Origin of the sequence: Flavobacterium cyanobacteriorum (genome assembly GCF_002251835.1) — a bacterium.
Classification (GTDB): Bacteria; Bacteroidota; Bacteroidia; order Flavobacteriales; family Flavobacteriaceae; genus Flavobacterium; species Flavobacterium cyanobacteriorum.
The window spans coordinates 1-57671 of record NZ_NOXV01000299.1 but is presented as its reverse complement, the minus strand read 5'-3'; the positions used below and the strand labels follow the sequence as shown (position 1 = coordinate 57671).

Annotated in this window: 59 protein-coding genes, 1 tRNA gene and 1 pseudogene (1 of these 61 running past the window's edge); 34 read left to right on the top strand and 27 right to left on the bottom strand. The window is 42.3% G+C overall.

Translation table 11 applies throughout. The features are described from left to right. Both CHU92_RS12965 and CHU92_RS12960 read left to right on the top strand, forming a co-directional pair. Positions 1-356, top strand: the 3' portion of a protein-coding gene (locus tag CHU92_RS12965) for a DUF4254 domain-containing protein (RefSeq protein ID WP_094416241.1). The gene continues 250 nt to the left of window position 1, outside the view; only the last 356 of its 606 coding nucleotides appear in the window; its start codon lies beyond the left edge, outside the window; the stop codon is at positions 354-356. Between the two features lie 7 nt (positions 357-363). Beyond that, positions 364-1407 (top strand): glycosyltransferase family 9 protein, encoded by a 1044-nt coding sequence (locus tag CHU92_RS12960; RefSeq protein WP_165764659.1) that lies wholly within the window; start codon positions 364-366, stop codon positions 1405-1407. Positions 1408-1459: 52 nt separating this feature from the next. On the opposite strand, the gene CHU92_RS12955 is transcribed toward CHU92_RS12960, so the two are convergent. Next, a complete protein-coding gene (locus tag CHU92_RS12955; RefSeq protein WP_094416239.1) occupies positions 1460-2512 on the bottom strand; it encodes a ferredoxin--NADP reductase in 1053 nt (350 codons plus the stop codon). A gap of 298 nt (positions 2513-2810) precedes the next feature. Here CHU92_RS12955 and CHU92_RS12950 point away from each other — a divergent pair, with 298 nt between their 5' ends. The 25 genes from CHU92_RS12950 (at position 2811) to CHU92_RS12830 (ending at position 25174) form a co-directional block, all read left to right on the top strand. After that, the gene (locus CHU92_RS12950) at positions 2811-3158 is read left to right on the top strand and encodes a PadR family transcriptional regulator (protein WP_094416237.1); all 348 of its coding nucleotides are present in this window, start codon (positions 2811-2813) and stop codon (positions 3156-3158) included. 2 nt (positions 3159-3160) lie between these two features. Beyond that, positions 3161-3763, top strand: coding sequence for a hypothetical protein (locus CHU92_RS12945; RefSeq protein ID WP_094416235.1), 603 nt, complete (start codon positions 3161-3163; stop codon positions 3761-3763). After that, on the top strand, positions 3756-4373 hold the full coding sequence (locus CHU92_RS12940; RefSeq protein WP_094416234.1) for a hypothetical protein: 618 nt from the start codon (positions 3756-3758) through the stop codon (positions 4371-4373). The genes CHU92_RS12945 and CHU92_RS12940 overlap by 8 nt, the downstream gene beginning before the upstream one ends. Continuing rightward, entirely contained in the window at positions 4370-4984 is a 615-nt protein-coding gene (locus tag CHU92_RS12935) for a hypothetical protein (RefSeq protein WP_094416232.1), read from the top strand. The genes CHU92_RS12940 and CHU92_RS12935 overlap by 4 nt, the downstream gene beginning before the upstream one ends. A gap of 19 nt (positions 4985-5003) precedes the next feature. After that, positions 5004-5693 (top strand): hypothetical protein, encoded by a 690-nt coding sequence (locus CHU92_RS12930; protein ID WP_094416230.1) that lies wholly within the window; start codon positions 5004-5006, stop codon positions 5691-5693. 56 nt (positions 5694-5749) lie between these two features. Then, positions 5750-7231, top strand: coding sequence for a DUF5687 family protein (locus tag CHU92_RS12925; protein ID WP_094416227.1), 1482 nt, complete (start codon positions 5750-5752; stop codon positions 7229-7231). A 14-nt stretch (positions 7232-7245) separates the two neighbouring features. Next, positions 7246-7941, top strand: a complete 696-nt coding sequence (locus CHU92_RS12920) for an ABC transporter ATP-binding protein (RefSeq protein ID WP_094416225.1) — start codon at positions 7246-7248, stop codon at positions 7939-7941. A 169-nt stretch (positions 7942-8110) separates the two neighbouring features. Continuing rightward, a complete protein-coding gene (porW, locus tag CHU92_RS12915; protein ID WP_094416223.1) occupies positions 8111-10768 on the top strand; it encodes a type IX secretion system periplasmic lipoprotein PorW/SprE in 2658 nt (885 codons plus the stop codon). Between the two features lie 6 nt (positions 10769-10774). Further along, on the top strand, positions 10775-11176 hold the full coding sequence (locus CHU92_RS12910; RefSeq protein WP_094416221.1) for a bactofilin family protein: 402 nt from the start codon (positions 10775-10777) through the stop codon (positions 11174-11176). Then, on the top strand, positions 11154-11381 hold the full coding sequence (locus CHU92_RS12905; RefSeq protein WP_094416219.1) for an AtpZ/AtpI family protein: 228 nt from the start codon (positions 11154-11156) through the stop codon (positions 11379-11381). Before CHU92_RS12910 ends, CHU92_RS12905 begins: the two co-directional genes overlap by 23 nt. Continuing rightward, positions 11382-11780, top strand: a complete 399-nt coding sequence (locus CHU92_RS12900; protein ID WP_094416217.1) for a DUF6168 family protein — start codon at positions 11382-11384, stop codon at positions 11778-11780. It abuts the gene before it with no gap. Between the two features lie 114 nt (positions 11781-11894). After that, positions 11895-13067, top strand: coding sequence for a F0F1 ATP synthase subunit A (gene atpB / locus CHU92_RS12895; protein ID WP_094416215.1), 1173 nt, complete (start codon positions 11895-11897; stop codon positions 13065-13067). Positions 13068-13101: 34 nt separating this feature from the next. Further along, complete coding sequence (gene atpE, locus CHU92_RS12890) at positions 13102-13293, top strand: ATP synthase F0 subunit C (protein ID WP_008255642.1); 192 nt, start codon at positions 13102-13104, stop codon at positions 13291-13293. 85 nt (positions 13294-13378) lie between these two features. Then, positions 13379-13879: a F0F1 ATP synthase subunit B gene (locus CHU92_RS12885; protein ID WP_094416211.1), complete on the top strand. Its 501-nt coding sequence runs from the start codon at positions 13379-13381 to the stop codon at positions 13877-13879. Between the two features lie 6 nt (positions 13880-13885). Next, the gene (gene atpH, locus CHU92_RS12880) at positions 13886-14419 is read left to right on the top strand and encodes an ATP synthase F1 subunit delta (RefSeq protein ID WP_094416209.1); all 534 of its coding nucleotides are present in this window, start codon (positions 13886-13888) and stop codon (positions 14417-14419) included. A gap of 35 nt (positions 14420-14454) precedes the next feature. Beyond that, positions 14455-16029 carry a F0F1 ATP synthase subunit alpha gene (gene atpA / locus CHU92_RS12875; protein ID WP_094416207.1) on the top strand — a complete coding sequence of 525 codons (1575 nt, stop codon included), beginning with the start codon at positions 14455-14457 and terminating at the stop codon, positions 16027-16029. Positions 16030-16107: 78 nt separating this feature from the next. Then, positions 16108-16968 (top strand): ATP synthase F1 subunit gamma, encoded by an 861-nt coding sequence (gene atpG, locus CHU92_RS12870; RefSeq protein WP_094416205.1) that lies wholly within the window; start codon positions 16108-16110, stop codon positions 16966-16968. A gap of 98 nt (positions 16969-17066) precedes the next feature. Beyond that, positions 17067-17657, top strand: coding sequence for a type II toxin-antitoxin system toxin DNA ADP-ribosyl transferase DarT (gene darT, locus CHU92_RS12865; RefSeq protein WP_094416203.1), 591 nt, complete (start codon positions 17067-17069; stop codon positions 17655-17657). 56 nt (positions 17658-17713) lie between these two features. After that, a complete protein-coding gene (gene darG, locus CHU92_RS12860) occupies positions 17714-18769 on the top strand; it encodes a type II toxin-antitoxin system antitoxin DNA ADP-ribosyl glycohydrolase DarG (RefSeq protein WP_094416201.1) in 1056 nt (351 codons plus the stop codon). Positions 18770-18777: 8 nt separating this feature from the next. Then, positions 18778-20229, top strand: coding sequence for an oligosaccharide flippase family protein (locus CHU92_RS12855; RefSeq protein WP_094416199.1), 1452 nt, complete (start codon positions 18778-18780; stop codon positions 20227-20229). A 68-nt stretch (positions 20230-20297) separates the two neighbouring features. After that, positions 20298-20732, top strand: coding sequence for a dUTP diphosphatase (gene dut / locus CHU92_RS12850; protein ID WP_094416197.1), 435 nt, complete (start codon positions 20298-20300; stop codon positions 20730-20732). A 45-nt stretch (positions 20733-20777) separates the two neighbouring features. After that, a complete protein-coding gene (locus tag CHU92_RS12845) occupies positions 20778-21788 on the top strand; it encodes a sugar phosphate nucleotidyltransferase (RefSeq protein ID WP_094416195.1) in 1011 nt (336 codons plus the stop codon). After that, on the top strand, positions 21789-23147 hold the full coding sequence (locus tag CHU92_RS12840) for a tetratricopeptide repeat protein (protein ID WP_094416193.1): 1359 nt from the start codon (positions 21789-21791) through the stop codon (positions 23145-23147). After that, a complete protein-coding gene (locus CHU92_RS12835) occupies positions 23144-23914 on the top strand; it encodes a DUF4292 domain-containing protein (RefSeq protein ID WP_094416191.1) in 771 nt (256 codons plus the stop codon). Before CHU92_RS12840 ends, CHU92_RS12835 begins: the two co-directional genes overlap by 4 nt. A 15-nt stretch (positions 23915-23929) precedes the next feature. Continuing rightward, positions 23930-25174 carry a murein hydrolase activator EnvC family protein gene (locus tag CHU92_RS12830; protein WP_094416189.1) on the top strand — a complete coding sequence of 415 codons (1245 nt, stop codon included), beginning with the start codon at positions 23930-23932 and terminating at the stop codon, positions 25172-25174. Positions 25175-25187: 13 nt separating this feature from the next. Here CHU92_RS12830 and CHU92_RS12825 read toward each other — a convergent pair whose 3' ends face one another. Next, complete coding sequence (locus CHU92_RS12825; RefSeq protein ID WP_094416187.1) at positions 25188-25697, bottom strand: acyl-CoA thioesterase; 510 nt, start codon at positions 25695-25697, stop codon at positions 25188-25190. Positions 25698-25858: 161 nt separating this feature from the next. Between CHU92_RS12825 and CHU92_RS12820 the strand changes: the two genes are divergently transcribed. The 3 genes and pseudogenes from CHU92_RS12820 to CHU92_RS12810 all read left to right on the top strand — a co-directional run. After that, the gene (locus tag CHU92_RS12820; RefSeq protein ID WP_094416185.1) at positions 25859-26116 is read left to right on the top strand and encodes a hypothetical protein; all 258 of its coding nucleotides are present in this window, start codon (positions 25859-25861) and stop codon (positions 26114-26116) included. Continuing rightward, complete coding sequence (locus CHU92_RS12815) at positions 26082-26672, top strand: hypothetical protein (protein WP_129583091.1); 591 nt, start codon at positions 26082-26084, stop codon at positions 26670-26672. Before CHU92_RS12820 ends, CHU92_RS12815 begins: the two co-directional genes overlap by 35 nt. Positions 26673-26704: 32 nt before the next feature. Continuing rightward, positions 26705-26893, top strand: a pseudogene (locus tag CHU92_RS12810) (IS5/IS1182 family transposase); the annotation flags it as partial. Here the strand turns inward: CHU92_RS12810 and CHU92_RS12805 are convergent. The 19 genes from CHU92_RS12805 to mraZ form a co-directional block, all read right to left on the bottom strand. Then, a complete protein-coding gene (locus CHU92_RS12805; RefSeq protein ID WP_129583090.1) occupies positions 26890-27258 on the bottom strand; it encodes a hypothetical protein in 369 nt (122 codons plus the stop codon). The pseudogene CHU92_RS12810 and the gene CHU92_RS12805 overlap by 4 nt on opposite strands. Positions 27259-27741: 483 nt before the next feature. After that, positions 27742-28983, bottom strand: coding sequence for a DUF6402 family protein (locus CHU92_RS12795; protein WP_094416177.1), 1242 nt, complete (start codon positions 28981-28983; stop codon positions 27742-27744). Between the two features lie 50 nt (positions 28984-29033). After that, positions 29034-30329, bottom strand: coding sequence for a hypothetical protein (locus tag CHU92_RS12790; protein ID WP_129583089.1), 1296 nt, complete (start codon positions 30327-30329; stop codon positions 29034-29036). A gap of 76 nt (positions 30330-30405) precedes the next feature. Further along, positions 30406-32466 carry a hypothetical protein gene (locus tag CHU92_RS12785; protein ID WP_094416173.1) on the bottom strand — a complete coding sequence of 687 codons (2061 nt, stop codon included), beginning with the start codon at positions 32464-32466 and terminating at the stop codon, positions 30406-30408. Between the two features lie 316 nt (positions 32467-32782). Then, positions 32783-32855 (bottom strand) — tRNA-Arg (locus CHU92_RS12780). A 31-nt stretch (positions 32856-32886) separates the two neighbouring features. Continuing rightward, positions 32887-33336, bottom strand: a complete 450-nt coding sequence (locus CHU92_RS12775; RefSeq protein WP_094416171.1) for a GatB/YqeY domain-containing protein — start codon at positions 33334-33336, stop codon at positions 32887-32889. A gap of 86 nt (positions 33337-33422) precedes the next feature. Then, the gene (ftsZ, locus tag CHU92_RS12770) at positions 33423-35393 is read right to left on the bottom strand and encodes a cell division protein FtsZ (RefSeq protein ID WP_094416169.1); all 1971 of its coding nucleotides are present in this window, start codon (positions 35391-35393) and stop codon (positions 33423-33425) included. Positions 35394-35406: 13 nt separating this feature from the next. Then, positions 35407-36819, bottom strand: coding sequence for a cell division protein FtsA (gene ftsA, locus CHU92_RS12765; protein WP_094416167.1), 1413 nt, complete (start codon positions 36817-36819; stop codon positions 35407-35409). A 3-nt stretch (positions 36820-36822) separates the two neighbouring features. Continuing rightward, complete coding sequence (locus tag CHU92_RS12760) at positions 36823-37545, bottom strand: cell division protein FtsQ/DivIB (protein ID WP_094416165.1); 723 nt, start codon at positions 37543-37545, stop codon at positions 36823-36825. Then, entirely contained in the window at positions 37532-38884 is a 1353-nt protein-coding gene (gene murC / locus CHU92_RS12755; RefSeq protein ID WP_094416163.1) for a UDP-N-acetylmuramate--L-alanine ligase, read from the bottom strand. The genes CHU92_RS12760 and murC overlap by 14 nt, the downstream gene beginning before the upstream one ends. 50 nt (positions 38885-38934) lie before the next feature. Then, positions 38935-40029, bottom strand: a complete 1095-nt coding sequence (gene murG, locus CHU92_RS12750; protein ID WP_094416161.1) for an undecaprenyldiphospho-muramoylpentapeptide beta-N-acetylglucosaminyltransferase — start codon at positions 40027-40029, stop codon at positions 38935-38937. A gap of 76 nt (positions 40030-40105) precedes the next feature. After that, positions 40106-41413: an FtsW/RodA/SpoVE family cell cycle protein gene (locus CHU92_RS12745; RefSeq protein WP_094416159.1), complete on the bottom strand. Its 1308-nt coding sequence runs from the start codon at positions 41411-41413 to the stop codon at positions 40106-40108. A gap of 86 nt (positions 41414-41499) precedes the next feature. Further along, positions 41500-42843: a UDP-N-acetylmuramoyl-L-alanine--D-glutamate ligase gene (gene murD / locus CHU92_RS12740; protein WP_094416157.1), complete on the bottom strand. Its 1344-nt coding sequence runs from the start codon at positions 42841-42843 to the stop codon at positions 41500-41502. A gap of 1 nt (position 42844) precedes the next feature. Further along, positions 42845-44071, bottom strand: coding sequence for a phospho-N-acetylmuramoyl-pentapeptide-transferase (gene mraY, locus CHU92_RS12735; RefSeq protein ID WP_094416155.1), 1227 nt, complete (start codon positions 44069-44071; stop codon positions 42845-42847). 4 nt (positions 44072-44075) lie between these two features. Then, on the bottom strand, positions 44076-45536 hold the full coding sequence (locus tag CHU92_RS12730; protein ID WP_394335759.1) for a UDP-N-acetylmuramoyl-L-alanyl-D-glutamate--2,6-diaminopimelate ligase: 1461 nt from the start codon (positions 45534-45536) through the stop codon (positions 44076-44078). Next, entirely contained in the window at positions 45536-47545 is a 2010-nt protein-coding gene (locus tag CHU92_RS12725) for a penicillin-binding protein (protein ID WP_094416151.1), read from the bottom strand. Before CHU92_RS12725 ends, CHU92_RS12730 begins: the two co-directional genes overlap by 1 nt. Continuing rightward, positions 47536-47883 carry an FtsL-like putative cell division protein gene (locus CHU92_RS12720; protein ID WP_094416305.1) on the bottom strand — a complete coding sequence of 116 codons (348 nt, stop codon included), beginning with the start codon at positions 47881-47883 and terminating at the stop codon, positions 47536-47538. Before CHU92_RS12720 ends, CHU92_RS12725 begins: the two co-directional genes overlap by 10 nt. Before the next feature lie 4 nt (positions 47884-47887). Continuing rightward, positions 47888-48784 (bottom strand): 16S rRNA (cytosine(1402)-N(4))-methyltransferase RsmH, encoded by an 897-nt coding sequence (rsmH, locus tag CHU92_RS12715; RefSeq protein ID WP_094416303.1) that lies wholly within the window; start codon positions 48782-48784, stop codon positions 47888-47890. After that, complete coding sequence (gene mraZ, locus CHU92_RS12710; RefSeq protein WP_094416149.1) at positions 48771-49244, bottom strand: division/cell wall cluster transcriptional repressor MraZ; 474 nt, start codon at positions 49242-49244, stop codon at positions 48771-48773. Before mraZ ends, rsmH begins: the two co-directional genes overlap by 14 nt. Positions 49245-49625: 381 nt before the next feature. Here mraZ and CHU92_RS12705 point away from each other — a divergent pair, with 381 nt between their 5' ends. Both CHU92_RS12705 and yihA read left to right on the top strand, forming a co-directional pair. Beyond that, positions 49626-50396 (top strand): alpha/beta fold hydrolase, encoded by a 771-nt coding sequence (locus CHU92_RS12705; RefSeq protein WP_094416147.1) that lies wholly within the window; start codon positions 49626-49628, stop codon positions 50394-50396. 68 nt (positions 50397-50464) lie between these two features. Then, positions 50465-51076 (top strand): ribosome biogenesis GTP-binding protein YihA/YsxC, encoded by a 612-nt coding sequence (gene yihA / locus CHU92_RS12700; RefSeq protein ID WP_094416145.1) that lies wholly within the window; start codon positions 50465-50467, stop codon positions 51074-51076. A gap of 160 nt (positions 51077-51236) precedes the next feature. Here the strand turns inward: yihA and CHU92_RS12695 are convergent, their stop codons facing one another. The 3 genes from CHU92_RS12695 to gldB all read right to left on the bottom strand — a co-directional run bounded on the left by CHU92_RS12695 (position 51237) and on the right by gldB (position 53115). After that, complete coding sequence (locus CHU92_RS12695) at positions 51237-51719, bottom strand: GNAT family N-acetyltransferase (RefSeq protein ID WP_207759850.1); 483 nt, start codon at positions 51717-51719, stop codon at positions 51237-51239. 95 nt (positions 51720-51814) lie between these two features. Continuing rightward, the gene (gene gldC / locus CHU92_RS12690; RefSeq protein WP_165764658.1) at positions 51815-52153 is read right to left on the bottom strand and encodes a gliding motility protein GldC; all 339 of its coding nucleotides are present in this window, start codon (positions 52151-52153) and stop codon (positions 51815-51817) included. Further along, complete coding sequence (gldB, locus tag CHU92_RS12685; RefSeq protein ID WP_094416143.1) at positions 52153-53115, bottom strand: gliding motility lipoprotein GldB; 963 nt, start codon at positions 53113-53115, stop codon at positions 52153-52155. The genes gldC and gldB overlap by 1 nt, the downstream gene beginning before the upstream one ends. Before the next feature lie 99 nt (positions 53116-53214). Between gldB and nadE the strand changes: the two genes are divergently transcribed. Both nadE and CHU92_RS12675 read left to right on the top strand, forming a co-directional pair. Then, positions 53215-54021 (top strand): NAD(+) synthase, encoded by an 807-nt coding sequence (gene nadE / locus CHU92_RS12680; RefSeq protein ID WP_094416142.1) that lies wholly within the window; start codon positions 53215-53217, stop codon positions 54019-54021. Between the two features lie 75 nt (positions 54022-54096). Next, entirely contained in the window at positions 54097-54726 is a 630-nt protein-coding gene (locus tag CHU92_RS12675; protein WP_094416140.1) for a response regulator transcription factor, read from the top strand. A 3-nt stretch (positions 54727-54729) separates the two neighbouring features. Here CHU92_RS12675 and dnaG read toward each other — a convergent pair whose 3' ends face one another. The 3 genes from dnaG to CHU92_RS12660 are packed head-to-tail and all read right to left on the bottom strand — an operon-like array spanning position 54730 to position 57561. Further along, positions 54730-56712 carry a DNA primase gene (gene dnaG, locus CHU92_RS12670; RefSeq protein ID WP_094416138.1) on the bottom strand — a complete coding sequence of 661 codons (1983 nt, stop codon included), beginning with the start codon at positions 56710-56712 and terminating at the stop codon, positions 54730-54732. Between the two features lie 59 nt (positions 56713-56771). After that, entirely contained in the window at positions 56772-57146 is a 375-nt protein-coding gene (locus CHU92_RS12665) for a VOC family protein (RefSeq protein WP_094416136.1), read from the bottom strand. After that, positions 57136-57561 carry a hypothetical protein gene (locus CHU92_RS12660; RefSeq protein WP_094416134.1) on the bottom strand — a complete coding sequence of 142 codons (426 nt, stop codon included), beginning with the start codon at positions 57559-57561 and terminating at the stop codon, positions 57136-57138. The genes CHU92_RS12665 and CHU92_RS12660 overlap by 11 nt, the downstream gene beginning before the upstream one ends. Positions 57562-57671 lie beyond the last annotated feature (110 nt).

Below are 57671 nucleotides of genomic sequence, written 5' to 3'. Positions count from 1 at the left end.
TGGTAGAATACATAGACAGCTATTTCCTTGAAAAATACAAGGATGTGCAGCCAAAACCGGATGCTAAAATTAACTCCGAAAGTCCGGCATGGGCCATTGACAGGCTGAGCATACTGGCACTTAAGATTTTCCACATGAATGAGGAAGTGAACAGGGAGGATGCAACGCCGGAGCACAGGGCGAAATGCCGCGAGAAGCTGGACGTGCTGCTGGAGCAGAAAAAAGACCTTTCAACGGCGATTGATGATTTGCTAAACGACATTGAGAACGGCGACAAGTACATGAAGGTGTACAAACAGATGAAAATGTACAACGACGAGGAGCTTAACCCGGTGCTGTACCAAAATAAAAAATAATCCTGCGATGGCAGGTACAACGCATATTCTTGTAATAAGGCTCTCGGCAATGGGTGACGTCGCCATGACGGTCCCGGTGCTGAGAGCCTTGCTTTTACAGCACCCCGAAGTACAAATTACCGTAGTTTCCAAAGCTTTTTTCAGGCCATTTTTTGATGATATTCCACGTGTAGCTTTCTTTGCGGCCGATACTAAGGGCAGGCACAAAGGTACTTTGGGAATCATAAGGCTGTACAATGACCTTAAAAAACTTAAGATTGATGCCGTGGCCGACCTGCATAATGTGCTGAGGTCGAAGCTGGTCACTATGCTCTTTGCCCTTGCCGGAAAAAAAACGGCAACGGTGGATAAGGCACGTGCCGAAAAAAAGGCGCTGACCCGTGCTGAAAATAAAGTCTTTAAACCATTAAAACCCGTAACACAGCGGCATGCTGATGTTTTTGCGGCGCTGGGTTTCCCCGTAGATCTTGAAAATCCTGTTTTTCCTGAACAAAAACAGCTTACACAAGATATAATACAAATAACAGGTAATAAATCAGGCAAGTGGATAGGCATTGCACCTTTTGCGCAGCACAAAGGCAAGGTATATCCGCAGGATTTAATGCAGGAAGTGGTAAACAAACTTGCTGATAATCCCGGTTATAAAGTATTTCTTTTTGGAGGCGGCCAGGCTGAAACTGCCGTGCTGCTGGCGATGGCAAAAAATCGTGAAAATATTGTAGTGGTGGCCGGAAAGCTGAAGCTGGAGCAGGAGCTTGCGCTGATAAGCCACCTGGATGTAATGCTCAGTATGGACAGCGGCAACGGCCATATGGCGGCAATGCTGGGTGTGCCGGTGGTAACGCTGTGGGGCGCCACACATCCTTTTGCTGGGTTTGCCCCGTTTAACCAGCCCGCAGAAAACCAGGTAACGGCCGACAGGGAACAGTACCCACTTTTGCCAACATCAGTTTATGGCAATAAAATTATACCGGGCTATGAAGACGCCATGCGTACTATAAAGCCTGATAATGTTGCAGAAAGGATTTTGGCTGTAATCTCTATCCAATAAAAAAGATGCCCTAAAGCATCTTTAATATTTAAATCTTTTGATTTAATCAAGGCTACACATCATCATAATCTACATAAATGTCAGCTGATGTAGGGTGGGCCTGGCAGGTGAGTATCAGTCCTTCGGCAATTTCGCCGTCAGTGAGTATGGCGTTCTTTTTCATTTCGGCAGCGCCTTTTTTAATGCGTGCCAGGCAGCTGCTGCAAATACCGCCCTGGCAGGAGTAAGGCGCATCAACACCCTGTTTAAGGGCAGCGTCCAGTATGGTCATTTGCTGCGACATGATAAAGCTTGTTTCCTCGTCATCTACAAGTACGGTTATCTTGGTCTGCCCGTCAAGCGGCTCGCTGATTTTCTTTTCAGCTATAGGTGTAGAAAAAAGTTCAAATTTAATGTTCTTCTCCGGGATGTTATTTTCCTTCAGCACCTCGTTTACGGTAATGATCATTTCCTCCGGACCGCACAGGTAGAATTTTTCAAACTCTTTTTCCTTGTGTTTGTTCCTGATAATGAAGTTCACGGTAGAACGTTCGATACGGCCAAAGATAGCCTCATCGGCTTTAGCCTGGCTATACACGAAATGTACAAAGAAGCGGCCTACATACTGAAGCTGCAGGTCGTGCAACTGTTGGTGGAAAATAGTTTCTTCGGGGGCCTTGTTGCCATACACAAGCACAAATGTGCTTTCAGGCTCGCCCTGCAGCACGGAATATATAATTGACATTACGGGCGTGATGCCGCTTCCTGCCGCAAAAGCCGCATAATTGCGCTGGCGCCCGGGGTCGGGCTTGAAGGTAAAATTGCCTTCCGGCACTCCTACTTCCATAGTGTCGCCTACGGCAAGCTGTTCATTGGCAAAAACCGAAAAGCCGCCGTTTTTAACTGCCTTTATGGCTACACGGAGTTCACCGCTGCCGGGGGCAGAACATATAGAGTAGGCTTTCCGTACTTCCTTGCCTTCAAAGGTGGTTTTCAGGTTGATGTACTGCCCTGCAATAAAATCAAAATCTTGCTGTAAGTGTTCGGGAATATCAAAAGCTATGGAAACCGCACCGGGTGTTTCGCGGGTTATATCTTTTATGGTAAGTGTATGAAAATGGGACATAGTTAAAATTTTAGCAAAAATAAACAATACATTGGCGGGATGAAACACAAATGATAAAAATCATTATACCTGTTTTTATACCTAAGAAAATTAGGTATATTTGTGGTGACGAAACTATTCCGTTTTAAGGGGGTGTTTATTGAAGTCAAAGGCCATCAGTTATAGCCCCGATGGAAGCGGCATCCTCCCCGCCGCCGCGCTTATGGCGGCGGGGAGATAGAGCTGAGAGCGGGACATGGCCTGCAAAGGAGCGGTTGATGGCTGCTCCCGGAAATAATAATCATTAATTAGAAAATCAATGAAAAATTCATCCTTATATAAGGGAAGCCTCACTACCATCATCATGAAACTGCTGGAAGAGAACGGCAGGATGTATGGCTATGAGATTACCCAAAAGGTGAAGCAGATTACCGCCGGCGAGCTTACTATAACCGAGGGTGCCCTGTACCCCGCGCTGCACAAGCTGGAGAGCGAAGGCCTGCTGGACGTGGAGGTGGAAAGGGTGGACAACCGCCTGCGGAAATATTACAAGCTGACGGAGAGCGGAGAAAAAGAAACGGTTAATAAAATGGCGGAACTTGAAGAGTTTATAAGGAATATGCAAAGTATTTTAAGCCCTGATGTTAAACCCGGTTTACAGCTATAATTATGAAACTGACAGCGGAACAAGTAAAGCAGATTGAGGTTTTGTTGGCGAAAGATATCTTTTATAAAGATATCCGGCTGGAGATGACCGACCATATTGCCAGTTACCTCGAGGAAACGCTTGCAGAAGGCGATGATTTTACAACGGCATTAAAGCAGTACATGAACTCCCATCACAAAGTAAAGTTACTTACCGCCGTACGGGAGCAGGAAAAAATTAAGGACGGCTATTACAGGAACTACTTTTTGAGGCAGTTTGTTAGTCCTAAAGGCCTTCTTGTAATTGCATCAGCAACGTCCACAATTTATATTGGCACACTGCTTGGCCCATGGATGTACAGGGTGTGTGTATTTCTGTTTACGCTGATGGTAATTTGGTTCTTAACAGGGTTTCTCGGCCTCAAATCACAATTTATATTGCGGCTGAAGGAGGAAGTGCAGGTATATTATCTGCTGCCTGTTCTTTTAGTGTCGCAGGGAAGGCGTTATTTTGAGGAGTGGCCGGTGCTGCCTTACCTGGAAATCATAGGCTTTGGTCTTATGTTTACTGCCTGTTATTTTATCTACTTAACTAACAAAGCTTATAAAACAACAAAATATGCCTAAACTAACGCAACAGCAAATACAGTTTATTTTTAACTATCTCGAAAACTCGGGTGTAGAATACCTTGATGCACGTGTCGAGATGACGGACCACGTAGCCTCGGCACTGGAAGCCATGGAAGGGGATTTTTATGAGAACTTTAAAGCGTATATGCTTCAAAATAAAAAAGACCTGTTAGCCCAGTACGGCAGGTTTAAAAAAATAGCATTGAACAAAGGCCTTACAGTGCTGAAGAATAATGTGTTTTCTGTATGGTTCATAGCTTCAGTAGTAGTCCTTTATCTGCTGAGATATCCTGCCGCCAACTATTTTGATGAAGAAACTATTATTGATGCTTATAAAGTTATAAGCCTTGTGCCTGCATTCACACTGGGCCTTTACTTGGGTTACATGCGAATCTTCAATCCACATACTTTTTCTGTACTAGACCAGGTGTTTCGGTTTTTTATTTTACTGAATATTTTTGATCCCAGGTTTATATTGAAGGGTTTGGTACCGGTAGCAATATATTTTTCGTTTCTTACAGTGTATTCATTTGCATCGTTAATCTCTTTCCTAAAAATATATAAACATTACAACAGGCTCTACGTCCAAAACCTTAAGTTGTCATGAAGTTAACACCGCAGCAAATACAGTTTATAGATAATTACCTGGGAAATTCAGGCATGAGGTACCTTGATGCCCGTGCAGAGATGACGGACCATGTTGCGTCCGCACTGGAAGGCCGGGAAGGGGATTTTTATGAGAACTTTAAAGCATATATGATTCAAAACAAAAAAGACCTTTTAACGCAATATGGTACTTTTAAAAATACTGCGTGGAAGAAAGGGCTTGGGGTAGTCGGGTATAATGTCTTTTCGTTATGGTTTGTATTGGCTGTTGTGGCTTTGGTGCTTTTAAACTATACTGCTGCTGATTATTTTGATGAGGCTACCCTTATAAATTCCTATAGGATAATGGCTCTTTTTTCAGGGGCGGTATACCTGGTAAGCACTACGTTTTATAAAGTTTTTAATAAGTGGAGTTTCTCTATTATTGAGCAGCCATTCGGGTTATTTATATTTATAAACCTGATGAATATAAGGCCCTTTATTGAAGAGTTGATACCGGCTGTAATACATGATTCGGTTATTACTGTATTCAGTATATCAGCGACTGTTTCTCTGTACAAAATATTTTATCGTTATAAAAAGCGCTACGTCCAAAATCTTAAGTATTCTTAAAAATATCCATAGGAATGTAATGAAAAAGCTAACTGAAGAACAGGCAGGACATTTAATGGAATTTACCCGTAGGCACTATGTAGAGTACTACGACCTACAGTGTGAGCTGGCGGACCACCTTGCCAATGGTATTGAAGCCGCATGGCAGGATAATCCCAAATTATCTTTTGAAGCCGCGCTGCAGAAAGAATTTAAAAAATTTGGCATATTCGGGTTTTCCGATATAGTAGAAAAACGCACGGTTGCCCTCCAGAAAAAGTATTACCGCCTGTTGTGGGGTTATTTTAAAAACTTCTTTCGCCTGCCTGTAGTTGCGGGTACCGTGTCGGCTATAATAGCAGTACGACTGTTGCTGCAATTGTCGCACTGGATTTTCGGGGCGCTTATCTTCAGTATGATAGTTATAGGCATAGTACGCCTTTACCGCTTGCGGAAAAATTATAAGGACAAACTGAAACGTACCGGGCAGAAATGGCTGCTGGAAGATACTATTTATGCCTGCGGCGGTGTCAGCGTGCTGCTCAATGTGCCGCTACAGTTATACATTAACATTAAAACAGTACCATCAGGCAGCATGTTATGGCTGCTTTCGGCCATTTTGGTGCTTATAGCCATTTATGATTATGTAGTGCTATGGGTGCTGCCATCGCGATCGGAAGGACACCTGGAAGAAGCTTACCCTGAATACAAATTTCAGGTTACAAAATAAATCTGTAACTTTTGCAGCATTTATTTTACTAATATACACAACAACCAAAACATAGTATGTTCTTACGATTTTTAAAGCTGGAATGGAAGTCTTTTTTTCGTTCAGCAAGCCTGGGTAAAAGTATAGGCTTACGGATTTTTTTGGCTTTTTTTGCCATATATTTTATGTTGATTTTCCTTAGTGCCGGCTTTTTGCTGCATGACATGATTACCGAATATTTTCCCGGTAAGAATGCTGTCTCCGTTGCCAACACCTTTGTACTCATCTGGCTGGTTGCCGACCTTTTTGTGAGGTTCTTCATGCAGAGCCTGCCGGTGCTCAACATTAAGCCATTTATGCCGGTGCCTGTAAGCAGGAAAACACAGGTGCATTACGTGCTGCTTAAGAGCCTTTTTTCGTATTTCAATTTCCTGCCATTACTGCTTATTGTACCTTTTGGGCTCATTAGCTACAATGAGGGCTCGCTGGCAGGCGGGGAGGCTGCGGCATGGATAGGCAGCATGGTAGTTTTTACCATTGGGGTTAATTATGCTAACTTTTTAATCAAGAAGAAGTTTGCAGAAAATATAAAAGCCCTCCTTCCTTTTGTAGTCCTTGTGGCGGCACTGGCAGCACTTGAATATTATGGGGTTTTGAGTATAACGCAATATACCGGGGCAGCATTTGATGCGCTCATAAGCATGCCTTTTGTGTCATTGCTGTTTATTTTACTGCCTGTAGGCCTTTATTACCTTAATTTCACTTACCTGGTAAAAAACTTCTACCTTGATGCTTCTGTAAAACGGAAAAGTGATAAGGTTGATACTACAGATTACGGCTGGACGCGCCGTTTCGGCGATATTGCCCCGTTCCTGCAGCTTGACCTGAAGCTGATATTCAGGAACAAAAGGCCGAAGACTACCGTTTTCCTCAGCTTTATATTCCTGCTCTACGGGCTCATATTCCTGCGGGACGACTCCCCTTCGGGCGAAATAATGCACGTATTTGCAGGTATATTCATCACCGGCATATTTATGATTAATTTTGGCCAGTTTATCCCCGCGTGGGACAGCGCGTATTATTCAATGATAATGTCGCAAAACATTTCCATCCGCCAGTACCTGGCTTCAAAAGCAGGGTTGCTCACCTTCTCAGTGGTGGTGCTTACGGTGCTGTCAACCCCGTATGCCTATTTCGGCATAGAATTGCTTTTTACCATAGTAGCCTGTGCCCTATATAACATCGGCATCAACGTACCTATGCTGCTGTATGCCGGTTCATTCAATAAAAAGAAGATAAGCCTCGAGAAGAGCCCGTTCATGAACTACCAGGGTACCGGCGCGGCACAGTGGATAATAGGTATCCCGCTGCTATTACTGCCCATGGGCATCTGGATAACGCTCAAGTTTACCACGGGCTATAACACGGCTTCAGCAGTTCTGGGCGCTATAGGTGTTGCCGGTATTGCCCTGCGGGGCTTGATGATGAAGAAGATCGCATCAGCTTACAGGACAGGAAAATACGCGGCAATAAGCGGTTTTAAAGAAGAAGAAAACTAATAAATCAACAAACCATGATACAGGTACATAATTTAAAGAAAGCCTATAACGGCACAGTGGTATTAAACATAGAACACCTTGAAATAAAAAAGGGTGAAAGCTTCGGCCTGGTAGGTAATAACGGCGCGGGAAAAACTACATTTTTCAGCCTGTTGCTCGACCTGATACAGCCATCTGCGGGATATATAACCACAAACAATATCAAAGTACATGAAAGTGAGGCATGGAAACCGTTTACGGCCGCCTTCCTTGACGAAAGTTTCCTTATCGGCTACCTTACACCCCAAGAGTATTTTTATTTTATAGGCGAATTGCGCGGCTGCAATAAAGCGGATGTTGACGCCCTGCTGGCACAGCATGAAGATTTCTTTAACGGGGAAATACTTGGCAAAAAGAAATACCTGCGCGACCTGAGTAAAGGGAACCAGAAAAAAGTAGGCATCATTGCCACCCTCATAGGTAATCCGGAAGTGATAATACTGGATGAGCCTTTTGCCAATCTGGACCCTACCACACAAATAAGGCTGAAAAAAATAATTAAGGATTTAGCGGAAAACAAAGAAGTTACCATACTGGTATCAAGCCATGACCTGATGCACACCACCGAAGTAAGCGACAGGATAGTAGCGCTGAACAAAGGCCAGGTGGTAAAAGACATACAAACTTCTGCCGAAACCCTTAAAGAGCTGGAAGAGTTTTTTGCGGTTTAATCTGGGAGACAGCCAGCCACAGATTCTTTTCTCATAACGCGCCGGTACAGTAAAACCGGCGTTTGTTTTTTTAATAAAAAACATTACACATTTCAAAAAGAAGCGTATTTTTACCCCTCGCTATACTAAAACAGTATTTTTAGAAGTTAAGGGAATAAAAGCTTTTACATTGAAAACCAGTACGTATAAATATTTTGCCCTGTTGTTTTTTGGCGGGCTTTTAGTGGCATGCTCAACGAAGAAGAACAGGTTTATAAACCGTAATTACCACGGGTTAACTACAGAGTATAACGTACTCTATAACGGCGACCTTGCCCTGCAGGCAGGCCTTGCCGAACTTAAAACCACTTACCAGGACAATTTTTGGGAAATACTGCCCGTAGAACGGATGCAGCTTACCGAAGAGCAAATGGGCCCTTCCGATAAAAAGAACCCTAACTTTGAACGCTCTGAAGGGAAAGCCACAAAGGCCATACAAAAGCACTCCATGAACATTGGCGGTAGTGAGTATAATCCTCAAATGGATGAGGCGCACCTGCTGCTGGGCAAAACCCGCTATTATGATAACAGGTTTCTACCGGCGCTGGAAGCATTTAATTATATTTTGTATAAACACCCAAACAGCGATAAAATATACGAGGCTAAAGTATGGAGGGAAAAAACCAACCTCCGCCTGGAAAATGAGGCAATAGCCATTAAAAACCTAAAAGTACTTATTAAGGAAAAAGAACTGAAGCCACAGGTACTTGCTGATGCCAATGCCACGCTGGCTCAGGCATATATGGCCATACAGGCTATTGATAGTGCTGTTGCACCTATAAAAAGGGCGGTGGAAGCCACACCTCTGAATGAAGAGCGCGCCCGCTACAGGTTTATTCTGGCCCAGCTATATGAAAAGCTTAACTATAAAGACAGTGCTTATGCCGCATACCAGGCAGTAATAGATATGAACAGGAAATCGCCCAGGCACTATGTCTTACAGGCACATGGCAGGCAGGCAGCACAGTTTGATTATGCCAAAGGTGATACCCTGGGTTTTATGAAAAAATACCGGCGCCTGCTGGAAGACCGTGAGAACAGGCCATACCTTGATGTTATAAACCACCAGGTTGGCTTATTTTATGATAAGCAGAATATTGATGACAAAGCTATACGGTATTACAACAAGTCATTAAGGGCCAATTCAAAAGATAAATACCTAAACGCGTCTAATCACAGGAACCTGGCCGAAATATATTTTGAACAGGCAAAATATGCACGGGCGGGGCAATATTATGACAGCACCATGGTGTTCCTTAATAGCAGGACAAGGGAATATAAACAGATAAAGAAAAAACGCGACAACCTCGCTGATGTAATAAAATATGAAGGAATAGCGCAGACCAATGACAGCATACTTAACCTGGTAGCGCTTTCAGAACCTGAAAGAAAAGTTTTCTTCGAAAAATATATAGTAAAGCTGAAAAAGCAGGAAGAAGAATTAAAAAAGAAGCAGGAAGCCGAAGACCGGAAACAACAGGATATGGCCAGGAACACCGGAAGTAACGATGCTTTCGCTATGGACGCCCCTCCTCAGGGCCTGGGCCTGCGAAACAGCAGCGACTCAAAGTTATCCGCGAAGAACTCCGCTAAACAGCAGGATCCAGCCTCAAAGACAGGCTTATCATCCGGAGCGGGCGACAAATTCTATTTTTACAATACATCAACAGTGGCATATGGTAAAATAGAATTTCAGAAACGGTGGGGCAACCGCCCACTTACAGACAACTGGCGGTGGGCTGCGGAAATTGCAAACAGCAACAAAGCAAAAGAATCGGCTGGTGATACGGAGAAAGAAAAAGAAAAAGATATAGCCGCGGGTAAGGGAGGGGTTGAAGACCCAAGGTATATACCCGAATTTTACCTCAAGCAGTTACCGTCTTCGCAGGCAGCCATAGACAGCCTTACCAAAGACCGAAATTTTGCCTATTACCAGTTGGGTATTATTTACAAAGAGAAATTTAGCGAATACAGAAGGGCGGCTGACAAGCTGGAGAAGCTGCTGGCCAATAACCCCGAAGAGCGCCTTGTACTGCCCGCCTTGTACAACCTGTACAGGATATACGAAATAATTGACCCCGCAAAAGCTGAAACTTACAAGCAACAGATACTGTCTCAATACCCCTCAAGCAGGTATGCAGAAATAATACGCAACCCTGCCTCAGAAGACATCGTTTCAGGAAGCCCTGAGGCTATATACACCGCCTTGTACAAACAGTATGAGAAAGGGGAGATAAGGAAAGTATTGGAACAAGTTGCAAAAAATATTGAAACGTACACAGGCGAAGAAATAGTTTCAAAATTTGAAATGCTGAAGGCAAACACGCTTGGTAGGCTGGAGGGCGTTGAGGTGTATAAACAGGCGCTCAATTTTGTGGCGCTTACCTACCCAAACAGCGCCGAAGGCAAGAAAGCCGAGGCATTGCTTGCCAGTGATGTGCCACTGCTGGAAAAGCTGTCTTTTGGACACCCGGCGCCAAGCTGGAAAATTATTTTTAAAGTGGCGCCCAGGGATGTGAAAAACAAGGCACTTACAGACAAGATTTTAAAATTTATTAAAGACGGCCTCAATAACAGCATTACCCTGTCAACTGATATATACACCCTGGATGAAGATTTTGTGGTTATCCACGGGTTTAACAGCAGGCTGGCCGCCGTTGACGCGGTAAGTATCCTTAAGGACTACAAGGGATATAAAGTAGCCGAAACGCCCATTATCATTTCCAGTGAAGATTATAAGGTAGTGCAGGTAAAAAAGAACCTTAATGAGTTTTTAGCAGTAAAGTAAAAGCATATGTTTGATAAACCTCAGAAATCATACACTGACCTTCTTGGCAAAACCAACAGGATTGTTGAAGGGACAACCATAAAAGGCGATATAATTTCGCAGGCCGATTTCAGGCTTGATGGTGAACTTATAGGTAACTTTGCCTCAAAAGGTAAATTAGTGATTGGCCCCGCAGGCAGTGTTATAGGTGATATTATTTGCAGAAATGCTGATATCGAAGGCCGGTTTAACGGAAAAATAGAAGTAACCGAAATGCTCAATGTAAAATCAAAAGCACATATAACCGGCGAAGTCACCGTGGGCAAACTATCAGTAGAGCCCGGCGCGGAGTTTAGTGCTTCGTGCATTATGAAAACGCCTGTAAAAGCAATCCCTAAAAACAATAATGAGCAGCAACAGGCCGGATAAGAACCCCAATAAATGGCTTGTGCTTATCAGCCTCCCCATACAAATGGGTATAGTTATTTTCGCATTTTCTTGGGTTGGCGCTTTGCTCGATGAAAAATACCCTAATGAAGGCAGCTGGTACCGTAAAGGCTTTATCCTAGCAGGGGTTTTCCTGTCACTTTACTACCTGATACGCCAGGTACAAAATCTTGATAAAAAAAATTAAATGACTGTAAAAAACTACAGCCTCTTGCTTAAAATGTCAGCCGCGGCGGCGGTATTTTATACACTTAATAAACTTCTTTTTTTGCTGCCAGGACTTGAGGTACATTATGCAGCCTACCACCATAGCCTGGAAAAACTATACCTGTTTTTCCTGGCCTGTTCTGTAATTGTACTCCTTACTGTTATTTTGGTCAATGCCAGGACGCCGGATAATACCGGATTTGCCTACGTTGGGGGTACACTCCTGCAGATGGGCTTATGCTACATAATGCTGCGGCCGATACTTGGCGCCTCTGATGCTAATGCCGGATTTGAAAAGGCCAATTTCTTTTTAGTATTTCTTTTGTTTTTAGCAACGGAAACCCTTCTTGCCATACAAATTTTAAACAAAAAACAATAATTGCCGCATTACCTGGCAATTATTAAAAAAAATAATTTTCAGGGTGTTGAAATATTAATAATTAGCGTTACCTTTGCGCAAAATTTGAGGACCCGTAAAAATTAAGATAAGGCAATGGTGATTTCCAATAAACCGCTTAAATTCATAATGGCAGCCTTAGTTGCCTGTATCCCTTTCAGTAATTTTGCAAATACACCACAGGATTCTATATTAGCTGACGTAAAACCTGCTGATGTCGAGTCGGTTTCGGTGCATACGGATGCGGAAGGCCCCGCTCTGGACATAAAGACAAAAAGCAAGCAGCATATACTCCACCACGTCAGAGATTCTCATGATTTTACCTTTTTTTCGGATGAAGCCGCAGGTAAACATTATGGTTTCCCACTGCCGGTCATTTTATGGGATAATGGGCTGCATGTGTTCATGTCCTCTGAATTCCATCACGGAGAAAAGGCGGCTGAAAGCAACGGCAACTATTACGTGCTCAACCATCACGACAATAAAATTTATAAAGTAGATGGCCCGGAAGGCAAACTGAATTATGAACATGGGCATGAGCACCCTACCAATGCTAAGCCACTTGACCTTTCTATAACCAAAAGCGTACTGATGATTCTGGTTACAGCAATCCTGATGCTGGTTATTTTTACAGGACTTGCAAGGACATATCCTAAAAATGGCGGTATTGCTTCAGGTTTTGGACGTTTCTTTGAGCCTTTTGTTGTGTACATCCGTGATGAGATAGCTATTCCAAACATTGGTGAAAAACACTATAAAAGATATATGAGCTACCTGCTCACCATATTCTTCTTTATATGGTTCCTCAATATTTTTGGGCTTACGCCGCTTGGGGTAAACGTTACCGGTAACTTTACAGTGACGGCTGCCTTAGCAATTTTGACTTACGTTATTACAACATTTACTGCAAATAAAAACTACTGGGGGCATATCTTCTGGATGCCGGGCGTGCCATGGCCTATGAGGATTATCCTTGCGCCGATCGAGCTTTTAGGCACCATAATCAAGCCATTCTCATTAATGATACGTCTTTATGCCAATATATTTGCGGGGCATATCGTATTGATGAGCATCATAGCGCTTATGTTTATATTTAAGAACTGGATAGGAAGCACGCTGTCCTTTGGGCTTGCATTTGTACTGTCAATCCTTGAGATACTGGTAGCGCTGTTACAGGCTTATATATTTACGATGCTTTCAGCCCTGTACTTTGGCGCGGCAGTTGAAGAGCATCACCATGAAGAGCATCATGCAGAGGCACATCATTAATAAAGTGAACGTTTAATTTTTAAATTAATATATTATGCAAATTCCAACAATTGTAGGAGCAGGCCTTATCGTAATCGGTGCGGGTCTTGGTATTGGTAAAATCGGTGGTTCAGCAATGGACGCTATCGCTCGCCAGCCTGAGGCTTCTGGTAAAATCCAGACCGCTATGCTTATCGCTGCCGCTCTTATTGAAGGTATTGGTTTCGCGGCTCTTTTCGCTGCGTAATCAAAAAAATCCAAAACAGCAGTGCCAACGGTTGGTTGTAACTGCTGTTTAAAAACAAAGACAAACATTTTTAATTTAAAATATAATGGAGAAGTTATTAAACGATTTTTCATACGGGTTGTTCTTCTGGCAGGTACTTATTTTTGTACTACTTATAGTACTACTTAAAAAATTTGCGTGGAAACCAATACTTGATTCAGTTAATACCAGGGAGCAGGGTATCAAGGATGCGCTGGCTTCTGCAGAGGCTGCCCGTAAGGAAATGCAGAACCTTCAGGCTGATAACCAGAGGATACTTCAGGAGGCAAGGCTCGAAAGGGATGCCATGATAAAAGAGGCGCGAGAAATTAAAGAAAAGATGATTGCTGACGCCAAAGCCGAAGCACAGGCAGAAGGAGCAAAAATGATTGAGCAGGCTAAGGCTACTATAAATAGTGAGAAAAATGCCGCTATGGCAGAGCTAAAAAGCCAGGTTTCAGTCCTTTCAGTTGAAATCGCTGAAAAACTACTTAAAAATGAACTGTCTAACAAGGAAGTCCAGGCAGCACTGGTTGAAAACTTGTTAGGAGATATCAAATTAAACTAACACGCTATGACAGGTTCAAGAGCAGCAGTACGATATGCAAAGGCAATCCTGGAAATGGCACAGGCTTCAGGCACTGCAGATCAGGTTAATAATGATATGTCCCTGATAGCCAAAACGATAAAAGAAAATACAGAACTGGAAACGTTCCTTAACAGCCCTAACGTAAAGCTTGAAGCAAAAGAGTCGGCGCTTAAGGAAATATTTACAGGCACAAGTAATATTACACACGGCCTTTTCCGTCTTTTGCTTGAAAACAAGAGATTTGAGATACTCGGGCAGGTAGCCATGCAATACAAGGCACAATACGATACGCTTAACGGTGTTGAGGAAGCGGTGGTTACTACTGCATTCCCTATCACTCCCGAGCTTGAAGCAAAAGTACTCAACAAGATAAAAGAATTTTCAGATAAAAAAATAACGCTTAAAAATATAGTGGACCCCGCTATCATCGGCGGCTTCATCTTAAGGATAGGCGATAAGCAGTTCAATGCATCGGTGGCTAACAGGCTACTGACACTAAAAAGAGAATTAAGTAATTAGTATTTACCACACAAAAGTGTTTAAATTATAGCAAGATGGCAGAAATTAAACCGGCTGAAATTTCAGCGATATTAAAGAAAAAAATATCCGGTTTTGAATCGGGAGCTACGTTAGAAGAGGTAGGCACCGTGCTTCACGTAGGTGATGGTATTGCCCGTGTTTACGGACTTTCAAATGCTCAGTATGGTGAGCTTGTAGAGTTCGAAACCGGTTTGGAAGGTATAGTGCTCAACCTTGAGGAAGACAACGTTGGTGTTGTACTCCTTGGCCCTTTCCAGGCAATTAAAGAAGGTTCTACCGTAAAAAGGACGCAGCGTATTGCTTCTTTAAAAGTGGGTGAAGAAATGGTTGGCCGTGTAGTTGATACACTTGGTAACCCAATTGACGGTAAAGGCCCTATTAGTGGCGACCTTTATGAGATGCCACTTGAGCGCAAAGCGCCGGGTGTTATCTTCCGCCAGCCGGTAACTGAGCCACTGCAAACCGGTATTAAGGCTATTGATGCCATGATCCCTGTAGGGCGTGGGCAGCGTGAGCTTGTAATTGGCGACCGCCAGACAGGTAAAACAACTGTTTGTATTGATACCATCCTTAACCAGAAAGAATTTTATGATGCAGGCAAGCCTGTATTCTGTATATATGTTGCTGTAGGCCAAAAGGCTTCTACTGTAGCCGGTATTGCCAAAACCCTTGAAGAAAAAGGAGCTATGGCTTATACCGTAATTGTTGCCGCTAACGCATCTGACCCGGCCCCGATGCAGGTATATGCCCCTTTTGCGGGTGCTGCCATCGGAGAATATTTCCGTGATACAGGACGTCCGGCCCTTATTATTTATGATGACCTTTCAAAACAGGCGGTTGCTTACCGTGAGGTATCGCTGCTGTTAAGGAGGCCACCGGGACGTGAAGCTTATCCGGGCGACGTTTTCTACCTTCACTCAAGGCTTCTTGAGCGTGCAGCAAAGGTTATTGCTGACGATGGTATAGCAAAGAATATGAACGACCTTCCGGAATCGATAAAGCCTATCGTAAAAGGCGGGGGCTCATTAACCGCACTTCCAATTATTGAAACACAAGCGGGTGACGTTTCTGCGTATATCCCAACCAACGTAATCTCAATCACTGACGGACAGATTTTCCTTGAGTCTGACCTGTTCAACTCAGGTGTACGCCCTGCAATCAACGTAGGTATTTCGGTATCGCGTGTGGGTGGTAATGCACAAATCAAGTCGATGAAGAAAGTAGCAGGTACCCTTAAGCTTGACCAGGCACAGTTCCGTGAGCTTGAGGCGTTCGCTAAGTTCGGTTCTGACCTTGATGCGGTTACACTAAACGTAATTGAAAAAGGCCGCAGGAACGTTGAGATACTAAAGCAGGCTATCAACGACCCGTTCACGGTAGAAGACCAGGTGGCTATTATCTATGCAGGTTCTAAAAACCTGTTGAGGAATGTACCGGTTAACAAGGTAAAAGAGTTTGAAAAAGATTACCTTGAGTACCTTAACGCTAAGCACAGGGATACACTTGATGCGCTTAAGGCAGGTAAATTTACGGACGAGATCACTGATGTGCTTGAAAAAGCTGCAGCTGAGATCGCTGCGAAATACTAATAATAATGTACCAATGAGCAAATGTAGCAATGTAACAAATTGCTACATTGTTTCAATTGATTAATTTACACATTATAAATGGCAAACTTAAAGGAAATACGTAACAGGATTGCTTCGGTTTCATCCACCATGCAGATTACCAGCGCCATGAAGATGGTTTCTGCTGCCAAGCTTAAAAAAGCTCAGGATGCTATAACCGCAATGAGGCCTTACGCAGAAAAGCTTACCGAACTATTGCAAAACCTTAGCGCCACCCTTGAAGGCGATACAGGAGGAGCATATGCCGAGCAGCGCCAGGTAAATAAGGTTCTTCTGGTTGTAGTAACATCCAACAGGGGTTTGGCAGGTGCTTTTAATTCCAATGTAATTAAACAGGTAAGGGTGCTTCAGGAGCAATATGCGGGTAAGCAGGTAGATCTTTTAACTATTGGTAAAAAAGGTGATGACGGCCTTAAAAAATCGGCTACTGTTATAGCAAACCACAATGGCCTCTTTGATGCGCTTACGTTTGAAAATGTTGCCGGGATTGCTGAAAACCTGATGCAGAAATTTGTTGACGGCGAATATGACAGGATTGAGCTGGTGTATAATCATTTTAAAAATGCCGCTACACAAATTGTAAAAACAGAGCAGTTCCTTCCTTTAACACCGGCAGGAGCAGTGGAAACTACAGCAACGGTGGACTACATATTTGAACCGTCAAAAGAAGAAATAGTGCTAAGCCTTATCCCGCTGTCGCTAAAAACACAGTTGTACAAGGCGGTGCGCGATTCATTTGCCTCAGAGCACGGTGCCCGTATGACGGCCATGCACAAAGCTACCGACAATGCTACGGCACTTAGGAACCAGCTTAAGCTTACCTACAACAAAGCCCGCCAGGCTGCCATTACAGGAGAGATCCTTGAAATTGTAGGCGGTGCGGAAGCATTGAATGGGTAATTAAAATAAAGTTATATATTTGAAAGGCTGTCCGATAGGGCGGCCTTTTTTACTTAGTTCAATGTAAAATATGTATTTTAGCGTAATCTTTTTAATCTATGCCAGGACAAATTCCATTAAATCTATGGATTTATCGTATTATACATATTCATAATTTGGAGTATCTTCTTACAAATGGATTACATGTGAGAAATCATAAAAATGCTGATCCTAATTATATTAATATAGGCGATTCAGAATTGATTGCTAAAAGAAATACTTATAAGGTTAAGATAGACCCTCCGAATGGAAATTTAGGAGATTACGTGCCATTTTATTTTGGTCGATTATCTCCGATGCTCTTAAAAATTAAAAATGGAACTAATGGTATAACAAAAAGATCACAAGATGAAATTGTTTATATTGTTTGTGACATAAATAATATTGTTGAAAATTGTAAACAATGGTGCTTTACAAACGGTCATGCAAAGAATGCAATAACAGAGTTTTACAACAATCTTGAGAATTTGAATGAAGTAGATTGGAATATAGTTAATGAACGATATTGGAATAATACTGATGATGATTTTGATAGAATGAGAAGAAAACAGGCAGAATTTTTAATTAGAGATTATGTTCCTGTTGTGTGTATAAAGTGGATTATTGTTAATAGTAAAGATTCCTTTGAGATTGTCGAAACTTTATTGTAGAAATTGCATTTACAAATACAAATTGATATTAATCCAAATAATTCCTTTTATTACTAATGAAATTTGTTAAAGGAAATCTTTTAGAATCGGATTCTCAAGCTCTAGTAAACACAGTCAATACTGTGGGTGTTATGGGTAAAGGCATTGCTTTGCAATTTAAAGAGACGTTTCCTACTAATTATAAAACTTATTTGGAAAAATGCAAAAGGAACGAGCTTTTTCCCGGTAAATTACTAGTTGTAAAAGAAATTAATATCTCAGGCGAAAAATTAATTATAAACTTTCCAACTAAGACAGAGTGGTATCTTAAATCAAAATACGAATATATTGAAGAAGGGCTAGTTGCTTTAGTTAATACTATTAAAGAATATAATATTAAAAGTATTGCAATTCCTCCTCTTGGATGTGGTAATGGAGGGCTAAGATGGGAAAAAGTAAGATTATTAATGGAAAATTATTTAAATAATTTAAGGGATGTTGATATTATCATTTATGAGCCAAACGAAGAGGTAAAAGAAATTCTTAAAAAACAAAGAATTAAGAAAGATATTAAATTGACGCAAGCCCGCTCAATGTTGCTCTACGCTATGTTCTATTATGAATCTTATGGAGAGAACGTAAGTTTATTTGTAGCAAATAAACTAGCTTACTTTTTAAAAAGATTGGGTGAAAAAAGTTTTAATAGGTTAATATTTGAAGCAAATCATTATGGTCCTTACAGTGTTGGAGTTGAGCATCTTTTGCATCATTTAAATGGTAAATATATAAAAGGTTTAGAACAAATGCAGGCTAAAGCTTTTGAACCTCTAGAATTGCAGTATAATAAATTACCAGAAATAAGTGAATATGTTAGAAAGGAACTAAATGATGAGCAGAGAAGACGACTTTCGAATTTAATCAAATTAATAGATGGTTTTCAATCAGCGCTCTCACTAGAAGTATTAGCGACAGTTGATTTCATAAAAAAAGATAATCCTACTATTGTAGAAAGTGAGATAATTAGTACTATACATAATTGGTCTAACCGCAAAAAGAATTTGTTTAAAGATCAATATATTCATATTGCTAACAGACACTTAAATGAATATGGGAGTAAGTTGGACATTCAATAATTTTTAGCTTGAGCCTCAAAAACCTTTTTAAGCAAACTGCTATATATGGCATTGCCACTGTGGTGCCGCGCATGTTCAGCTTTATACTTACGCCGCTGCACACTACTCCGGGTGTAATGGGTGATGCCAAATTCGGGCAGGTATCTATAATATTTTCTTACCTGGTTTTCTTTAATGTGGTACTGTCATACGGTATGGAAACGGCTTTTTTCAGGTTTTATAATACTGAAGACAAAAGAAAAGTTACCAGCACTGCTACCATATCGCTGTTCTGGTCATCGGTACTGTTTTTATGTGCCGGGTTGCTTTGCCGTAAATACATAGGCCTTGGCCTTGATGTTGATCCTGAATATATAACCTATATTGTTTGGGTGCTGGCCCTTGATGCGCTGGTTATTGTACCTTTTGCCAGGCTGCGCGCCGAAGGAAGGCCGGTATTTTATGCTATGGTCAAAATAGGTAATGTTGCTTTCAACCTGCTGCTCAACCTCTTCTTCCTCTTGTGGCTGCCCCGTCTTGCTGCCGCTTATCCCGGTAGTTTTATAGCTACCTTATATGCTGAAGATTTCCAGGTTGGGTATGTGTTGCTGGCCAGCGTGCTGGCAAGCCTTGCAACATTTATCGTGTTTCTTCCGCACTACCTTCGCTTATCATGGCATTTTAACAGCGGGCTCTGGAAAACCATGATGCGCTATTCGGTACCGGTTATGTGGGCAGGCATTGCCTTCGCCATTAATGAAACGTTTGACAGGCCCCTGTTGGATTTTATGGGGGTGCCCAAAAGCGAAATAGGCGCCTATTCTGCCTGCTACAAGCTTGCGCTCTTCATGACCCTGTTCACTACCGCGTTCAGGCTGGGTATTGAGCCATTCTTCTTCAGCCATGCCGGCAATGAAAATGCAGCCCAAACCTATGCAACCATTACAAGGTATTTTGTAATTTTTGGTGCTGCAATACTGGTAGGTGTAGTGGTGTTTGCTGATTTGCTGAAAGTTTTAATTATTCGCGACCGCTCTATGTGGGAAGCCATGAAAGTGGTGCCGCTTATCATAACAGCCAACTTTTTCCTGGGCATATATACCAACCTGTCGGTGTGGTATAAACTTTCAGATAAAACCAAAATGGGTGCTTATATCTCTTTGGCCGGAGCAGCAGTAACTTTGGTTTTCAATATGGCACTGATACCGGTATGGGGCTATATGGGTTCGACCATTGCAACAATTTCAGCCTATGGTACCATGATGGTTATATCCTACATGGCAGGAGCAAAGTATTATCCCATACCCTATGATGTTAAAAGTATAGGTGGCTATCTTGGGCTGTCGATAGCACTGTCAATGCTTTATTTTTATTTCTTCAGGGAAAATTATCTTGTAGGGCTGGCGGTGCTGGCAATTTTTGGATTTTTCATTTACAGGAACGAAAAGGACGCTTTGCGGCGTATCATCAGCCGTAAATAATAACCCGCAGTTATTTGTTAATTAACAATTGTATCATAAATTTGGTTCTTTACTAATCTTCACCTGTAATGACAATTAAGATAATCAACACATCCCAGCACCCTTTACCCAATTATGAAACCATAGCCTCGGCCGGGATGGACCTGAGGGCAAACCTTGATGAGCCTGTAGTATTGCCACCACTGGGCAGGGCTATCATAAAAACAGGTTTGTTCATTGAATTGCCTATGGGGTATGAGGCGCAGGTAAGGCCGCGCAGCGGCCTGGCAGCTAAAAAAGGTGTTACGGTACTAAACAGCCCGGGCACTGTTGATGCCGATTACAGGGGTGAGATAGGAGTTATTTTAGTGAATCTTTCAGGAGAGGCATTTACTGTTGAAAATGGCGAACGTATAGCACAGCTGGTAATTGCAAAGCATGAGCGCGCGGAGTGGATAGAAGTAGAAGAGCTAACAGAAACAACAAGAGGTACCGGAGGCTTTGGCAGCACCGGAGTTAAATAATTAGATAGTAAAGAATAACATCAACCATAACATAACACATCAACCATGAAAATAATTGTACCTATGGCGGGCAGGGGCTCACGCCTGCGCCCGCATACTTTAACAGTGCCGAAACCTTTAATCCCTATAGCAGGTAAACCTATTGTACACAGGCTTGTAGAAGACATTGCAGGTGTACTGAACCAGGAGATTGAGGAAATAGCCTTTATAATCCATAAGGATTTTGGCGATAAAGTGCCTAAAGACCTGATAGCCATTGCTGAAAAGCTTGGGGCAAAAGGCACAATATATTACCAGGACCAGCCGCTGGGTACAGCCCACGCTATTATGAGCGCGAAGGAGTCAATGAGCGGGCCTATAGTAGTGGCTTACGCCGATACACTATTTCGTGCTGATTTTACGTTAGATACTACGGCTGACAGTGTAATATGGGTAAAGCAGGTTGATGATCCCAGCGCCTTTGGCGTAGTGCAGCTTAATGACAGGAATGAGATTGTTGATTTTGTGGAAAAACCAAAAGATTTTGTATCTGACCTGGCTATTATAGGTATCTATTATTTTAAGAGCGGTGAAACTTTAAGGAGCGAACTGCAGTACCTCCTGGATAATGATATAATGAAGGGTGGCGAGTACCAGCTTACAGACGGACTGGAGAACATGAAGCAGAAAGGCATGAAATTTGTTCCCGGTAAAGTAGACGAATGGATGGATTGCGGCAACAAGAATGTTACAGTAGATACCAACACCCGTATGCTGGGCTTCCTGCATAATGACGGTGAGAACCTGGTGTCGGGTTCGGTTGTTGCTGATAACAGTACCATTATTCCGCCCTGCTTTATTGGCGAAAATGTAGTGCTTAAAAATGCTGTTATAGGCCCTAATGTATCGCTTGGCGCTAATACAAGGGTTGAGGACAGTACTGTAAAAAACAGCCTTGTACAAACAGGTGTTACCATAAAAAATGCTAACTTAGACAATGCAATGATAGGAAACCATGCTTCTTTCAACGGTAATTTTACCAGCATAAGCATAGGCGACTATTCAGTTTTAGAATAAATGAAATTAAAAACCCTTTTTTACAGCTTGCTGCTTTCAGGATTTTTAGGTCCTGCCGTTTCTTATGCCCAGCAGGAGCCGGATGAAATGGCCCTGGCCACTGATGAGTTTGAAAATAATTTTTATGAAGCATTAAAGCAAAAGGGAATTGAAAACTATGATAAGGCTATACAGTCGTTGCAAAAATGCCTTGCAAAACAGCCCTCAAATCCTGTAGTTTTTAATGAGCTTGGTAAGAATTACCTCGCCATGAAAAACTATCCCGAGGCTGAAAAGGCTTTTTTAAAAGCAACAGAGCTTGACCCTAAAAACCGTTGGTACTGGGCCGGCCTTTATGATGTATATTATGCCACACAGGACTTTAACCGGTCAATACCTGTGGTACAAAAACTGACCGAGTGGCGCAAAGAGTATTACCAGGAAGACCTTGTTTCATTATACATGCATACCCGCCAGTATGACAAAGCATTAGCACTTATCAATGAGCTGGAACAAACAGTAGGGCAGTCAGAAAAGAGGGAGGTTTATAAACTGCAGATATTAAGCGAAGATAAATATAAAAAACCGCAGAAAGAAGCCCTTGAAGCAGCTATAAAGAAGAACCCTAAGGAAGAGTCTAATTACCTACAGCTCATATACCTGTATTCTGAAACCAACCAGGAAGCCAAGGCAGAGGAAGTGGCAAAGCTCCTTGAAAAAGAAATCCCGGCTTCTGACTGGGCACAGGTAAGCCTGTTTAAGTTCCACCTGAATAATAATGAAGGGGAAAAAGCCGTAGCCTCTATGTATAAAATATTGGGCAGTGCTAAAATAGACAGGAAAATAAAGCACAGGGTGCTTAATGAGTTCCTCATCTATTCTTCAACCACCACCAAGTATGATGCCGACCTTGAAAAAGCAGTAGGTTACTTTGAGGATGAAAAAGCAATTAATGTACCTAAAGAAGTAGGCAAGTTCTTTTTCAACAAAAGGAATTTTGCCAAAGCTGCGGCGTATTTTGCCAAAGGCCTTTCAACAAAAGAAGATGATATTGAAACAGTGGAGCTACTGCTCTATTCTTATGCAGAGGACCTGCAGATAGAAAATCTGTATAAAGTAGCGGCAGAGTACCTTGAAATTTATCCTACCCATGCCCGGCTGTATTATTTTGCAGGGCTGGCTTCAAACAACCTTAAGCAACATAACAAAGCCAAAGAATACCTGGAGAACGGCCTTGATTTTGTGGTAGATGATACCGAACTTGAGTCAAATATCAACAGGCAGCTTGGAGAGGCATACAAAGGGCTTGGCGATGATAAAAAGAAGCAGGCGTATTTTGAAAAAGCCGATAAGCTTATAAAAGCAAAAAGCAATAAATGAAAAAAATAACCGTATTACTACTATTAATAGCCCTTGCTTCCTGTAAATCGAAACAGGCGGTAGTTGCCGAACAAAGTGCAACTGCCGATAAAGGCGCCAAGGCTGTAATGGAAGGGCATTACAAGAACCGTAAAGACTTCCGGACGCTGCACATAAGCGCCGGGGCAAATTATAAAGACAGTAAGCAGTCGCATAGCATGTCTGCCGACATTCGCATTAAAAAAGATGAGATCATCCTTATCAGCGTCCGCTTTTTAGGCATAACCATGGCCAAAGCCATGATAACCCCTGAAAAAGTAAGCTATTATGAAAAGATAAACAATACGTATTTTGAAGGCAACTATGCAGTACTAAGCCGGTGGTTGGGTACAGAGCTTGATTATAACAAGGTGCAGAACATATTTTTAGGTGAGACTATTGATAACCTGGAAAAGGGCACTTACCAGTCAGTTATAGAAAATGGCCTTTATAAGCTGATGGCAAAGCAAAAAAACCAGATAACGAAACAGTTTTACTTTGAAGGGGCTAACTATCTTTTAAAGGAACAGGCCATAGAGCAGGCAGGCCAGGAGGCCAGGAGGCTTACCATAAAGTATCCTGCCCATAAAGAATACAATAAGGGTATTTTACCATCAGAAATAAAAATTGAGGCAGAACAAAAAGACAGGGTATATATATCGGTTGACTATAATAACGTTACCTTTGATGAGGATTTATCATTTCCTTACAGCATACCAGAAGGTTTTGAGCAGATTTTAATTGACTAATCCGTAAGCACACACATGGCAAGACTCTTCCTTACTATTGTTTTTACTGCCCTTGCTGCCGTGGCATGGGGCCAGAATGAGCAGCAAAAAAAGCTGGAACAGCGCAAGGCCCAGATACAGAAAGAGATCAGGGAGTTCCAGGAATTACTGAGCAGGGAAAAGAAAAAAGAAAGGTCGGTGCTTGGCGAGATATCTGAAAAGCAGACCAAAATAAAACTCAACGAAAAACTCATTAATACCACCCAAAAGCAGACACGCCTGCTTAATGATGACATATACCTTAACCAGCTGCAGGTAAACAAAATGAACCGCGAGCTTGAGGCGCTTAAGCAAGATTATGCCGAAATGCTGGTAAAATCATATAAAGCGAAATCAGACCACAGCCGCATTATGTTTATCCTGTCATCAGACAATTTCCTTCAGGCCTACAAACGGATGCAGTACATGAAGCAGTATGCCAGCTTCAGGAAAATACAGGGCGATGAGATACGTGCTAAAATGGAACAGCTGGAGGTTTTGCTTCAAAAGCTGAATGCACAAAAGCAGGAAAAACAGAAACTGCTTACCGAAAGTGAGAAACAGAAGCAGGCGCTGGAAAAAGAAAAAAGGGAGCGGGAAGAACTGGTAAAGCTGATACAGAAAGACAAGAAAAAGTATATGGCTGATATACAGAAAAAACAACGGGAAACAAAAGAAATTGACCGTCAGATTGAGCGAATGATACGTGCAGCGATAGTTGCCGCAAACAAAAAGACGGCCAATTCGGCAACCACTAAAAAAGAGGCAGCTGAAAAAGCAGCCAGTACTGCTTCAAATAAAATTGTACTTACAAGGGAAGGCAGGATAGTGGCAGATAACTTTACCGCTAATAAAGGTAAATTACCTTGGCCTGTAGAAAAAGGATTTATTTCATTAGGATATGGAGACCAGCCACATCCTCTGATAAAATCAGGAACGGTTCATAATAGTGGAGTAGAAATTACAACCGAACCCGGCGCATCCGTAAGGGCAGTTTTTGGAGGGGAAGTTACAATGATACAACTTGTAGCCGGTCATAAAGCGGTATATATTCAACACGGTAATTATTTTACAGTATATCTTAATCTTGCTTCTGTAAATGTAAGTATAGGTGATAAAGTTTCATTAAAGCAGAATATAGGTACAGTATATACTAATCCTTATTCGGGTAAAACCATAATGAAATTTATGCTTCATCAAAATACAACAATACTCAATCCTCAGCAATGGCTAAGTAACTAACAGTTAGTATCAGTTACACAAACAAGGCTTTAAGCTCCGTAGCTTCGTGCGGGTTCATTTTGCCTGCCAGCACAAGGCTTAGCTGCTTGCGGCGCAGTGCAGCGGCATAGCGCTGTTTCTCCAGTTCGGTTTGCGGCTCCACAGGAGGCACCTCCACAGGGCGTCCCGTTTCATCAACGGCTACAAAGGTATAGATAGCTTCATTGGCTTTAGTCCTGTTGCCGGACTCTCTGTCCTCAATCCATACATCAATAAATATTTCCATGGAGGAACGGAAAGTGCGCGACACCTTAGCCTCTACCGTAACTACGCTTCCCAAAGGGATGGCCCGGTTAAAAGCCACATGGTTTACCGAAGCAGTTACCGTAATACGGCGAGAGTGCCTGCGTGCAGAAATACTTGCGGCACGGTCCATACGGGCCAGCAGCTCACCGCCAAATAGGTTGTTTAACGGATTAGTTTCGCCCGGCAGGACGATGTCGGTCATTACACAAAGCGAATCAGAGGGATATTTTGCCTGCATTGGTTTTTTTTGGCAAAGATAATGCAAGAAGTGAAAGCCTTTCTTTCATCGCGCGACAAAATGCTTATAATCTGATGCAGCGCATTCATAAAAATTATTTACGTCGGATAAAGGTGGTATTATTTAAAATAAAAATAAAATAATTATCCTGAAATTAATGTTTGGGTTTATTACATAAAATCACGTACGTATCATCCGGGATTTTTTTCTCAAAAAAAATTAAATCACCAAATCTTCACCCTCTTGTCGGGGGCAATGTACATGCCGTCGCCGGGCTTAATCCTTTAAAAAATATTGACCCAAGTGGCGAAGAATTTATATCTTTAACAGCAGTGGTGGTAGGAGCCATAATATCCATGACAGCCTATACAATAACAGCGCTGCATGCTGATGTACCTTTTACAGCCGCGGGTTTGTAAAGGCAACATTTGGCAAGGCGCAGCAACAGGCCTTACGGTGAGTTTGCTGAATCATGTGGCAAATTTTATTGAGCATGAAGCTCAGGCCAGTGAAAATCCTAAAGTAGTTAATAAAAGTAATCCAAATGATGTAAAAACTGGAGATATAGTTAATTTACACACCGATGAATATCTTGGGGCACTATCTGAATGGGCAAAGCAATCAAAGCCGGGTGTTGGCGAAGTTGAAATTCATGGTCATGGTTGGAGACTCGCAATAGAGGGAATGTCTGCAGTAAAAGAGATAAGTGATTTATTGTATTCTAAAAGTCCTACTTGGAAACAGATGATAGACGGAGGAATGAAAGCAAAAATAAAATTAAAATTGTATTCATGCGGAACAGGAAAAGGGAAAGGTAGTATTGCATGGCAAATAAACCAAGTTTTTCCAAATGTTACAGTAGTTGCTCCCACTGATAATTGGGGTGTACGATGGCATCGTTCGTGGTTTGGTGGAGCAGTTAAAGTAGATTATGGTTATATTAAAAATCGTGGAAGATGGAGAACTTTCGAATAAATAAATACTTTATGAAATATTTAACTTTTTTNAACAGGGATGAATATTTTGACCCATTACTTTATAAGGAACGGTATAAAATCGAAAGGGCAAACGCCTGGATGGATAGCTTTAGGTCGTTGTTAAATCGATTTGACACAACAACCGCAAGCTGGTTAGGCTTTAATTACCTGGCTTTTACAATCATCGCACTAAAGAAATTTAATAAAATAAAAGTTTAAACCACTTCATTGTTTTCTTCTATAAAGATGTTATAAATAATGTATGGCTTATCTTTTTGCTGCAAGCTCCATAGTTTAGCTTTCATTAAATTGTCTGGATTGTATATACCAAATGATGAATCAGCAACAAATATTTCTTTAGTAACTAAAAATAATTCCTTATCATCATTACCTGTTACATCAATCTTATAATACATTGAATAATTGGTATAATCATTAATTACATAGCCAGCATCGTTTACTTTTTCATCAACATTTTTACAGCAGCAAAGTAGTATTAAAAAGAATGAGATATAAAAGATTTTATTGATATCTTTTGTTTTGCTGAATGCTTGGTTGCACATATTAATTGATATACTTATCATATATTATTGTACAAAATAAAACTACGATTAGATATAATAATACTATTTTGTGTTCATGTAATACCATTTCAATATACTTTAGAAAAACTTCTTTGGCCCAATGATTAAATGAGCCCTTATGTACTATAAATCTATGAATAGCATATATAATTAAAGAAGTTAGAAACATCATTAAAAATACTATTGTATACCTTAAAGGAAAAGATCTCTTTAATACAAATGATGTACTATTAAAGTAGATGTATGATATTGTCATAATAAGATAGGTTAGTATATAATAACAATAGATATGTTTAAACGCAAAAAGTAGATTATCAAATGGTTTATTTCTTGTGGAAAAATAATATATAAAATTGTCAACATTAGAATACCTGATTGGAAACCAAATAGTTTCCGCCAATAATACTAATAAAATCGAACTTATTAGAAAAATCAAACAAAGTAAGATAAAATGTTTGCGATAAGAATTACCAATATTAAAGTTCATAGTGTAAAATTAAAATCAGGATAAGTAATCATTATCGTCGAATAAGTATAGAAATCTTGACCCATTCCTGTATCTGCTCTGTACTTTTTATAATCTTCATTATTTATTCCAATATAGCTTCCATTAGATAATATACTATTACTAACATTCATTTCCTTGTAAGACCAAAATCCTAATGATTGGGAACCTACGAAATCGAAACCATCGCGAATGTAAATTCCAAGTTCTGTTATAGTGGCTCTAATTTCATTTTCATTAACATATTCTAGTATACCTTTAGCACAAAACCTTACAGTACAATTTGCTATTGAAGCATAAAAATCATCTATTTCGGCGAATAATTTACTTTCTTCATATACATAACTGGTAAAGTAATATTTATCAAATAAAGGTATTTCGGCAACAATCGGTTCCTTTAATTCCGCAGGAGATATTTTATGTTCAACTAAAGTTCCATCAGTAATTGAAGTACCAAATCGAGTGATTTTTTTTGAAGCTCTTGGCTTTTCGGCATGGCCATCTTTAATCATTTTACTAATTTCTTTTTTTAGTTGATTTATAGATGCCTCCGATTTCCAAACATTTTTCTTTTCATCATATCTTTCCTGAAATCTTTTAAATGTTAGAGCCCAATCCTTAAATCTATAATAATTTAGCCTTGGGTTGCTTTCCCAAGGATATTTAGTCCCTTTATGCAAAAACCAGTCTTCTTGCGATTTCGTAGCAATAACCCACTTTTTTGTTTTCATTATCAAAGGTATCAAAATTACATAGTGAACTTTTAATATTTCTTGATCTCTAATAAGTAGGTCTTTTGAAGAACTTACATATGTTTCATTTATAACATTAATGTCAATTCTAAATTTGTCAATATTGTTTTCACAACCTAAGAAAATTTCACTAATTTTAAAATTAGCAAGTACCCTAGAACTTTTGATTATAAATCTGTTCTTTATAACTACTTTCTTTGTCTCTAAGTTAATAATGGAAATGCTGCAAGTCTTATTTATAACAAACTTACTAAATGTGAAAATTGCGCCTATAGTTTCTTCGCCAAATGGTAAAACGCCTTTTGAAAATGATTTACCTGTCTTATTACACCACATATAACCAAGGATGTTCTGTGTTTTACTTTCAGTAACATCTTCCTTAGATTTGTCCACTGCATAACTTTTCACAGCATCATCAAAATAAAAACCTTCACTTTCCCACTTCGCTAATTGTTCTTTTGTAAACATAGTATTATTAATTAAAGCCTGTAGCCAAAGCTACAGGCTTATTATCTTATTTAATTACTTTGTACCGGTGGAAGTTCCGGTGTGATCTTATTCCTGTTTTCTATAAACTGCGTAGGCGTATCTTCTTCACAGCCATCACCACAAGGCAGGCCACCACCTCTAACAGAAACACCTTCTTCCTGCAGTCCGATAAGTGAAGTTGGCACAACAGTTTCCCAGGTTTCTTCAACAACATATTCCTGCTCTTTTAGCTCATCAACTATAGACATGTAAAGTGGATCGCCAATAACAGGCATTGCACCGCCATTCCATATTTCTCCAAAATTCATGTAATGCATTACAGCGTCTTCAAATCCGGGACGAACACTTACAATGACCCTTGCCATACCTGCCTGCATAAAATCTCGGAATATTGGGTCATCAGTTTCACTTCTGTACAATTGTACCCAGTCACTCTGCTTGCCCCAATAGTATGGGTAAAATGAATAGCTCATCAGGTTCCATTCAAAAGCCTGCTCCATAAATTTGGCAAGGCTGGCATAATTATCCATATCCTGATTACGGGTTACAGCATAGTTTGTAAAGCTATTGCCGGTGTAGTATGACTGTCCCATCTCATCATCATTAAGCAGATAAGCAAGGCAATTGCGTTTTAATGTAATCTGCTCAATTTCCCTATAGAATAGAGGATTTGTGCCAAATGATTCATTTTCTTCTGCTATATCCCTGTTAAGCCAGTCATAGTACTCCTGAAGTTTCGTTTCGTAACCTTTAACAATTGCATCATAAGCTTTTGTCTGCCAGTCCTGATATGCTTTAGGTGTTCTTTCTACAAGAGCTGTCACATTTAAAGAAAAAGTACCTATATCCCATCCAATAACTGAGACAGGGACTGTATCAATAAACTTATCAGCCAACCATCTTACATTATGTGAACCTGTTACTAAATTTGCCATACCGTGACCCTGATTTGAGCCCCAAATTAGTCTAGAGAAAGTACTGCCAATAATAAGATTTGCTGAAAGATTTCTGTTAGCACCATGGCAATGCGAATATTTATATGAAACTTCGGCTAAAGTGTAACCTTCAGGAATTTTTAAATCGTTAAAGTCAGATGAGGATGAACCCTGAGTACCTGTACCCTTGTAAGCTTTTCCAATTGATAATGTTGGTGCTGGCGGCGCATCAATAACAACATTGTATTCAGAAGCAATCCTCATATAGTTATAATCATTAATTGAGGCAGAATTATAAACAAATAGTTCGGAAAGCTCTTTGGGCTCGGTAATGGTTTGTATGTTCGAGGTTGGAACATTTTTAACTGCGTCTGTTCCTAATCGGTGCATTTTGCTGGGCTGCGGTATCATAAACTCATACATCAGCCTTTTTCCGTAGTTGTATATTTGATTTTTATAAACTGCATTAATATAACCTATAAACACCGGAAACGTTACCGGAACCACCTCGATTATCAAATATATGGGAATTCTCTTCTTTGTAGCGTTCTGTAATTTTTGTTACTACTTCCTCGCGGAAACGGCTAACAACCCTTTCCATGGCACGCTGGGTAATTTCTTTACCCTGCGTTACAGCCTGGCGATTACTTTCCTCTTTAGCACTTGCAGTTGCAAAATTTGCCCCGGTTTCAAAAGATACGGCGCCATAGCTTCCGTTTAAAACTGCATAAGCGCTAAATTCTTTTTGTTCTGCAAGAACTGTAGCAATTTCACTCTGCATTTCGAATCGCTCACTCGTTGCAGTATCAGTAAGATTTTCTTTCTCAATTTCGTTTTCTACTGTTGTTGTAGTTTCTTCTATACGTTCACGGGTAGTTGTTTTGCTTTTAAACTCGCCCTGCATCAGGTTTTCAATATGTGCTACTTCAGCTTCCCTGTAGCAGCATACTTCTGCAACAACTTTTTTATAATCGGCAATTCCAAGCCTCCTGATCCCGAAGTCACTTGGTATAAAAGCTTTTGGCTCACCGGAAGGATTCGCTGTTCTGGTTACAATTGTAGCAACGCCAGCAGTTCCTTTTCTCTTTGGTTCAAAATTAAAATCTAGTTCTATTATCGTACCGTCGCTTAATGTAATGGTGGCAACAAACTGGAAATAATAATTATCTCCAAAATAGTTAGCAATATTAAGGAAAGATACTTTTAAACTATTACCCACAGCTGTATCTGAAAATGATGTGCCAGGCATAGTGCCGACAGTTTCCCAAATTACCCTCCAATCTGCCGAAACAACATCTGCATTTGGATATCCAAGATCAAAAACTATATCTAAAGAGCCTTCAATTATACCGTTAGCACTATTATATGTATCAATATAGTTAGCCACAAAAGGTACCTGCGCCTCTGTTAAAAAGATATTTGATTCCGAACTGCTTGCCTGCCTGAAGGTCATACCGCCTATTGTAGTTGTAACAGGGTCAGCAGGCAGGTTAGAATACATTTCATCAGTTTTAATCCTAATAAAATCCTCAACACCAGATATTATCTCATCAAAAGTTTTCTTCTTCGTAAGATCTAACATTTCTACAATGTATAAGGATTCAGGCGTAAGCTTTTTTAATGTATCGCTTTTTACTTCAGTCGGAGGTTTAAAATCATAAACTGGAATAACTAAATTTTCAAAAGTATAATACTTTTCAGGACAATTTGACGGGCACAAGATTCTTTCATGTTCTACCATCCTGGCATTTGCATATGCCCTTTCAACAGCCTCCGCATACTGGGACATATAGGAATTAAATTCCTGATTGTATAAATCATAATATTCATTTTGTAAAACCCGTAATTCTGAAACCGCTGTCCTGCTTCTATTAACATAAGACTGTGCAGTTGTTACACGTAGCACTTTTGATAAGTCTTTCGTGCTAAATACAGGTCCTTTTTCTATTACCCTTGCTGTTAATTCTTCGGAAGGTGCAGTATAGTCCGAAAACAATTCAGTTGGAAGAACAACCCTGGCATTTGCAAGGATTGGGTATAGACGCAGTTGTGTAGGGGTATCCAAATTTTTTGATTGCTCAATTAGATTGAGAAGCACTAAAAGTTGAATTACTTGTTCCTTTACATAAAAATCTTTCTGCTTAATTATCTGATAAAATAAATTATCCCATAAATTGGAAACCTCTGACGGAAACGGAGGAGATGGTAAATCATCGAGTTTGTCTTTGAGCGTTCTTCCATCTAATTCACTTTTGTTACGTGCAAGCCATATCGCTACCTCAACAACTGCTCCAAAATTTTCCTTCATCCATTCTGCAGAAGGGTATGGGTCGAAGTTATCAGCCTCTAATTCCATTGCCCCCTTTTTTGTCATACCGGGAGGCCTGTTTTCTACTGCACGCCTAAATATACTTTTTCCCTCCCAAAATACGAATCTTTGACTCCGGTTGTCATCATCTGTCAGTTGTGGTGGCCTGATACTGATAAACCTAAATAAGGTTTGCCGCTGATTTACATTTGTGTTCATTTGTTATGATTTTGGTTAATACTGCTTCAACGACTAATGTCTCAAAAATATTTTGTGTTATATGTTAACAAATAATTAACTTTTTAACTTGCCTTTTAATTTATAGACACTTGTTACGCAACAAAAGTGGAACAGAACCTGATATGAAGCGTATAGTATTTTTTAGGATCGTAAACGTGGTTAAAAATATAAACGGAATACTATTGGTAACACATTGGACATTAAATGACATAGCAACAATATCAAATAAAAAAGAAAAACCTCAGTGTTTACTGAGGTTTTCATAGCATCTAAATGCAAGGTAAATCAATAATTGTGACCCCATCGGGATTCGAACCCAAATCGTCAGAACCGGAATCTGATATTCTATCCAATTGAACTATGGAGCCTGTTTTAGATTGCCTGAAAGTCTGGCAATCTTTATGATAATGCTTTCTTAACTGCCGACGATATAGTTTTACCATCAGCCTGACCGGCAAGTTCTTTTGAGGCTATACCCATAACCTTGCCCATATCGGCCATGCCGCTAAAGCCGTTATCGGCAATTATTTTTTGTACCAAAGCCTCTACCTCTGCTTCACTTAGCTGCGCCGGAAGGAACTTCTCAATAACAGCAGCCTGCTGCAGTTCCGGGTCAGCCAGGTCCTGGCGCCCCTGCCCAACATATATGGCCGCGCTGTCTTTACGCTGCTTTACCAGTTTCTGGAGGATTTTTATTTCTTCCTCTTCTGATAATTCTTCTTTGGCGCCGCTTTCGGTCTGCGCGAGCAGGATTGCCGATTTAACCGCCCTTAGCGATTCAAGCGCTACAGTATCTTTAGCTTTCATGGCTTCCTTGATGGCATCCATGATTTTAGTTTGTAAACTCATAGCTTAAATTTTGTGGTGCGAAATTAAAAAAAATAACCCGAAAACATACTATGCTTCCGGGTTAAAAAGAATCACATTTGAGTTAGTTAATCAACATTATCATGCAGGAATGAGTTGTTGGTGCGCAACTGCAGGTCGTCATTGCTGTCGGTTCCTAATGATAAACGTGATTTGCTATTGTCAGTACGGGAGTCGGTAAGGTCAATACCCATCCTTTTATAGGCCGGTTCCTTTTCTATTTCGTCAATACGTGAAGCGCTGTTATGGAACTTATAGTTAAACTCCTTCATCTTCCTGCGGCGCTCCTCAGCCCTGAGCCTTAATGTCTCTTCAATAGTCATCTCCACAGGCGAATAATCGTCATGTGCCGTTGCGGCAGGAGCCTGTACGGGCTGTCCGGTTTTGAGGGTAAGGTTAAGCTCTGGCGCGAGGGGTTCTTCAACCTGTGCCGCTGGCTTGCTTTCAAGGAGTTCTTTTTCCTTTTCAAGATAATCTTCAAGGGAGTATCTCACAACGCCATTTTCATTTAGCTCTGTTACAGGCACTACCTGGACAGGCTCATTCACTTTAATATTGCGTGTTTCTTCGGTCAGGCTGAAGAATATTTTTTCGTCTTTGGCCGAATTATCTGTAGACAGGTCAAAGGAGAATGTAAACTGCTCCTCGGTTTTCTTTTCCACCACCACAAACTCAGGGTCCCTTACTTCAATTTCCCTTACATCCCTGATTTCAAATGGCTGTGGTTTTTCTTTTGCCGGCGCTACTATTTCGAAAAAAACATCCAGGTTATTGATAAAATCTGAAGAAGGAAACACGTCCACTTCAGCTATCGGCTTTTTTTCCTCAACTTCCTCCTCAAGCGCGAATATAATTTTTTCTTCAACTTCAGGCTGTTTTACTTCAGGAAGCTTTGCCTCAGGGAGTTTTGTTTCTTCTTTAGGCTGGACTGCCGGAGCTGCGAAATCAAATGCCTGTACTATAGGTTTCTGCGTCAGGTCGCGCACGAGCCTTTGCTCTTCTTCAAGGGCATGTATTATTTTCTTTGGTTCGGTATTTACTATTTCATTTTGCTGTTCCACATTAAACCCCGTAGCGATAATGGTAACGGCAATAGCATCACCAAGGGCTTCATCTTCGCCGACACCCATAATAATGTTGGCATTAAAGCCTGCTTCTGCCTGTATGTGATCATTAATTTCGCCAATCTCGTCAATAGTGATCTCATTAGTGCCTGAAACGATAAGCAACAATACATTTTTGGCACCGGTAATCTTATTATCATTGAGCAAAGGCGAGTCAAGCGCGTTCACAATGGCATCTTTGGCGCGGTTATCCCCCGAAGCCATAGCTGAACCCATTATGGCCGTGCCACTGTTTGAAAGTACTGTTTTGGCATCTTTAAGGTCGATGTTTTGTGTATAGTGGTGTGTTATCACCTCGGCAATGCCCCTGGAGGCTGTTGCTAAGACTTCATCCGCTTTTGAAAAGCCTGCCTTAAAGCCCAGGTTGCCGTATACTTCCCGAAGCTTATTATTATTGATAACGATAAGCGAATCTACCTGCTTACGAAGCCTTTCCACACCGGCCATGGCCTGGTCAGAGCGTACTTTGCCCTCAAACTGGAAAGGTATGGTAACTATACCTACTGTGAGTATGTCCCTTTCCCTGGCAAGCTGTGCAATAACCGGAGCAGCCCCGGTACCCGTACCGCCACCCATACCCGCGGTTATGAATATCATTTTGGTATTGGTGTCCAGCATTTTCTCAATATCATCAATGCTCTCCAGTGCAGCCTGCTGCCCTACTTCCGGATTGGCACCCGCGCCAAGCCCTTCGGTAAGCCCAACACCCAGCTGTATCTTGTTTGGCACCGGGCTGTTTTGCAATGCCTGCGAATCCGTATTGCAAACAATGAAATCTACACCCTTTATCCCCTGCTTAAACATGTGGTTTATAGCGTTGCTTCCGCCGCCGCCAACACCAATTACCTTGATCACGTTCGATTGGTTCTTTGGTAAATCGAACGAGATGCTTCCAAATTCTGAGTTGCTTATCATATCCTTCGGGTTTTTATTCTGCGTTATCTAAAAAATCCTTAATCCTGTCAATATACTTGTCGAAAAACGACCTTTTCACTTTTTTCTCTGTGGTTTCCTGTATTCCGGCACCGGCTTTTACAGGCTCCTGCACGGCTACTGTTTCCAGAGTTTCTTCCCCAAACGAAGGTGGTGGTGTTACTGTTACCGTAGGCTGCACAGGCTGTTTAAGCACCGGCTCCTGAACGGGCTTTTGCAGTTCTACCAGCGGCGTGGCGCTCTTTGTATTGTTCCTCAGGCTGTTCATTACAAGGCCTACGGCAGTGGCATATAGCGGGCTTGATATTTCTTCATCGCTGTTGCCTGCCAGGTGCTCATTAGGGTAGCCAATCCTGGTGTCCATGCCCGTAATGTACTCCACCAGCTGCTTGATGTGCTTTAGCTGAGAACCCCCGCCCGTAAGCACAATGCCCGCAATAAGTTTTTTGCGCGGGTCTTCATGTCCGTAAGCCTTGATTTCAGCAAATACCTGTTCTATGATTTCAACCACCCTGGCATGGATGATCTTTGAAAGGTTTTTAAGCGAAATCTCTTTGGGTTCACGTCCGCGGAGGCCCGGTATGGAAACAATTTCATTATCTTTATTTTCACCCGGCCATGCCGAACCGAACTTTACTTTAAGCAGTTCGGCCTGTTTTTCTATTATAGAACAGCCTTCTTTTATATCTTCTGTAATTACATTGCCTCCGAAAGGTATAACAGCAGTATGGCGTATAATACCATCTTTGAATATGGCAAGGTCAGTGGTGCCACCGCCTATATCAATAAGTGCCACCCCTGCTTCTTTCTCTTCCTGGCTAAGCACGGCATCGGCTGAAGCAAGCGGCTCCAGGGTGAGGCCTGAAAGATCCAGCCCCGCACTTTTAATACACCTGCCAACATTGCGGATAGATGAAGCCTGGCCTACCACTACGTGGAAGCTGCTCTCTAAACGGCCGCCATACATGCCTATAGGCTCTTTTATTTCGGCCTGGCCGTCAATCTTGAACTCCTGTGGCAGCACATGGATGATCTCTTCTCCCGGCAGCATGGCCAGCTTGTGCACCTGGTTGATGAGCATATCAATATCGGCATCGCCAATCACTTCTTCCGGGTTGTTCCTGCTGATGTAATCGCTATGCTGTATACTGCGTATATGCTGCCCGGCAATACCCACCACCACATCATTTATCCTGTAGCCTGAATCAGCTTCTGCCTCCTGTACGGCCTGCTGGATAGACTGGATGGTTTGGGTTATGTTATTAACAACTCCTCTGGCCACACCAAGGCTTTTGGATTTTCCAACACCCAGAATTTCCAGTTTACCATACTCATTTTTTCTGCCTATCATGGCCACTATCTTGGTAGTGCCAATGTCTAAACCTACTGCAATGCTGTCTTTTTCCATAATCTATTTTTTGGTGCACACAACCTGTTGTGTAAATTTCAGATTTATTGTTTTGTACTGTTCTATCAGCGTATCTTTAACCGCATCCTGGAGGAATGCCTTGTAATTACTAAACTTTTTTTCAATGTTCATTGCCGCCCCGAAAAAAATGTCATAATCATAGTTCCTGTTCTTCATTACCACACCGCCTGTAGGGTTCACCTCAAGCCCTATAATGTTCTTTTTCAGGAAATCATCATCATATATATACCGGAGCAGCCTATGCAGTTGCCCTTTTTGCAACAGGTGAATCTCACCGGTTACCAAGGGCACGCGGGCGGTATAATTTTCTGACAGCGGCATCTCTTTCCCTTCATAATCAATGTAGTAAGACCGGCTCCCTTCATATACCCTTGCAAGAGGCTTTTTTTGGGTAATAACAGCCCTTAATTTACCGTCAACAGTGGCAAAAACCTCTGCCTTTTCAATCATCGGATTGGCATCAAGCCGTTTTTCCACATTATTCAAATCTAAATTAACTTTTGGGATGCCCGTAACGTTGCCATAATTTTGTATCAACAACTTATTAACTTTCTCAAGCGTTATAAAGTTTTCATTTTCAGCAAATTCTACTTCGGCAGCCTTCAGTTTCCTGCTTTCATTACGTTTTGATGAAAATGAATACAGGAAGATTACCAACCCGAGCATAAGCACCAGCCGAACGTCGTTCCACTTAATATTTTTCATCTAAAACTTTTTTAATTTCAGGTACCATTTCTCCAATATCTCCTGCCCCTATGGTTAGTATAACAGAGGCGTCGCTCATCTTAAGCAGCGGGATAAGATCGTGCTTTGAAACCAGCATTTTATTCGGGTTCTCCATCTTGTCCAGCAGCCATTTTGAAGTAACCCCTTCAATGGGCAGTTCGCGCGCCGGATAAATATCCAGCAGCACAATATTTTCAAAAGCCGAAAGGCTCTTCGCAAACCCGTCAATAAAATCGCGCGTGCGGCTGAAAAGGTGTGGCTGGAAAACCGCCAGCACTTTCTGCCCCGGGTACAGCTCGCTCACCGCCTGGTGCACGGCATCAATTTCTGTCGGGTGGTGTGCGTAATCATCTATATAAACCAACCCCGGCTTCCTTACCTGGTAAGAAAACCTGCGCCTCACCCCTGCAAACGACTCCAGGGCGTTCTTTATAGCTCCTGCGGATGTGCCGTAAGTGTAAGACATGCTTAGCGCTAAAAGTGCATTGGTAAGGTTATGCCTTCCCGGCAGGCCGAATTTTATATCTTTTATAATTTCCGACGGGGTGTGTACATCAAAAACATACCAGCCATCCTCAATCCTTATATTTTTTGCCGTAAAAACGGAGTCATCATCTATCCCTGCTTTTATCCCCTCCAGCAGCAAGTTGCCCGTATAGAACATGTGATCCTTATTTTCTACTTTATCAGCAAATTCTTTGAATGATGCTTCTATAGAAGCTGTATCGCCATAAATATCCAGGTGGTCTGCATCCATTGATGTTACACAGGCAATATCAGGGTGCAGGTGCAGGAACGAACGGTCAAACTCATCAGCCTCTACTACAGTAACGGTTTTACCACTGCCTATCAGGTTGGAATCGTAATTCTCTACAATACCTCCCAAAAATGCGGTTACATCAGCGCCACTTTCATACAAAATATGGCCAAGTATGCTTGATGTTGTGGTTTTGCCGTGTGTACCGGCCACCGCAAAACAAAAAGTATCTTTAGTAATAATTCCTAATACTTCGGCGCGTTTTTTAACTTCAAAACCATTAGTAACAAAGTAATTCCACTGGAAATGATGCTTAGGCACCGCCGGGGTAACTACTACAAGTGTATTTTCTTTATTCAGGTACGGAAGCTCAATCAGCTCAATAGCATCTTCAAAATGGATATGGATACCATTTTCCTTCAGCTCATCAGTAAGGTGTGTAGGGGTACGGTCATACCCCGCCACATTTTTGCCGACAGACTTGAAATAGCGGGCCAGGGCGCTCATCCCTATGCCGCCAATCCCTATGAAGTAAACGTTATGTATCTGGTTCAGGTCCATCCCCACTATATGGTTTTTATACTATTCAATTTTTTAGATTTTGCTACTTTTTACTTTTTAAGCAACTTCTCAATTTCGTCCACTATATCTTTTGTGGCATTTACTTTTGCCAGCTTCTTAATATTTTCCCCCAGCCTTAGCTGTTTTTCTGTATTGCTTATCAGGTCGCCAAAAACATTCTGGAACTGCGTATCAAGCTGGGCTTCCTTCAGCATCAGCGCTCCGCCTTTATCCACTATTGCCCGCGCGTTCTTTGCCTGGTGGTCTTCGGCTACATTCGGCGAGGGGATGAACAATACCGGCTTACCCACTATGCAAAGCTCAGATACCGATGATGCCCCTGAACGTGATATCACCACATCGGCAGCGGCATATACAAAATCCATCCTGTCTATGAACGACAAAACCTTTACATTCTCTTTATCGCCATAATGGCGATACTCTTCAAAGTAAAATTTGCCGCACTGCCATATTAGCTGTATATCCCGGGCCAGCAGCCAGGCAAGCTCTTTGGCTATAAGCTGGTTGATTCGGCGTGAGCCAAGGCTGCCTCCCAACACCAGCAATGTTTTTTTATTTGGGTCGAGCCCAAAAGCACCAATAGCGTCCTGCCTCAGGTTATCAACATCAAGAATATCCTGCCTTACCGGGTTGCCTGTGAAAACTATTTTCTCTTTCGGAAAGAAACGTTCCAGGCCATCATAGGCCACGCATATTCTCTTAGCCTTTTCTGCCAGCCACTTGTTGGTTATGCCAGGGTAAGAATTTTGTTCCTGAATCACGGTTGGCACACCCATAGCAGAGGCTGCACGGAGCAACGGGCCACTGGCAAAACCACCTGTACCAATAACCACATCCGGCCTGAAATCCTTTACAATCTTCCTTGACTTCCACAGGCTGCTTATCAGCTTAAAGGGGAACATGGCATTATCAAGCGTAAGCCTGCGCTGTATGCCGGTAATCCAAAGGCCTATAATTTTGTAGCCGGCCTGGGGCACCTTCTGCATTTCCATCTTATCGCTCGCCCCCACAAAAAGTATTTCGCTTTCAGGGAAACGTGCCTTTAATTCATTGGCAATAGCAATAGCAGGATAGATATGGCCTCCTGTACCGCCTCCGCTTAATATGAATTTTTTGTTACTCATTCCCTTTATAACTTAATCTTTTACAGACATCAAACTATCAATAAGTCTAAAAATCTAACAATCTAATAATCTAAATCTACTTCCCCATTACTGCCTGCATAGGGTTGCTCTTATCTTCAATACTGAAGGCTGCCGGCTCTATACCTGCGGCCTCAGCCTCTTCCCGCTGCTGTTCCCTGAGTATATGTTCGTCTATCATGCGCTGCAGCGCTGCTTCCCGTGCTTCCTTCTCGGCCATCTCCTGCGCAATTTCCTCTTCTTTCCTGGTTACGCTTATAATGATACCTATTGAAATACAAGTCATCCAGATGGAGCTGCCCCCGCTACTGATAAGCGGCAGCGTTTGCCCTGTTACCGGAAGGAGCTCAACAGCAACCCCCATATTGATAAGTGCCTGGAAGATGATGGGGAAACCAAGCCCCACTATAAGCAGCTTACCGAATAATGTTTTTGCTTTATGAGCCTGCACCAGGAACCTGAAGAACAGCATCAGGTACAGGAACAATACCGTAAGCCCGCCGGCAAGGCCATATTCTTCAACAATTATGGCAAAAATAAAGTCGGACGATGACTGCGGAAGGAAGTTCTTCTGTACACTTTTACCGGGGCCAAGGCCGTATATCTTGCCTGATGCTATGGCTATTTTGGCTTTTTCAATCTGGTAATCGTCTTCATTAGGCTCGTCTGATGTAAACCTTTCAATACGGTTCATCCACGTATCAACCCTGTTAGGCATGGCATCAGGAAAGGCTTTTGCAAACAGCACAAAAAGTACCAGCATGCTTACACCCATGCCTATGATCATCCCTAAGTACCTTAGCGGGTACCTGCCTACAAAAACCAGCATGCACACCATAGAAAAAATGAGTGCAGCCGTTGAGAAGTTTGCCGGAAGTATAAGTGCCAGTATGGCAAACACCGGAACCCATAACTCAAAGAACGACGACTTGAAGGTTATTTCCTTATCATGCACCTTTGCCAGGTAGCGCGCCACATATATCATCAGGATGATAAATGCCAGTGCCGAGGTCTGGAAAGTTACGCCTATAAAGGGCACTTTTATCCAGCGGCTTGCATTGGCACCGTCTATAACCGTACCCTGGAAAAAGGTATAGATGAGCAGCAGGCCAACTATGGGCAGCAATATTTGTGAAAGGCCTTTATAATAATGGTACGGCACTTTATGTACAAAATATATAAGCCCGAAACCAATAAATACATGTACAAGATGCTTAACCAGGTACCCTATGGTTGAGCCCTTGCCTATTACATACACCAGATTGGTACTGGCGCTGAAAACCGGCATGAACGAGATAAGGGCCAGCAGCATTACAAATGACCAGATTCCTTTGTCTCCCTTTAGGTTATTGATTAATTCTTTCATCTTACTTTATTCTTTGCCTTCCTGACGAAGGAAGGATCTTTTTCTGGGATTCTTCGGCTTCGCCGGGAAGGACATACTTATACAACTTATAAATTCTGCACCGCCGCCTTAAATTGTTTGCCACGGTCTTCATAATTTTCAAAAAGGTCAAAACTTGCACAGGCGGGCGACAGTAACACCACATCGCCTTTTTCTGCCAGCTTTTGTGCTGTTTTTACAGCTTCGGCCATACTGGTTGTTTCAACCATTACATCTATTACATTGCCAAAGGCATTTATTATTTTCTCATTGTCAATACCCAGGCACACTATAGCTTTTACTTTTTCGCGCACCAGCGGCATCAGCTCGTCATAATCATTACCCTTGTCAACACCGCCCACAATCCATATTGTGGGTGCAGTCATGCTTTCCAGTGCAAAGAAGGTAGCATTAGTGTTAGTAGCCTTGCTATCATTTATGTATTGTACATTTTGTATCTTGAGTACCTTCTCCAGGCGATGTTCCACACCCTGGAAGTTCGACAGGCTTTCCCTGATGGTTTCTTTCCTTATCTTCATCAGCTGCGCAACAGCAGTAGCTGCCATAGCGTTCTTTACATTATGTTTTCCTTCAAGTGACAGTTCGTTTATTGGCATGGTAAATTCTTCGTTAGTTATAGTGCTGATTATAGTGTTGTCTTTTATATAAATTCCTTTTTTAAGGGTTTTTGTTAATGAGAAGGGTATTGGCGTAGCCCTCATTTTATTATTGTCAATCCATTTTGCTATCATTACATCATCGGCATCATATATAAAGAAGTCATCCTCTGCCTGGTTCATCGTAATCCTGAATTTGGAATCTATATACAATTCATAATTATATTCGTACCTGTCGAGATGGTCAGGGCTGATGTTGGTCAGCACGGCAATATGCGGCCTGTATTTTTCAATCCCGTCTAGCTGGAAACTGCTTATTTCGAGCACGTACCCTTCATGTTTGCCTTCGGCAACCTGCCAGGCAAAGCTTTTCCCTATGTTGCCTGCCAGGCCCATGTTCAGCCCACCCTGCCTAATAAGGTGGTGTGTAAGCATGGTTGTGGTGGTTTTGCCGTTACTGCCTGTAATGCCTATAGTAGGGACATCAATGAACGCATAGGCAAACTCAATTTCTGAGATAACAGGTATGCCTTTTTCTATCAGCAGTTTTACTATAGGCGACTTATCCGGTATTCCCGGGCTTTTCATCACCACATCGGCATTGAGTATTTTCTCTTCGGTATGCCTCTCCTCTTCCCACTCGAGCTTGTTAAGTGCAAGAACTTCTTTATAATTATCTTTTATCTTCCCAAAATCAGATACAAAAACCTCATATCCTTTTTTTTTGCCGAGGATGGCGGTTCCTACACCGCTTTCGCCCCCGCCCAGTATTACCAGCCGCTTTGCATTTTCCATACTACCTTAGTTTTAGCGATACCAGTGAAAAAATGGCAAGAAGGATGGCAACAATCCAAAAACGGGTAACAATCTTGCTTTCATGGTACCCTTTTTTCTGGTAATGGTGGTGCAGCGGCGACATGAGGAAAATCCGCCTGCCCTCGCCGTATTTCTTTTTGGTATATTTAAAATAGCTTACCTGCAGTACTACCGAAAGGTTCTCTGCCAGGAAAATCCCGCACAGTACCGGTATAAGGAGCTCTTTGCGCACGGCTATGGCCAGTACCGCTATAATGCCCCCTATGGTAAGGCTTCCCGTATCACCCATAAATACTGTGGCAGGATAGGTATTGTACCACAGGAAACCTATAAGCGCCCCTACAAATGCGGTTATATACACTGTCATTTCACCCGAATTGGGTATATACATAATGTTCAGGTAATTTGAAAAAATAATATTACCCGATACGAAAGCGAATATACCCAGCGTAAGTACGGCTATCGCCGAAGTACCCGCGGCCAGGCCATCTATACCGTCGGTAAGGTTAGCACCGTTTGATACTGCCGTTATAATGAAAATAACTATGGGTATGAAAATAAGCCACGCATAATCTTTATAATTATCGCCAGCCCAAGAAAGCAGTTCGGCATAATCAAATTCGTTATTCTTAAAGAAAGGGATGGTAGTGGCTGTTGATTTCTCTTCTACACCCACAGGCGATATGACATTTTGTGTAGTGTCATAAATATTGATTTTTGCCGTATCTGTCCTTACGGTCACACCCGGATGGAAGTACAGTACATACCCCACAAAAAGCCCAAGGCCCACCTGGCCAAACACCTTAAATTTACCTTTCAGCCCCTCTTTATCTTTCTTAAATATTTTTATGTAATCGTCTATAAAACCTATGGTCCCCATCCAGAGCGTTGTAACGATAAGCAGCATTACATATACGTTATCGAGCCTGGCCAGTAAAAGCACCGGGATGAGCGTAGAAATAATTATGATAAGCCCCCCCATGGTTGGTGTCCCGGCTTTCTGGCTTTGCCCCTCAAGGCCCAGCTCGCGCACGGTTTCACCTATTTGCTGCCTGCGGAGGAAGTTGATGATCTTTTTACCAAAAACAGTAGAAATAAGCAACGACAAAATAATAGCCAGCCCGGAACGGAAGGTTATATACCTGAATACCCCTGTACCAGGTACATCAAGGACTCTGTCGAGATAATCGAATAAATAATATAACATACGCCTACTTGTTTAGTTGCTCTAAAATTTCCTTAACTGTTTGCATATCATCAAAATCATACTTCACCCCTTTTATTTCCTGGTAATTTTCATGGCCCTTGCCTGCAATCAGGATAATATCATTGGGCATAGCCAGCTGGCAGGCGATCTTAATAGCCTGGCGCCTGTCAACCACGGCTATTGTTTTTCGCTGGTTTTGGGGTTCAACCCCTTTTTCCATATCTTCTATAATATCCTCAGGATCTTCACTCCGGGGATTATCTGAAGTAAAGATGGCCTTATCGCTCATTGAGGTGGCAATATGTGCCATAACCGGGCGCTTTGTCCTGTCCCTGTCGCCACCGCAGCCCACCACAGTTATAAGCTGCTCATTACGTGTGCGGATGCCTTCTATAGTTTTTAGTACATTTTCAAGCGCATCGGGCGTATGGGCATAATCAACTATTGCTGTAATGTTGGTATCAGATACCACAAACTGGAACCTGCCCGAAACACTCTGTAGCTGGCTCATCAGCCTTAGTACTTCTCCACTTCCAAGGCCAAGGTTTACCGCCGCAGCATAAATCGCCAGCAGGTTATAAGCGTTAAAAGTGCCTATAAGCCTTACCCATACTTCCTGCTCATTTATCTTCAGCAAAAGGCCGCTAAGCTGGTTTTCCAGTATCTGCGCCCTGTAATCAGCATATGTTTTAAGGGCGTAAGTAAGTTTTTTTGCTACTGTATTCTGCAGCATTACAAGCCCGTTCTTATCATCTATATTGGTCAGCGCAAAGGCTGTTTTAGGAAGATGGTCAAAAAATAACTTCTTTACGTTCCTGTACTCGGCAAAACTGCTGTGATAATCCAGATGGTCATGAGACAGGTTAGTGAATATCCCCCCTGCAAACTCAAGCCCTTCTGTCCTGTTCTGGTGTATGCCGTGCGAGCTTACTTCCATAAAGCAATATTCAGCACCTGCTTCCTCCATCATCTTCAGGTACCTGTTTATGGTTAGTGAGTCGGGCGTTGTGTGCGTAGCTTTATATTCTTCCTGGTCCACCATCACCTTTACGGTAGAAAGAAGCCCGGCCTTATAGCCCGCACTCCTGAACAGCTGGTATAGCAGCGATGCAATGGTTGTTTTGCCATTGGTGCCGGTTACACCAACCAGCTTTAAGTTTCGCGACGGATTGCCATAATAGTTTGCCGCCATGTATGCCAGTGCCGCACTTGTACTTTTAACTTCTACAAAAGTTACACTATCAGGCGTCTCTTCAGGAAGCGACTCACACACAACGGCTACAGCACCCTGGGCAAGGGCTTTGGGTATAAAGCCGTGCCCGTCGCTTTGCGTGCCTTTTATGGCCACAAAAACGTCGCCCTCACCAACAAGCCTTGAATCAAATTCGATCTTATTGATAAGAATATCCGTTGTGCCTTTTACGGCCTGTATGGAAGTTTTATATAATATGTCCTTTAAACTTATCACGACAATTCCAGTATTATGGTTTGTTTTTTATTTACAGGCTGCCCCGGCGCCAGCGATTGTTTTTTTACCTTCCCTACACCAAGCACCTGCACTTTCAGCCCCATGTTGCCCAGCAGGGCCACAGCATCCATACCGCTCATACCTATGGTATTCGGTATGGCCTTTGGCGCTTTTTCCTTTATTCTTTGTTCCTTTTGGTAGTAAGAAGCATATAGCTGCTCCTGCTTTTTAATCTTTTTATCGAGTTTCTTAATCTGGTCTGTTGAGGGCACATCCGTAAATATTTTCTGCGCAATCCTTTTAAACACAGGCCCTGATACATCCGCTCCATAATAGCCTTTGTCCGTGCTTGGCTTGTGTATGATAACAATGCAGGAGTATTGCGGATTATCGGCCGGAAAATAGCCCGCAAAAGAGGATGAATAGTACATATTATCCTTGCCTTTGCCATAATCAACCTGTGCTGTACCGGTTTTGCCCGCCATCGAAAAATCTTTAGAGTATAGTTTTGAACCTGTACCTCTTTTCACCACGTTTTCAAGCACCGCCTTCACTTTTTTAAGGGTCTCTACCGAACAAATCTTCGGGTTGATTACCTCTTTATCAAACCTTTTGATGGTCCTGTCCCACTCTTTTATTTCTTTTACAAACAACGGCCTTATCATTTCGCCATTATTGGCAACGGCGTTATAAAAAGTAAGCGTTTGCAGAGGCGTCATTGACACCCCGTAGCCAAACCCCATCCAAGGCAGCGTGATTCTTGACCAACGCGGGTCTTCAGGCTGCGGAATGTAAGGCCTGCCCTCACCTTTAATAGGCACTCCGAGTTTTTTGTTCAGCCCGAAACGGTTCAGGTGGTCTACAAATTCCTGCGGATTCTCTTTATAATTATCATATACGGCCTGCACCAGCACTGTATTAGACGAAAGTTCAAAACCTCTTGCCAGGGAAATTTTTCCATAACCGCCTTTCTTAGAATCCCGTACATGCCTTCCAAAGTAGGTGATATCGCCCCCCCTGGTATCATATACTTTGCTGGTATCTACTTTTTTGTCTTCAAGAAGCGCTATAAGGCCGGCCAGCTTAAATGTAGAGCCCGGCTCATGTGATTCCCACACGGCATAGTTCACCGTTTCGCTGTAGGATCCGTCCATGTTCCTGCCAAGATTTGAGATTGCTTTAACATACCCCGTTTTCGTTTCCATCACTACTACACAGCCGTGGTCTGCCTCATAGTACTCCAGTTGCTTAAGCAGTGCGTGGTGTGCAATATCCTGTATATACACATCAATAGTTGATATAATATCATATCCGTCAACCGGCTCCACCTCGTTGTCATCGCCAATAGGTTTCCATTGGTTCTTGGCTATCTTCTGCATAAGGCGCTTACCTTCTTTACCGTTCAGGTACTGTGCAAAGGCGCCTTCGATCCCCACAGTAAGGTTTTCACCTTTGTGGTCAACCCTTTCATATCCTATAGTACGCTCGGCTATGCGGCCAATAGGGTGTTCCCTCACTGTCCGCTGTTCCGTGATTATCCCTCCTTTAAAAGCACCAAGCCGGAACAGCGGGAAGCTTTTTATACGCATATATTCAGTATAGCTAAGGTTCCTGGCCACCAGGAAATACCTGTTCTTGTTGGCACGGGCCTGCCTAAGCTCATTATAATAATGCCCTGAGGGCTTGCCCAGCATTACTGAAAGCGAATCAGCCAGTGGATTCAGGTATTTCCTGAAATCTTCCTCTTTGGGGGCAAGCGCGTCAAAACGTATTTTGTAATTGGGTATTGATGTAGCCAGCAGGCTGCCGTCAGCCGAATAGATGTTGCCTTTATTAGCCGGTATTACAAAATTTTTCACCGTGCGCTCTTTGGCCAGCTTGCGGTAATACTCTCCCTCAACCCATTGTATGTTGGTCAGTTTTACAGAAATGCAAACAGCCATCACGAATATCATGAAGGCCACAAGGTATATACGGTACGAGATTTTTTTATCCTCTAGCGCCATAGCTTATGCAGTATACTTTCCTCTTTTTCTTTAACTACCTTTATCTTTTTTGGCGGTACTGACGATGGCAGTATGCCTTTCTCTTCCATTTTTTTTGATACGGTCGACTCCATTTTCAGCTCCATAAGCTCCGAACGCCTGTCCACAAACTCCGACCTTAATTCTTTTACCTCACTTTCAAGGGCTGTTATCCTGTATAGCTTTTGTTCATAGTTATGAGAGTTCGCAATCATGAGTATGGCTATGATGATAAGGAATATAATGAAGCGCCAGTTCCTCATAGACCCTTCATCTACAAGATATTTAGCTTTAAGCAAACTGTAAACCCCGCCTTTCATAACATTATATTTTTTCAGCAACCCTTAACTTTGCACTACGTGCCCTGTTGTTTACCGCAATTTCTTCTTCTGTAGGCACAATAAGTTTTTCGATGCTCCTGAAAGGAACTTCAAACCTGCCATACACATCGCGGTCCGGCTCACCCTCAAACATCCCGTTGCGCATAAAACGCTTTACCAGCCTGTCTTCCAGCGAATGATACGATATCACACTAAGCCTGCCGCCCGGTTTCAGCACCTCAAGCGACTGCTGCAGGAACTCTTTCAGCACATCAATTTCTTCATTTACCTCAATGCGTATAGCCTGGTATATCTGCGCCAGTATCTTATTGCTTTTGTGTGCCGGCAGGAACTTCGCCAGCACCTGCTTTAGCTGCTCCGTGTTCTTTATCGGCTTTTCTTTCCTGGCATTAACTATTGTATTGGCCAGCGCACCGGCATTTTTAAGCTCGCCATACTCAAAAAACATCTTTTTAAGCTGCTGCTCTTCATATTCATTTACAACAACATAAGCATTAAGCTCATTTTTGCGGCTCATCCTCATGTCCAGCCCTGCATCAAAACGGGTAGAAAACCCGCGCTCAGCCACATCAAACTGGTGCGATGACACCCCAAGGTCAGCCAGTATGCCATCAACCTCCCTCACTCCATGAAAACGCAGGAACCTTTTTATAAACCTGAAATTTTCAGGTATCAGCACAAAACGCTCATCATCAATCACATTGGCCTGCGCATCCTCGTCCTGGTCAAAACCGAAGAGCCTCCCACCCGGGCCCAGCCTGCTGATGATCTCCCTGGAATGCCCGCCACCGCCAAAAGTTACATCCACATACACTCCGCCCGGCTTAATATTCAGGCCGTCAACTGTTTCTTTCAGCAATACCGGGTTATGATATTCCATCAGCATCATCTGTTATATTACCCATTACTTCCTCTGCCAGGTCAGCAAAATCAACAACAGAATCGTCAATTGCCTGCTCATATTTATCCTTATCCCATATTTCAACAATGTTTACCGCTGAAGAAAGGACAATATCCTTATCAATTCCGGCAAACACCACCAGGTCTTTAGGTATCAGTAGCCTTCCTGTAGCATCTATTTCTACCATTTTCACACCGGCTGTAAACCTCCTTATAAAATCGTTGTTCTTTTTTACAAAGCGGTTAAGCTTATTGATTTTTGCCATCATGGCATTCCATTCAGTCATAGGGTACAGCTCCAGGCAAGGCTGGAAAACCGACCTTTTCAGTACAAATCCATCGTCAATGCCGGCCGCCAGCTGCTTCTTCAAAGGAGCAGGCAGCATTAGCCTTCCTTTGGTGTCCGCCTTGCATTCATATGTTCCCACTATGGCATTCAAGCAGTTATGGCTTTGGATTATACAAAGCAAATATATAGAAATAATTACCACTTCTTACCACTTTTTACCACTTTGTTAATAAGTTTTACCACCGCAAGATCTCTTTAAAAAAAATTCAGCGCCATATATTGGGGATGCCCCCTGTGCAGTTAAGCATAAATCAGGGGGAATAGCAACGTAGCAGCAACCACTGATGAAATACCCGTTTGTGGCCAATAGCTTGGTGTAAAAGCTGTTGATAACCTAAAAAAGTGTATATCAACACAATTATATAAATGAAATAACATAACCATTACATGCCCCGGAATAAATGCGTACAGGCTTCCTTTTTAATGATAAAATCATATATTTGCCCTAAGTTGAATCGATTACCAACCAAACATGCAAAGCACACACAAAGAGGGCAAATACAGCTACTACGAAGCCGGCGAGGGAACACCCATAATCATCCTTCACGGGCTGATGGGCGGCCTCAGTAATTTTGACGGTGTAGCCGAATATTTCTCCAGGCACGGCTATAAGGTAGTAATACCGGAACTGCCTATATATACCCAAAATATTTTAAAGACCAACGTTAAGGCATTTGCTAAGTGGGTAAAGGACTTTATAACTTTTAAAGGGTTTGACAGGGTAATATTACTGGGAAATTCCCTCGGGGGGCATATAGCGCTGTACCACACCAAGATGTATCCGGAGAAAATGCTCGGGCTTGTAATAACCGGGAGCTCAGGGCTGTATGAAAGCGCTATGGGCGACAGCTATCCGCGCAGGGGCGATTATGAGTACATAAAAAAGAAAGCCGGGGAAGTATTTTATGACCCTGCTGTTGCCACTAAAGAAATTGTAGATGAAGTGTACGCCGTGGCCAATGACCGGCTAAAGCTTATAAAAACGCTTACTATTGCCAAAAGCGCCATACGCCACAACATGGCCAAAGACCTGCCCAAAATGCACGTGCCAACCTGCATTATATGGGGGAAAAATGACAACGTAACCCCGCCTGAAGTAGCGGAAGAATTTCACCAGCTGCTGCCCAACTCAAGCCTGTACTGGATTGATAAGTGCGGGCACGCCGCCATGATGGAGCATCCTGACGAATTTAACAGCCTGATGCACGAATGGCTTAAAAAAATGAACTTTGATACTGTTTAGCCTGCACACAATTGCAGGCTTTTTTATTGCCCAAAGTAATTGTATACCTTTGCAGCTAAACCAGTACCATGAAAATTACCTCCGCCGAATTTATTATCAGCAATTCTGATGTAAGCAAGTGCCCTAAAGAGCCCTTGCCGGAGTATGCTTTTATTGGCAGGTCAAATGTAGGCAAGTCATCCCTTATCAATATGCTTACCGGCCGCAACAGCCTGGCCAAAACATCAGGCAGGCCCGGCAAAACACAGTTAATCAATCATTTTAAGATAAACAGCAACTGGTTCCTGGTAGACCTCCCGGGCTACGGCTATGCCCGTGTTTCTAAAAAAACAAAAGAAACTTTCCAGAAATTCATTACAGACTATTTTGAGCAACGCGACCAGCTGGCGTGCGCGTTTGTGCTGGTGGACATACGCCTGGAAGCGCTGAAGATAGATCTTGAATTTATAACCTATCTCGGCGAAAGCGGGGTACCTTTTTGTATTGTATTCACAAAAGCTGATAAGATCAGTAAAGGTAAAGCCGGACAGCATGTGGCTGCTTATAAGAAAGCGCTGCTGGCTAACAACTGGGAAGAAATGCCGCCTTACTTTATTACCTCATCTACAGACGGTACAGGCCGTGAAAAACTACTTGAGTTTATTGACGAAGTGAATAAGCAGATATTTAAACAACTGTAACTTTTTTAAAAATCTGATTATTTTTTATCTTAGCTGTAGAAAAAATTTTAATGTTAAATCATGAAAAACTGGTCTGAAAAAACATGGAGTGAATTCTTTTGCATGGTAATGGCTATAGCATTTTTAGGATTCCTGTTATTGGCAAGCTAAATTTGAAATTTTACAGGCTCTTTTCCATCAAAAAGTTTGTAAGCAACTGCCCCAGCCTTTCCACGCTCTGCTGTTTTAGCACCTTGTAGCCTCTTCTTTCAAAAAAGGGCTTTGCGGTTATAGAAGCAGCAACTGTTATCACTGCATATCCTGCCTCAAGCGCATGGCCTTCAATGGCATGGGCAAGCATACCGGCTATACCGCACCCCTGGAAATCTTTATGAACAAATAAATGTTCAAAATATCCTGTAGCATCAATATCGGCAAAACCTACTATCGTGTTACCCTGCTTAGCCACCAACGTATAATTGCTGCTCAGGGTTGCCTGCCATTTATTTGTGTCCGGTAGCTGCGGCGCCCAGGCAGCCAGTTGTTCCTGTGTATAGTCTTTAGCATTAACCGTATGGACCGTTTCACTGAAAAGAGTAAGTACTTCGTGCAGGTCGGCAGGTTTGTATAGGCGTAGTTGTATTTGCATTACTATGTTTGTCATTCTGACGAAGGAAGAATCTCAACAACTTTTAATACTATTTTGTTAGAGATCTTCACTCCGCTGCTCTGTGCAGAATGACAGAGCAGCACGCAATCTTATCCTTTCTTCAGTTCCAGTTTCTCTGCAAAATAATCACAAAAATCTTTCATGGTATCACTCATTTTCTTGTCGCCTGTAGCGCGCTCATAGGTGTCGGCCATAGATACGAGTGTCTGGTGGAAGAATACCTTCATTTCATCCACAGGCATATCTTTAGTCCATAGATCAATCCGCATGCTTTCCTGTGGCTTGCTGTCCCATACGGAAAGCATCAGGGCTTTCGTCTCTTCATGCTTCACCCCACCGTCTGGCGCATCCCAGTACAGTTTTTCAGGAATGCGGTTTTCATCCAGTTCAATAGTAAGCTTTATTTCCGATTTTATTGTCTTTGGCATTATTTCTTAGGTTTGTATTTAGAGTTATCAAACAATTGCTTTTCATCAAGCGCCAGTATCTTCTGTAAAGTGGCTTTGGGGTTGTTTTCCGCGTAGGACCTTACTATCTGCCATCCTATCCACTGCCCTACCCGGCCAGGCGATTCATTATCAATTTCACGGTAAAATTTAGAAAAAGGCGCCGGGTTTATAAAACGGCTTGCCAGTTTAGGGTCTGTTTCATACAGCAATTTTTCATCAATAAAATAGCGCCACATATCCGTTTCGTTGGCAACACACCACGCTGCCTGCTCTTTTGTATAGCCTATTTTATCAGCATCCGGTACATCGGGCAGGAGCAGGTCCTTCATGTAAAGCTGCTTGCCGTAATAAATCATTTGTGCCAGCAGTGTCCTGTCGCGTGGAAATCGTATTTTACCCTCTGCAAAGCTGGCCGCTACATCTGGCAATATCTGCGACGGTTCAAAGTTCTGCGCAACATATTTTGGCAGCCCCTCATAAAGGCGGTTGTCTTTCCCAAGGTATAGGCTGAGCGGTATTATAACAAGGCTGTCAGTGTAGATAGATTTAATTTCATTATCATCAGAAACCAGTGTAACCACCCCGGGCTGCTTTGCCTCAGGATAATAAAATTTTATATGCTGAAAAAGGTCCTGCAGGCTGGCTTCAACCCCTTTCACATCAGGATATTTCTTCTGTACTTCTGTATAAAGCTCTTTCAGGAACGGCTCATTCATGCGGGCTATCCACACCTGGTCGCTGTTACCTGCCGGGAAAAAATAAGGGAAACGCTGTTTCAGTCCGGGCAATGCTTCCGGGCCACTCTCAAAAAAAAGTTTGTCAAAACGTTGAATTTTTACCTCCTTAACCGGCACAGCCGCAACCTTTTGCTTCACCCCATCTTCCTTTTTGCAGGAAATCATAAGCATTATTACGGCCAAAAAAAACAAAGTATTCTTCATAATTTGTAACTTTATTAAGAAAATCCTTGGATTTATTTTTTAACTTTAAAGTCTGGATTTTCGTGCAAATATACGACCAAAACCAACATTTTAATTTTTATGCCATACAGTGCAACATTTAATACGGAACAGGTAACAAATTACATCGTAAACTGGCTGAGCCGGTATGCAGAAAACGCAAAAGTAAAAGGTTTTGTTGTAGGCATATCCGGCGGAATTGACTCTGCGGTAACCTCAACGCTTTGTGCCCGTACAGGGCTGCCTACTCTATGTGTTGAAATGCCCATACACCAGGCGGAAAGCCATGTTTCGCGCGCACGCGAGCATATAGCCTCATTAAAAGAAAGATACAGTAATGTAAGCGGTACACTGGCCGACCTGACGCCTGTTTTTGAAACGTTACGGCAACAGGTACCGGTTACGGAAAACCGGCACCTGCAGGACCTTACACTGGCCAATACCCGCGCTAGGCTAAGGATGGCAACACTTTACTACTTTGCCGGCATAAACAGCGCGCTTGTGGCCGGCACGGGCAATAAGGTGGAGGACTTCGGGGTGGGTTTCTTTACCAAATATGGCGATGGCGGCGTGGACATAAGCCCTATTGCTGACCTTGTAAAATCTGAGGTAAGGGAACTGGCCCGGTATTTAGGGGTGCCACAGAGCATAATTGAGGCCAGGCCAACTGACGGGCTTTTTGGTGACGACCGCAGCGATGAAGACCAGCTTGGTGCAAGCTATGACGAACTGGAATGGGCCATGAAAGCCATGGGAGAGGGAAAAACAGAAAATGATTTTGACGGACGCCAAAAAGACGTATTTAACATTTACAAAAGGCTTAATGCTGCTAACCAGCACAAAATGATACCGATACCGGTTTGTAAAATACCTGAAAATTTGAAATAAAATTCTTTCATTCACAATACTTTAAGATATAAATAGCTAACTTTACTGTAAAGGTGATAACTAAAAATTGCAATTATGATTAAATTATGCCTGGCGGATAATCATCCGGTGGTACACTACGGGATGAAAGCCTACTTTAAGGAAAATCCGGATATAAGTCTGGTTGGTGTGGTAAACAACCTTGACAGCCTGCTGGACATTCTTAACAAAAAAACCGTAGATGCTGCCGTTGTTGACCTTGAGCTTGAAGGGCTTACTAGCATAAGTTCGGTGAAATCACTGGTTAGGGAATTTCCTGACACCAGGATAATCATTTTTACCAACCTGGCAGAACAAATATATGCCCCCAATGCGCTGAAAGCAGGTGTTTCGGCTTACCTGCACAAAAGCTCTAAAATGGAAGAGCTGGAATCGGCTATCAAGAAGGTGCAGCAGGGTGAAATAATATTCAGCGATGCTGTTAAAAAGAACCTGGCCCTGCTGAACAAGGGCAAAAAATCAGAGCGCCTGTACCGGAAGCTTTCTTCCCGGGAAATCGAGGTTTTGCGTTACCTGAGCGAAGGTAAAAAGAATAAGGAAATTGCCAAACTGCTTGATCTTAATGAAAAAACAATAAGCACCTATAAGCTACGCCTGCTTATCAAGCTGCACGTAACCAACCTTGTGGACCTTGTGAATAAGGCAAAAACGCTTGATATAGTGTAATTATTAACTATAGCGGGACATAACCCTGCCTAATTTTGATGAAAAATTATTTATAAGCCGCTGGTAGTCAATCGCCATGGAAAGTATTTCAGAATTATCATTTTCAGGCGCTGCCTCAGCAAGGCTTATTTTTAGTTCATTAATTATTTTATCTACAAGAAACCAGCGTAAGGTCAGTATTGTTTCCTGAACATACTGCGCTATCGTCTGGTTTTTTTGTTTTACAATTATTTGCTTTACTTCCCAGTTGTGCAGAAGTTCCCGTTCTTCTTCCATAAGTATATTGGTTACTTCCCGGGACAGTTCCTGGTCAAGCCCCATAAGGTACTGGTCAGCTTCAAAAACAGGCTGCTGCCTGTAGTATTCAATAAGGCTGCTGTACAACTTCCTGAATAAAGGATTGGCCAGTTCAATCTCATCTTCCTGCAGGCTGAGAAATATCCGCTCATACACCTTGTACTGCTTCATTTCGGTTACTTCTTTCAGTTCGCCTTCCTCATCTGCTTTAAGCAAAACATCTTCAAACTCTTCGGTTTCACCTCCGTAAAGGAGCAGTATCTGTATTATTTTGCGCTCCAGTTCATAAAGCACATCTACCCGTCCGGCAACTTCCTGCCCGTCTTTTACAACATCAAGGGCTTTTTGTTTTTGCTCTTCCTTAAACTTTTTTCCGGCATCGGCAATATCCTTTTGTACCAGCTGCGCCAGCGTGCTTGCCAGTACCTGTTCGGATATATCCATAATACGCGCGCATTCCTGTATATAAATCTCCCGCTGTATCCTGTCAGGTATTTTTGATATGCTGGTTACCATATCGCGTATAAGCCCGGCTTTCTTTACCGGGTCGTTCTTGGCTTCATCCATAAGCAGCGATGCCTTGAACTGGATAAAATCTTTTGCTTCGCCTTCAAGGTAAGCCACAAGGGCATCATAAGACGATTTTTTGGCAAAACTGTCTGGGTCCTCACCTTCAGGGAAAGTACATACCTTAACGTTCATGCCTTCCTCAAGTATCAGGTCTATACCTCTTATTGCTGCCCGCAAACCCGCCGCATCGCCATCAAAAAGTACGGTAATGTTCTTAGTCAGCCGGTTAATGAGGCGTATCTGGTCAGGGGTAAGGGCAGTACCCGACGAGGCCACCACATTTTCAATACCTGCCTGGTGCAGCTGTATCACATCGGTATAGCCTTCCACCAGGTAGCAGTTGTCTTTTTTAGCGATAGCCTGCTTGGCATGATAAATACCGTACAGCACTTTGCTTTTGTGGTAAATGTCGCTTTCGGGAGAGTTGAGGTATTTGGCTGCTTTTTTATCATTGCCGAGAATGCGCCCGCCAAAGCCCAGCACACGGCCCGACATACTTTGTATGGGGAACATAACCCTGCCGCGGAAACGGTCTGTCTGGCGGTTCTCGCCACTTATGGTAAGGCCTGTCTTTTCAAGGTACTCAAGTTTGTAGCCCTTGCCAAGGGCCTCTTTGGTGAAGGCATCCCACTGCTCCGGCGAATAGCCTAGCCCAAATTTGTTTATGGTGTCGCCACTAAAGCCGCGTTCTTTAAAATACGAATAACCTATGGCGCGGCCTTCATCTGTAGTAAGTAATGTATTATGGAAATATTTCTGCGCAAATTCTGATACCAGGTACATGCTTTCCTTCTCGTTGGCCTGTTCCTTATCTTCCTCAGTCTGTTCCGTTTCTTCAATTTCAATATTGTACTTTTTTGCCAGGTAGCGTATGGCTTCAGGATAGGAAAAATGTTCATGTTCCATCAGGAAAGCAACAACATTCCCTCCCTTGCCCGAGCTAAAATCCTTCCATATCTGCTTTACAGGAGACACCATGAACGAGGGCGACTTTTCGTTACTGAACGGGCTTAAGCCCTTAAGGTTGCTGCCTGCGCGCTTCAGCTGCACAAAATCGCCTATAACCTCCTCAACCCGGGCGGTTTCATATACGGTATCTATGGTGTTTTTAGAGATCAAGGATAATTAGGCAAAAGTTACAGAAGGGCAAAGTTACAAAGTATTCCTGTACTTTGTAACTATTCCATTCCCTGCAAGGCCAGTGTATTCCCTTCACTGTCTTCAAAAAGGGCGTAGTACCCGAAACCTGGTGCTATTTCTGTTCTTTCGCGTATAATATTGCCTCCGGCAGCCAGTACCCTGCCCAGCATTGTGGCCACATCAGGCGACGCGGCGAAATATACCAAAGCACCTGACCTGCCTGGCGATGTAAAGTCATATTGCACCAGCGCACCGCTAAAGCCATCATCATTCTTATTAGGAAAGCACGGGTAAGTAACGCCGTCAATTTCTACATCTGCCAGCGAAAATTCAAAAACTGCCTCATAAAACTTTCGGGCGCGCACCATGTTTTGCACGGGTATCTCTACCCAGTTAACCAGTTCAATTGCCATGGCTTTTATTTTTTAATTGGAATTCGGGTTGCGTATTATCCTGGGCTTCCAGGCATATTATGCTCTGTAGCAAGCCCATTTTAGGATTGTCGTTCTCGTAAGCGCGGCATAGCGTAAGCCCGCCGCTACGCATGGCTTCGAGGCAGCGGTTATAAATAGCTTCCCTGCTTTGCAGGTGCTCCCTGCCAAGGTCAAGTTTTATTTCGAGTACTGAACGGTGAAGGTATGGGTCGTCAATATAACGTTCCGCGTAACCATCATCATAATTTTGGGTAAGGTTAAAATCTACAAGCTCAAACTCATGGTGCTCCATTTTTTCGAGCACCATATCCGGCACTTTCCGGTAGCGTATCTCCGGTTCGTCAGGCAGGTCAAAATCTCCGTCATATACAAATGTAACCGTGTAGTTATACATGCCTTAAGTTTTACCTTAAAGTTACCCGTAAAAATTGTAATGCCCTTGCAGATTAACAAATTGCTCTAAGTACACGACAAAAATTGTATTAAATTAATTTCCAGCTTATT

What these genes read in the sequence shown, in the direction of transcription:
- atpE (WP_008255642.1), top strand. Translation starts at nt 13,102, where the DNA reads ATGCAAATTCCAACAATTGTAGGAGCAGGCCTTATCGTAATCGGTGCG.
- CHU92_RS12815 (WP_129583091.1), top strand. Translation starts at nt 26,082, where the DNA reads ATGCTGATGTACCTTTTACAGCCGCGGGTTTGTAAAGGCAACATTTGG.
- darT (WP_094416203.1), top strand. Translation starts at nt 17,067, where the DNA reads ATGCCAGGACAAATTCCATTAAATCTATGGATTTATCGTATTATACAT.
- CHU92_RS12935 (WP_094416232.1), top strand. Translation starts at nt 4,370, where the DNA reads ATGAAGTTAACACCGCAGCAAATACAGTTTATAGATAATTACCTGGGA.
- nadE (WP_094416142.1), top strand. Translation starts at nt 53,215, where the DNA reads ATGCCATACAGTGCAACATTTAATACGGAACAGGTAACAAATTACATC.
- CHU92_RS12925 (WP_094416227.1), top strand. Translation starts at nt 5,750, where the DNA reads ATGTTCTTACGATTTTTAAAGCTGGAATGGAAGTCTTTTTTTCGTTCA.
- atpH (WP_094416209.1), top strand. Translation starts at nt 13,886, where the DNA reads ATGACAGGTTCAAGAGCAGCAGTACGATATGCAAAGGCAATCCTGGAA.
- CHU92_RS12705 (WP_094416147.1), top strand. Translation starts at nt 49,626, where the DNA reads ATGCAAAGCACACACAAAGAGGGCAAATACAGCTACTACGAAGCCGGC.
- CHU92_RS12760 (WP_094416165.1), bottom strand. Translation starts at nt 37,545, where the DNA reads ATGAAAAATATTAAGTGGAACGACGTTCGGCTGGTGCTTATGCTCGGG.
- CHU92_RS12790 (WP_129583089.1), bottom strand. Translation starts at nt 30,329, where the DNA reads ATGCACCGATTAGGAACAGACGCAGTTAAAAATGTTCCAACCTCGAAC.
- CHU92_RS12905 (WP_094416219.1), top strand. Translation starts at nt 11,154, where the DNA reads ATGAGCAGCAACAGGCCGGATAAGAACCCCAATAAATGGCTTGTGCTT.
- atpG (WP_094416205.1), top strand. Translation starts at nt 16,108, where the DNA reads ATGGCAAACTTAAAGGAAATACGTAACAGGATTGCTTCGGTTTCATCC.
- CHU92_RS12920 (WP_094416225.1), top strand. Translation starts at nt 7,246, where the DNA reads ATGATACAGGTACATAATTTAAAGAAAGCCTATAACGGCACAGTGGTA.
- ftsA (WP_094416167.1), bottom strand. Translation starts at nt 36,819, where the DNA reads ATGGAAAAAGACAGCATTGCAGTAGGTTTAGACATTGGCACTACCAAG.
- CHU92_RS12940 (WP_094416234.1), top strand. Translation starts at nt 3,756, where the DNA reads ATGCCTAAACTAACGCAACAGCAAATACAGTTTATTTTTAACTATCTC.
- atpB (WP_094416215.1), top strand. Translation starts at nt 11,895, where the DNA reads ATGGTGATTTCCAATAAACCGCTTAAATTCATAATGGCAGCCTTAGTT.
- CHU92_RS12900 (WP_094416217.1), top strand. Translation starts at nt 11,382, where the DNA reads ATGACTGTAAAAAACTACAGCCTCTTGCTTAAAATGTCAGCCGCGGCG.
- CHU92_RS12885 (WP_094416211.1), top strand. Translation starts at nt 13,379, where the DNA reads ATGGAGAAGTTATTAAACGATTTTTCATACGGGTTGTTCTTCTGGCAG.
- CHU92_RS12675 (WP_094416140.1), top strand. Translation starts at nt 54,097, where the DNA reads ATGATTAAATTATGCCTGGCGGATAATCATCCGGTGGTACACTACGGG.
- CHU92_RS12955 (WP_094416239.1), bottom strand. Translation starts at nt 2,512, where the DNA reads ATGTCCCATTTTCATACACTTACCATAAAAGATATAACCCGCGAAACA.
- CHU92_RS12960 (WP_165764659.1), top strand. Translation starts at nt 364, where the DNA reads ATGGCAGGTACAACGCATATTCTTGTAATAAGGCTCTCGGCAATGGGT.
- CHU92_RS12725 (WP_094416151.1), bottom strand. Translation starts at nt 47,545, where the DNA reads ATGGCGCTAGAGGATAAAAAAATCTCGTACCGTATATACCTTGTGGCC.
- CHU92_RS12785 (WP_094416173.1), bottom strand. Translation starts at nt 32,466, where the DNA reads ATGAACACAAATGTAAATCAGCGGCAAACCTTATTTAGGTTTATCAGT.
- yihA (WP_094416145.1), top strand. Translation starts at nt 50,465, where the DNA reads ATGAAAATTACCTCCGCCGAATTTATTATCAGCAATTCTGATGTAAGC.
- CHU92_RS12695 (WP_207759850.1), bottom strand. Translation starts at nt 51,719, where the DNA reads ATGACAAACATAGTAATGCAAATACAACTACGCCTATACAAACCTGCC.
- murG (WP_094416161.1), bottom strand. Translation starts at nt 40,029, where the DNA reads ATGAGTAACAAAAAATTCATATTAAGCGGAGGCGGTACAGGAGGCCAT.
- mraY (WP_094416155.1), bottom strand. Translation starts at nt 44,071, where the DNA reads ATGTTATATTATTTATTCGATTATCTCGACAGAGTCCTTGATGTACCT.
- dut (WP_094416197.1), top strand. Translation starts at nt 20,298, where the DNA reads ATGACAATTAAGATAATCAACACATCCCAGCACCCTTTACCCAATTAT.
- CHU92_RS12720 (WP_094416305.1), bottom strand. Translation starts at nt 47,883, where the DNA reads ATGAAAGGCGGGGTTTACAGTTTGCTTAAAGCTAAATATCTTGTAGAT.
- CHU92_RS12950 (WP_094416237.1), top strand. Translation starts at nt 2,811, where the DNA reads ATGAAAAATTCATCCTTATATAAGGGAAGCCTCACTACCATCATCATG.
- CHU92_RS12805 (WP_129583090.1), bottom strand. Translation starts at nt 27,258, where the DNA reads ATGATAAGTATATCAATTAATATGTGCAACCAAGCATTCAGCAAAACA.
- gldB (WP_094416143.1), bottom strand. Translation starts at nt 53,115, where the DNA reads ATGAAGAATACTTTGTTTTTTTTGGCCGTAATAATGCTTATGATTTCC.
- murD (WP_094416157.1), bottom strand. Translation starts at nt 42,843, where the DNA reads ATGGAAAATGCAAAGCGGCTGGTAATACTGGGCGGGGGCGAAAGCGGT.
- darG (WP_094416201.1), top strand. Translation starts at nt 17,714, where the DNA reads ATGAAATTTGTTAAAGGAAATCTTTTAGAATCGGATTCTCAAGCTCTA.
- CHU92_RS12840 (WP_094416193.1), top strand. Translation starts at nt 21,789, where the DNA reads ATGAAATTAAAAACCCTTTTTTACAGCTTGCTGCTTTCAGGATTTTTA.
- murC (WP_094416163.1), bottom strand. Translation starts at nt 38,884, where the DNA reads ATGGACCTGAACCAGATACATAACGTTTACTTCATAGGGATTGGCGGC.
- CHU92_RS12795 (WP_094416177.1), bottom strand. Translation starts at nt 28,983, where the DNA reads ATGTTTACAAAAGAACAATTAGCGAAGTGGGAAAGTGAAGGTTTTTAT.
- CHU92_RS12910 (WP_094416221.1), top strand. Translation starts at nt 10,775, where the DNA reads ATGTTTGATAAACCTCAGAAATCATACACTGACCTTCTTGGCAAAACC.
- CHU92_RS12775 (WP_094416171.1), bottom strand. Translation starts at nt 33,336, where the DNA reads ATGAGTTTACAAACTAAAATCATGGATGCCATCAAGGAAGCCATGAAA.
- CHU92_RS12930 (WP_094416230.1), top strand. Translation starts at nt 5,004, where the DNA reads ATGAAAAAGCTAACTGAAGAACAGGCAGGACATTTAATGGAATTTACC.
- CHU92_RS12825 (WP_094416187.1), bottom strand. Translation starts at nt 25,697, where the DNA reads ATGCAGGCAAAATATCCCTCTGATTCGCTTTGTGTAATGACCGACATC.
- CHU92_RS12745 (WP_094416159.1), bottom strand. Translation starts at nt 41,413, where the DNA reads ATGAAAGAATTAATCAATAACCTAAAGGGAGACAAAGGAATCTGGTCA.
- CHU92_RS12945 (WP_094416235.1), top strand. Translation starts at nt 3,161, where the DNA reads ATGAAACTGACAGCGGAACAAGTAAAGCAGATTGAGGTTTTGTTGGCG.
- gldC (WP_165764658.1), bottom strand. Translation starts at nt 52,153, where the DNA reads ATGCCAAAGACAATAAAATCGGAAATAAAGCTTACTATTGAACTGGAT.
- CHU92_RS12660 (WP_094416134.1), bottom strand. Translation starts at nt 57,561, where the DNA reads ATGTATAACTACACGGTTACATTTGTATATGACGGAGATTTTGACCTG.
- rsmH (WP_094416303.1), bottom strand. Translation starts at nt 48,784, where the DNA reads ATGGAATATCATAACCCGGTATTGCTGAAAGAAACAGTTGACGGCCTG.
- CHU92_RS12665 (WP_094416136.1), bottom strand. Translation starts at nt 57,146, where the DNA reads ATGGCAATTGAACTGGTTAACTGGGTAGAGATACCCGTGCAAAACATG.
- CHU92_RS12835 (WP_094416191.1), top strand. Translation starts at nt 23,144, where the DNA reads ATGAAAAAAATAACCGTATTACTACTATTAATAGCCCTTGCTTCCTGT.
- CHU92_RS12845 (WP_094416195.1), top strand. Translation starts at nt 20,778, where the DNA reads ATGAAAATAATTGTACCTATGGCGGGCAGGGGCTCACGCCTGCGCCCG.
- CHU92_RS12830 (WP_094416189.1), top strand. Translation starts at nt 23,930, where the DNA reads ATGGCAAGACTCTTCCTTACTATTGTTTTTACTGCCCTTGCTGCCGTG.
- atpA (WP_094416207.1), top strand. Translation starts at nt 14,455, where the DNA reads ATGGCAGAAATTAAACCGGCTGAAATTTCAGCGATATTAAAGAAAAAA.
- ftsZ (WP_094416169.1), bottom strand. Translation starts at nt 35,393, where the DNA reads ATGATAAGCAACTCAGAATTTGGAAGCATCTCGTTCGATTTACCAAAG.